Origin of the sequence: Halobellus litoreus (assembly GCF_024464595.1) — an archaeon.
Taxonomy (GTDB): Archaea; Halobacteriota; Halobacteria; order Halobacteriales; family Haloferacaceae; genus Haloquadratum; species Haloquadratum litoreum.
This window is the reverse complement of record NZ_JANHAW010000001.1, coordinates 891591-946516: the sequence shown is the minus strand read 5'-3', so window position 1 is coordinate 946516 and position 54926 is coordinate 891591. Positions and strand designations below refer to the sequence as shown.

54 protein-coding genes and 2 tRNA genes (2 of these 56 cut by a window edge) are annotated in these 54926 nt (G+C 67.5%); 21 read left to right on the top strand and 35 right to left on the bottom strand.

Going from position 1 to position 54926, the window contains the following annotated elements:
• The 7 genes in view from NO360_RS04850 to cbiT are tightly spaced (at most 31 nt apart) and all read right to left on the bottom strand, a layout consistent with a single transcriptional unit that may run on beyond the window.
• Positions 1-91: the 5' end (the start) of a ferredoxin gene (locus tag NO360_RS04850; protein ID WP_256306387.1), read on the bottom strand. 203 nt of this gene lie to the left of the window's left edge; the window shows 91 of its 294 coding nt (coding positions 1-91); its start codon is at positions 89-91; the stop codon falls past the left edge of the window.
• Positions 81-1145 (bottom strand): precorrin-3B C(17)-methyltransferase, encoded by a 1065-nt coding sequence (gene cobJ, locus NO360_RS04845; protein WP_256306386.1) that lies wholly within the window; start codon positions 1143-1145, stop codon positions 81-83. Before cobJ ends, NO360_RS04850 begins: the two co-directional genes overlap by 11 nt.
• A 31-nt stretch (positions 1146-1176) precedes the next feature.
• Positions 1177-2142, bottom strand: coding sequence for a precorrin-3B C(17)-methyltransferase (locus NO360_RS04840; protein WP_256306385.1), 966 nt, complete (start codon positions 2140-2142; stop codon positions 1177-1179).
• A gap of 1 nt (position 2143) precedes the next feature.
• The gene (gene cbiG / locus NO360_RS04835; RefSeq protein ID WP_256306384.1) at positions 2144-3130 is read right to left on the bottom strand and encodes a cobalt-precorrin 5A hydrolase; all 987 of its coding nucleotides are present in this window, start codon (positions 3128-3130) and stop codon (positions 2144-2146) included.
• Positions 3131-3143: 13 nt separating this feature from the next.
• Positions 3144-4010, bottom strand: coding sequence for a cobalt-precorrin-4/precorrin-4 C(11)-methyltransferase (locus NO360_RS04830; RefSeq protein WP_256306383.1), 867 nt, complete (start codon positions 4008-4010; stop codon positions 3144-3146).
• On the bottom strand, positions 4007-4870 hold the full coding sequence (locus tag NO360_RS04825; protein ID WP_256306382.1) for a cobalt-factor II C(20)-methyltransferase: 864 nt from the start codon (positions 4868-4870) through the stop codon (positions 4007-4009). Before NO360_RS04825 ends, NO360_RS04830 begins: the two co-directional genes overlap by 4 nt.
• Positions 4867-5550: a precorrin-6Y C5,15-methyltransferase (decarboxylating) subunit CbiT gene (gene cbiT / locus NO360_RS04820; RefSeq protein WP_256306381.1), complete on the bottom strand. Its 684-nt coding sequence runs from the start codon at positions 5548-5550 to the stop codon at positions 4867-4869. The genes NO360_RS04825 and cbiT overlap by 4 nt, the downstream gene beginning before the upstream one ends.
• A 148-nt stretch (positions 5551-5698) precedes the next feature.
• On the opposite strand from cbiT, the gene NO360_RS04815 reads away from it, so the two are divergent.
• The 5 genes from NO360_RS04815 (at position 5699) to ltaE (ending at position 9650) form a co-directional block, all read left to right on the top strand.
• Positions 5699-6514 (top strand): DUF7839 domain-containing protein, encoded by an 816-nt coding sequence (locus NO360_RS04815; protein ID WP_256306380.1) that lies wholly within the window; start codon positions 5699-5701, stop codon positions 6512-6514.
• Between the two features lie 60 nt (positions 6515-6574).
• Positions 6575-7213 carry a hypothetical protein gene (locus NO360_RS04810; protein ID WP_256306379.1) on the top strand — a complete coding sequence of 213 codons (639 nt, stop codon included), beginning with the start codon at positions 6575-6577 and terminating at the stop codon, positions 7211-7213.
• Between the two features lie 20 nt (positions 7214-7233).
• Complete coding sequence (locus tag NO360_RS04805) at positions 7234-7842, top strand: DUF2238 domain-containing protein (protein WP_345780184.1); 609 nt, start codon at positions 7234-7236, stop codon at positions 7840-7842.
• A gap of 106 nt (positions 7843-7948) precedes the next feature.
• A complete protein-coding gene (locus tag NO360_RS04800) occupies positions 7949-8494 on the top strand; it encodes a DoxX family protein (protein ID WP_256306376.1) in 546 nt (181 codons plus the stop codon).
• A 127-nt stretch (positions 8495-8621) separates the two neighbouring features.
• Positions 8622-9650, top strand: coding sequence for a low-specificity L-threonine aldolase (gene ltaE / locus NO360_RS04795; protein WP_256306375.1), 1029 nt, complete (start codon positions 8622-8624; stop codon positions 9648-9650).
• A 42-nt stretch (positions 9651-9692) separates the two neighbouring features.
• Here the strand turns inward: ltaE and NO360_RS04790 are convergent, their stop codons facing one another.
• On the bottom strand, positions 9693-10634 hold the full coding sequence (locus tag NO360_RS04790; protein ID WP_256306374.1) for a cation diffusion facilitator family transporter: 942 nt from the start codon (positions 10632-10634) through the stop codon (positions 9693-9695).
• Between the two features lie 174 nt (positions 10635-10808).
• Between NO360_RS04790 and NO360_RS04785 the strand changes: the two genes are divergently transcribed.
• Positions 10809-11342 (top strand): metallophosphoesterase, encoded by a 534-nt coding sequence (locus tag NO360_RS04785; protein ID WP_256306373.1) that lies wholly within the window; start codon positions 10809-10811, stop codon positions 11340-11342.
• A 400-nt stretch (positions 11343-11742) separates the two neighbouring features.
• Here the strand turns inward: NO360_RS04785 and NO360_RS04780 are convergent, their stop codons facing one another.
• Positions 11743-12726, bottom strand: coding sequence for a helix-turn-helix domain-containing protein (locus tag NO360_RS04780; RefSeq protein ID WP_256306371.1), 984 nt, complete (start codon positions 12724-12726; stop codon positions 11743-11745).
• Positions 12727-12912: 186 nt separating this feature from the next.
• Between NO360_RS04780 and NO360_RS04775 the strand changes: the two genes are divergently transcribed.
• Both NO360_RS04775 and NO360_RS04770 read left to right on the top strand, forming a co-directional pair.
• Positions 12913-13134 (top strand): DUF7859 family protein, encoded by a 222-nt coding sequence (locus NO360_RS04775; RefSeq protein WP_256307141.1) that lies wholly within the window; start codon positions 12913-12915, stop codon positions 13132-13134.
• Between the two features lie 5 nt (positions 13135-13139).
• A complete protein-coding gene (locus NO360_RS04770) occupies positions 13140-14336 on the top strand; it encodes an inorganic phosphate transporter (protein WP_256306369.1) in 1197 nt (398 codons plus the stop codon).
• A 42-nt stretch (positions 14337-14378) separates the two neighbouring features.
• On the opposite strand, the gene NO360_RS04765 is transcribed toward NO360_RS04770, so the two are convergent.
• Positions 14379-15881: a hemolysin family protein gene (locus NO360_RS04765; protein WP_256306368.1), complete on the bottom strand. Its 1503-nt coding sequence runs from the start codon at positions 15879-15881 to the stop codon at positions 14379-14381.
• Positions 15882-16099: 218 nt separating this feature from the next.
• On the opposite strand from NO360_RS04765, the gene NO360_RS04760 reads away from it, so the two are divergent.
• The 3 genes from NO360_RS04760 to NO360_RS04750 all read left to right on the top strand — a co-directional run bounded on the left by NO360_RS04760 (position 16100) and on the right by NO360_RS04750 (position 17699).
• Positions 16100-16363, top strand: coding sequence for a glutathione S-transferase N-terminal domain-containing protein (locus tag NO360_RS04760; protein ID WP_256306367.1), 264 nt, complete (start codon positions 16100-16102; stop codon positions 16361-16363).
• Positions 16364-16876: a redoxin domain-containing protein gene (locus NO360_RS04755; RefSeq protein ID WP_256306366.1), complete on the top strand. Its 513-nt coding sequence runs from the start codon at positions 16364-16366 to the stop codon at positions 16874-16876.
• A gap of 169 nt (positions 16877-17045) precedes the next feature.
• On the top strand, positions 17046-17699 hold the full coding sequence (locus NO360_RS04750) for an L-threonylcarbamoyladenylate synthase (protein ID WP_256306365.1): 654 nt from the start codon (positions 17046-17048) through the stop codon (positions 17697-17699).
• 112 nt (positions 17700-17811) lie between these two features.
• On the opposite strand, the gene NO360_RS04745 is transcribed toward NO360_RS04750, so the two are convergent.
• Together NO360_RS04745 and NO360_RS04740 are read right to left on the bottom strand one after the other, a co-directional pair.
• Positions 17812-18525, bottom strand: coding sequence for a CRISPR-associated protein Cas4 (locus tag NO360_RS04745; protein ID WP_256307099.1), 714 nt, complete (start codon positions 18523-18525; stop codon positions 17812-17814).
• Between the two features lie 156 nt (positions 18526-18681).
• Positions 18682-19170, bottom strand: a complete 489-nt coding sequence (locus NO360_RS04740) for an FKBP-type peptidyl-prolyl cis-trans isomerase (protein ID WP_256306364.1) — start codon at positions 19168-19170, stop codon at positions 18682-18684.
• 74 nt (positions 19171-19244) lie between these two features.
• On the opposite strand from NO360_RS04740, the gene NO360_RS04735 reads away from it, so the two are divergent.
• From NO360_RS04735 to NO360_RS04725, 3 genes are all read left to right on the top strand, one after another.
• Entirely contained in the window at positions 19245-19649 is a 405-nt protein-coding gene (locus tag NO360_RS04735) for a DoxX family protein (protein ID WP_256306363.1), read from the top strand.
• A gap of 21 nt (positions 19650-19670) precedes the next feature.
• On the top strand, positions 19671-22136 hold the full coding sequence (locus NO360_RS04730) for a hypothetical protein (RefSeq protein WP_345780183.1): 2466 nt from the start codon (positions 19671-19673) through the stop codon (positions 22134-22136).
• An 80-nt stretch (positions 22137-22216) separates the two neighbouring features.
• Positions 22217-23428: an MFS transporter gene (locus tag NO360_RS04725; RefSeq protein ID WP_256306359.1), complete on the top strand. Its 1212-nt coding sequence runs from the start codon at positions 22217-22219 to the stop codon at positions 23426-23428.
• Between the two features lie 87 nt (positions 23429-23515).
• Here the strand turns inward: NO360_RS04725 and NO360_RS04720 are convergent, their stop codons facing one another.
• On the bottom strand, positions 23516-24688 hold the full coding sequence (locus NO360_RS04720) for a sensor histidine kinase (RefSeq protein ID WP_256306358.1): 1173 nt from the start codon (positions 24686-24688) through the stop codon (positions 23516-23518).
• A gap of 499 nt (positions 24689-25187) precedes the next feature.
• Between NO360_RS04720 and NO360_RS04715 the strand changes: the two genes are divergently transcribed.
• A complete protein-coding gene (locus NO360_RS04715) occupies positions 25188-25988 on the top strand; it encodes a UbiA family prenyltransferase (protein ID WP_256306356.1) in 801 nt (266 codons plus the stop codon).
• Between the two features lie 92 nt (positions 25989-26080).
• Complete coding sequence (locus NO360_RS18935) at positions 26081-27736, top strand: histidine kinase N-terminal 7TM domain-containing protein (RefSeq protein WP_256306355.1); 1656 nt, start codon at positions 26081-26083, stop codon at positions 27734-27736.
• A gap of 149 nt (positions 27737-27885) precedes the next feature.
• Here NO360_RS18935 and NO360_RS04705 read toward each other — a convergent pair.
• The 10 genes from NO360_RS04705 to NO360_RS04660 form a co-directional block, all read right to left on the bottom strand.
• Positions 27886-27958, bottom strand: a tRNA-Pro gene (locus NO360_RS04705).
• 157 nt (positions 27959-28115) lie between these two features.
• Positions 28116-29177: a phosphotransferase family protein gene (locus tag NO360_RS04700; RefSeq protein ID WP_256306354.1), complete on the bottom strand. Its 1062-nt coding sequence runs from the start codon at positions 29175-29177 to the stop codon at positions 28116-28118.
• Positions 29177-29887, bottom strand: coding sequence for an HAD family hydrolase (locus tag NO360_RS04695; protein WP_256306353.1), 711 nt, complete (start codon positions 29885-29887; stop codon positions 29177-29179). Before NO360_RS04695 ends, NO360_RS04700 begins: the two co-directional genes overlap by 1 nt.
• Before the next feature lie 190 nt (positions 29888-30077).
• Positions 30078-30150, bottom strand: a tRNA-Pro gene (locus NO360_RS04690).
• A 107-nt stretch (positions 30151-30257) separates the two neighbouring features.
• Positions 30258-30557 carry a DUF8036 family membrane protein gene (locus NO360_RS04685; RefSeq protein WP_390282011.1) on the bottom strand — a complete coding sequence of 100 codons (300 nt, stop codon included), beginning with the start codon at positions 30555-30557 and terminating at the stop codon, positions 30258-30260.
• A gap of 30 nt (positions 30558-30587) precedes the next feature.
• Positions 30588-30902 (bottom strand): ArsR/SmtB family transcription factor, encoded by a 315-nt coding sequence (locus NO360_RS04680; RefSeq protein ID WP_256306351.1) that lies wholly within the window; start codon positions 30900-30902, stop codon positions 30588-30590.
• A 61-nt stretch (positions 30903-30963) separates the two neighbouring features.
• Complete coding sequence (locus NO360_RS04675; protein ID WP_256306350.1) at positions 30964-32448, bottom strand: molybdopterin-dependent oxidoreductase; 1485 nt, start codon at positions 32446-32448, stop codon at positions 30964-30966.
• Positions 32435-32788, bottom strand: coding sequence for a hypothetical protein (locus NO360_RS04670; protein WP_256306349.1), 354 nt, complete (start codon positions 32786-32788; stop codon positions 32435-32437). Before NO360_RS04670 ends, NO360_RS04675 begins: the two co-directional genes overlap by 14 nt.
• Positions 32789-32945: 157 nt before the next feature.
• On the bottom strand, positions 32946-34796 hold the full coding sequence (locus NO360_RS04665; RefSeq protein ID WP_256306348.1) for an SLC13 family permease: 1851 nt from the start codon (positions 34794-34796) through the stop codon (positions 32946-32948).
• A 91-nt stretch (positions 34797-34887) separates the two neighbouring features.
• Complete coding sequence (locus NO360_RS04660; RefSeq protein ID WP_256306347.1) at positions 34888-35655, bottom strand: DUF1405 domain-containing protein; 768 nt, start codon at positions 35653-35655, stop codon at positions 34888-34890.
• Positions 35656-35852: 197 nt separating this feature from the next.
• Between NO360_RS04660 and pdxS the strand changes: the two genes are divergently transcribed.
• Positions 35853-36761, top strand: coding sequence for a pyridoxal 5'-phosphate synthase lyase subunit PdxS (gene pdxS, locus NO360_RS04655; RefSeq protein ID WP_256306346.1), 909 nt, complete (start codon positions 35853-35855; stop codon positions 36759-36761).
• Positions 36762-36851: 90 nt separating this feature from the next.
• Here pdxS and NO360_RS04650 read toward each other — a convergent pair whose 3' ends face one another.
• A complete protein-coding gene (locus tag NO360_RS04650; RefSeq protein ID WP_256306344.1) occupies positions 36852-37727 on the bottom strand; it encodes a homoserine kinase in 876 nt (291 codons plus the stop codon).
• A gap of 140 nt (positions 37728-37867) precedes the next feature.
• On the opposite strand from NO360_RS04650, the gene NO360_RS04645 reads away from it, so the two are divergent.
• Positions 37868-39268 (top strand): NAD(P)/FAD-dependent oxidoreductase, encoded by a 1401-nt coding sequence (locus tag NO360_RS04645; RefSeq protein WP_256306342.1) that lies wholly within the window; start codon positions 37868-37870, stop codon positions 39266-39268.
• A 62-nt stretch (positions 39269-39330) separates the two neighbouring features.
• Here NO360_RS04645 and NO360_RS04640 read toward each other — a convergent pair whose 3' ends face one another.
• The 11 genes from NO360_RS04640 to NO360_RS04590 form a co-directional block, all read right to left on the bottom strand.
• Positions 39331-39942: a DUF6149 family protein gene (locus NO360_RS04640; RefSeq protein ID WP_256306340.1), complete on the bottom strand. Its 612-nt coding sequence runs from the start codon at positions 39940-39942 to the stop codon at positions 39331-39333.
• 390 nt (positions 39943-40332) lie between these two features.
• The gene (gene carB, locus NO360_RS04635; RefSeq protein WP_256306339.1) at positions 40333-43578 is read right to left on the bottom strand and encodes a carbamoyl-phosphate synthase large subunit; all 3246 of its coding nucleotides are present in this window, start codon (positions 43576-43578) and stop codon (positions 40333-40335) included.
• A gap of 93 nt (positions 43579-43671) precedes the next feature.
• Entirely contained in the window at positions 43672-43896 is a 225-nt protein-coding gene (locus NO360_RS04630) for a helix-turn-helix domain-containing protein (protein WP_256306338.1), read from the bottom strand.
• Positions 43897-44014: 118 nt separating this feature from the next.
• On the bottom strand, positions 44015-44548 hold the full coding sequence (locus tag NO360_RS04625) for a DUF5815 family protein (RefSeq protein WP_256306337.1): 534 nt from the start codon (positions 44546-44548) through the stop codon (positions 44015-44017).
• A 113-nt stretch (positions 44549-44661) separates the two neighbouring features.
• Positions 44662-44913: a DUF8006 family protein gene (locus NO360_RS04620; RefSeq protein ID WP_256306336.1), complete on the bottom strand. Its 252-nt coding sequence runs from the start codon at positions 44911-44913 to the stop codon at positions 44662-44664.
• Positions 44914-44994: 81 nt separating this feature from the next.
• Positions 44995-45240, bottom strand: coding sequence for a DUF7996 family protein (locus NO360_RS04615; protein WP_256306334.1), 246 nt, complete (start codon positions 45238-45240; stop codon positions 44995-44997).
• A gap of 149 nt (positions 45241-45389) precedes the next feature.
• Positions 45390-47345: a PAS domain S-box protein gene (locus NO360_RS04610; RefSeq protein ID WP_256306332.1), complete on the bottom strand. Its 1956-nt coding sequence runs from the start codon at positions 47343-47345 to the stop codon at positions 45390-45392.
• Positions 47346-47559: 214 nt separating this feature from the next.
• Entirely contained in the window at positions 47560-48408 is an 849-nt protein-coding gene (locus NO360_RS04605; protein WP_256306331.1) for a sugar phosphate isomerase/epimerase family protein, read from the bottom strand.
• A gap of 118 nt (positions 48409-48526) precedes the next feature.
• The gene (locus NO360_RS04600; protein ID WP_256306329.1) at positions 48527-49465 is read right to left on the bottom strand and encodes a UbiA family prenyltransferase; all 939 of its coding nucleotides are present in this window, start codon (positions 49463-49465) and stop codon (positions 48527-48529) included.
• Positions 49466-49472: 7 nt separating this feature from the next.
• Positions 49473-50300: a sugar phosphate isomerase/epimerase family protein gene (locus NO360_RS04595; RefSeq protein ID WP_256307095.1), complete on the bottom strand. Its 828-nt coding sequence runs from the start codon at positions 50298-50300 to the stop codon at positions 49473-49475.
• Positions 50301-50306: 6 nt separating this feature from the next.
• Positions 50307-51107 (bottom strand): TatD family hydrolase, encoded by an 801-nt coding sequence (locus NO360_RS04590; RefSeq protein ID WP_345780176.1) that lies wholly within the window; start codon positions 51105-51107, stop codon positions 50307-50309.
• Between the two features lie 253 nt (positions 51108-51360).
• Here NO360_RS04590 and NO360_RS04585 point away from each other — a divergent pair, with 253 nt between their 5' ends.
• From NO360_RS04585 to NO360_RS04575, 3 genes are all read left to right on the top strand, one after another.
• Positions 51361-52569 carry an inositol-3-phosphate synthase gene (locus NO360_RS04585; protein WP_256306326.1) on the top strand — a complete coding sequence of 403 codons (1209 nt, stop codon included), beginning with the start codon at positions 51361-51363 and terminating at the stop codon, positions 52567-52569.
• Positions 52566-53975: an alkaline phosphatase family protein gene (locus NO360_RS04580; protein WP_256306324.1), complete on the top strand. Its 1410-nt coding sequence runs from the start codon at positions 52566-52568 to the stop codon at positions 53973-53975. The genes NO360_RS04585 and NO360_RS04580 overlap by 4 nt, the downstream gene beginning before the upstream one ends.
• Before the next feature lie 231 nt (positions 53976-54206).
• A protein-coding gene (locus NO360_RS04575; RefSeq protein WP_256306323.1) for a PAS domain S-box protein crosses the window boundary here: on the top strand, positions 54207-54926 show its 5' portion. The gene runs 3309 nt beyond the window's last position; 720 of the gene's 4029 nt are visible here — the first part of the coding sequence; the start codon lies at positions 54207-54209; its stop codon lies off the right edge, out of view.

The following is a 54926-nucleotide window of genomic DNA, read 5'->3' as shown; positions in this document are numbered from 1 at the left end:
CGGCCTCGACGAACCGATCGTCGCGGACGAGGCAGGCGAAGACGCCCTCGCAAGCGCCTCGGTCGAGGCGAACTCGGTACTCAGTAGTCATACTTGGACTCGTAGCCGCGGGGGGTCACCATCCGGTCGTCCCAGACGTACGTCTCCTCGTTGCCGACGAGGATGGTCGTCGTCATATCGACGAGGTCGGTCTCGCCGAGTTCTTCTAACTCCCCGAGTTCGACGATGTCGACTTCCTCGTCGTCGCGGCCCGCGCCGTGGACGATCCCGACGGGCGTGTCGGCCGCGCGGTGCTCCAAGAGGATCTCACAGCACTTCCGGAAGTTCTCCCGGCGCTTGCGGCTCCAGGGGTTGTAGATCGCGATGGTGAACCCCTCCTTCGCGGCGGCGTGGAGTCGGGACTCGATGGTCGGCATCGACGTCAGGTGGTCCGACAGCGAGATGCTGACGGTGTCGTTCACGAGCGGCGCGCCCAGCCGCGCCCCGCAGGACTGGGCGGCCGGAACGCCGGGGACGACCTCGAAGTCGACCATACTCGCGGTCGCGCCCTTCGATTCCAGAATCTCCAGCGCCAGGCCGGCCAGCGCGTAGACGTTCGGATCGCCGCTTCCGATGATCGCGACGTCGTTGCCCGCGAGCGCCCGGTCGATCGCCTCCTCCGTCCGGGAGACCTCGCCGCACATCGGGGTGTCGTACAGTTCTTCGGCTGACTCGGTGACCTCGTCGGGTAAGAGCTCGACGTACGTGGTGTAGCCGACGATGTGCTCGGCCTCCAAGAGCGCTCCCCGAGCCCGCTGGGTCATCCCTTCCGGCTGCCCGGGGCCCAGGCCGACAGCGACGAGGCGTCCGGGGTCGGCTTCGAAGTCGTCGACGGTGGACTCGACCTTCTCGTCGGTCTTCGCGTGCTTGGATCCGCCGCACTTCGAGTCGGACGGAGAGGTGGATCCGGACGTCAAGCCGGAACCGGAAGCCCCGCAGGCCGACTCGCTTCCGTCGACCGAGGTGGACGCCCCGCATTTCGATCCGGAGCCGGTCTCGGTCGCGGTGTCGGCCGCACTCGAATCGGTCGACGCGCCGCATTCGCTCTCGGCGTCCGTACTCGTCTCCGTGCCTGTACTCGTCTCGGTGGTGTCGTTCGTGCTCATTGTCAGATGTTGGTGGCGTCAGTGCTGGTTTTCAGAAGTCGTCGACGTCACGCCCGCCGCGCGGGGTGACGAGGTGCTTTCTGTACTCGTTCTCCCAGACCGCCGTCTCGTGATTGCCGATCAGGATCGAGGTCCCCATCCCGCCGACCTCGTCGTCGTGGTCGTTCGCCTCGCCGAGGGTGGTGATCGTGTGCGTCTCGTCGTCGAGGTTCCGACCCGCGTCGCCGCGGCCGGCGTCGTTGAAGATCCCCACCGGAACGTCGTCGGTGCGCTCCTCTCGCACCACGTCGATGGCGCGCTGGTAATCGCGCCAGCAGTTGTACAGCACGATCACGAACCCGCTGATCGCCGCGGCGCGGAGTTTCTCCTCGATCTCGTCCCAGCCGCGCCACTTGTCCGACAGCGAGACGGTGCAGAAGTCGTTCGACAGCGGCGCGCCGAGGTTCGCCGCGCCGCCGAGCGCCGCCGTCACGCCGGGGACCACCTCGATCGGGACGTCGTCGGCCCCCTCGGCCTCCGCCATCGTGAACAGCAGGTCGCTCTTGCCGTAGACGTTCGGATCGCCGCCGGAGACGTGGGCGACGTCCTCGCCGGCGCGGACGCGCTCGAACGCCTCGCGGGCCAGTTCGACCTGCCGCCCCATCGACGAGCGGACGAGCGTCTGGCGGGTCCCGCTCGGACGTTCGAGGACGGTCCCGGACTCGCTTCCAGCACTCGTTCCGCCGTCCGGAGCGGCATCGCCCGCCGCGGCCGCTTCCACCTCGGCGCTCTCCGGCGGGAGCGTCCCGTCACGTCGAAGGAACTCCTGATAGAGGTTCGAGGCGATCACGCAGTCGGCGGTCGCGACGACGTCTTTCGCCCGCTGGGTCATCGCGTGCGGCAGTCCGGGACCGATGCCGACGACGTACAGCGTTCCGGGCGAATCGCCGGTGGCGTCGGTGCCCGCGCCCGAATCCGACGCACCCGTGTCGGCGACGGCGTCGTCAGTTTCCGCCATCTTACCGCCCCACCGCCACGGTCACGGCGTCGTCGAACCGCTCTTTTTCCAGTACCAGGTCGTGCTCGCGACCGCCCGCGATGGCCGACGCCTCGGCGATGCCGGGCCAGCCGATGAGTTCCTTCGACCGCGACGGCGAAGGGCCTTCGAACGCTTCGAGGGTCTCTCTCTCGAAGAGGACGACGCCGGAGTCGATCTCCTGGGCGGCCTCGTAGAGGCCTTCTTCACCCTCTTTTCGGGTGCCGGTCGCGACGAAATCGACGTCGGAGAAGTCCAACCCCAGGTCGTCGAGGGCGGCCGCCCAGGCGTCGAGCACCTGCGACTTCTTCACCCCCGAGACCGTCCCGGTCCCGAGGACGACTCCCTCTTCGGCGTTCCGCTTGAGGACGGTGACGTCGTCGTCGACGAGGACCGCCCGGGGGCCGTCGAGGCGCGCGACGGGGCCGAGTTCGTCGTTCAGGACGGCGAGGTTCGTCGCGACCGTGGAGTCGCCGTTGACCACGTGCGCGTCCAGCGCCTTCGCCTTGCTCTCGACGCCCTGTTTGCCCGCGGCCTCGCTCGCGGTCGTCATCGCGGGCACCGCGCCCAACCGCGAGAGGTCGTCAGCCACCTGGTTCGCGCCGTGGTGCCCGCCCGTGATCGGGATGGCCCACGTGAGTTCCTCGTCGACGACGACGATGGCGGGGTCGTCCCACTTGTCGTCGAGCAGCGGCGCGGTCTTGCGCATCGCGATGCCGGAGGCCATCAGCCCGACGAAGCAGTCGTACTCGCCCCAGTGCTCCGCGAAGACGTCGCCGTGGTACTCGACGATGTCGACGCGTTCGTAGCCGTCGCCGATCCCCGCCGCGATCTCCTCGGCGGCGTCGAGTTTCCGCTCGAAGCTGATGATCGCGATCTCCTCGGCCACCTCCCCATCGGAGTCCGGCGTGGAACAGTGGCCGCTCGATTCGCCCGCGTCCGTGTCGGTGTCGTTCGTGTCCGTGCTCATAGTTCGGTCGTCGTCAGTCGTCGGCCTCGCTCGCGGTCTCGTCTCGATTCGCCCAGTCGCCGTACAGGTAGGAGCGCTCGTAGCCAGCCTTCCGCGCGGCGTCGCCGATGACGACCATCGCGGAGGCGCGGTAGCCCGCCACCGCCAGTCGCTCGCCGATCGTCCCGATCGTGCCCTCGATGACCTCCTCGTCCGGCCACGACGCGTGGTAGACGACGGCCACCGGCGTGTCGGGGTCGTGGCCGTCGTCGAGGAGCCGATCCATCGTCTCGTCGACCGCGTGGGTCCCGAGGTAGACGCAGGTCGTCACGTCGCCCATCCCGACGAACTCGCCGATGTGGTCGTCCTCGGGGTCGAGCGTCTTCCCCTGCGGACGCGTGAACGCGACGTGGTTCGCCACCCCGTTCAGGGTGAGTTGCGTTCGGAGCGTCGCGCTGGCCGCGAACGCGGAGGTCACGCCCGGAACGATGTACGTAGGAACGCCCTCGTGCTCCAGGGCGTCCATCTGCTCTACGGCCGCCCCGTAGACCGCGGGATCACCGCTGTGGAGGCGGACGACGTTCTGCCCCGACTCGTGGGCGTCCCGCATCAGCGGCACGAGTTCCTCTAAGTCCTTGCCGATGCTCGACACTTGCTCGGCGTCCGCGCAGTACTCCGTCAAGAGTTCGCTGTTGACCAGCGACCCGGCGTGAACCACGAGGTCCGAAGACTCGACGAGTTCCCTTCCGGTGACGGTGAGCAGCCCCGGGTCGCCCGGGCCCGCCCCGATGAAGGGAATTCCCTCCTGCACGTCACCGGCGGTCTTCGCCTCGATTCTGGGGTCGCGTTCGCTCGCTCGCGCGGTCGACTCCGCGTCGATGGCCTCCTGCGGGTCGGTCATCGCGACGGTCCCTCTCGAACCGTGTCGCCGCAGGCCTCGCCCTCCGCGCGCTCGACCGATGCGAGGTCGGTGGCGGCGAGCGACTCCGCGGCCGACCCCATTCCCCCGTCGGTCTCCGCCGTCGGCTCCACCCCTCCGTCGGTCTGCGCCGGGGGGCCGGGATCGGTCCCCGACTCCTCGCCGAACGCCGCGGTCGCCGGCCGCGGATCCAGCCCGCGCTTCTCCGCGTACGCGAGGGTGTAGTAGTCGCGGTCGGCCAGGGCTTCGGGGTCGTCGGTCACGACGGTCTCGCCCTGTTCCATATACAGTCTGCGGCCGTAGACGACGTCGTAACCGGCGTCGACGAGTCCCTCGTGGGTCGCGGGGACGTCGGTGACCTTGAACAGGACCATTCGGTCCGGACCGGTCGGGGCCGCCCCGCGGGCGGCCTCGTGCAGCGCGACGCTCGATCCCGAGGCGATCTCGACCCCGAGGGCGGTCGTGAAGGCGGTGACGGCGCTCACTCCCGGGACGACCTCGACGTCGACGTCCGGATGGAACGCCGCGAGCGTCCGCCGCAGGTGACCGAACGTCGAGTAGACGTTCGGATCGCCCAGCGTGACGAACGCCGCGGTGTCGTCGCGGGCGCGCGGTGCGATCTCCGCGGCGGCGGCCTTCCAGGCGCGTCGGAGTTCCTCCTCGTCGCGGGTCATCGGGAAGTCGACGTCGCCGATCCGCGCCTCGGGGACGTGCTCGGTCGCGACCGACCGAGAGAGGCGACCGGGCGAGTACACGACGTCCGCCGCTTCGAGAACGCGGCGGCCGCGCACGGTCACGAGGTCGGCCTCGCCGGGGCCGAGTCCGACGCCGTAGAGCGTCATCGGCGTCCGCCTCCCGTGGAGTCTCCCGGCGACCGCTCAGTGCCTCGCACGCGCTCGTCGCCGTCGGTCGACGTCTCCCCGCCGTCTGTCGCCGCCCCCCCGTCGTCCATCGCCGCCTTCCCACCGTCGGCCGCGACCTCCCCGGCCCCCCCGACCAGCATATACACCGGGTTCTGGGAGTCGAAACTCGTCGCGCCGGCGAGTTCGTAGCCGTGGCTCACCTGGAACTGGACTACCTCGTCTAAGAGGCCCCGTTCCCTGAACGCCGCCGTCGCCGCCCCGGCGACCTCCAGCCGCGAGACGTTCATCACCACGCGGTCGATCCGGTGCTCGACCGCGTGGTCGAGGACGGCCTCGTAGTTCCGGCTGCCGCCGAGGAACAGCGCGTCGGCGTCCGTCGGGAGCCCCTCCGGCGCTTCGGACTCTCGCAGTTCCACGCTTCCGCCCACCTCGTTGGCCGCGAGGTTCTTTCTGCTCGTTTCGACCCGTTCGGGCTTCCGTTCCAGTGCCGTGACTCGACCGGCGCGTCGGGCGGCCTCGACGGTGACCGCGCCGGTACACGAACCGACCTCCGCGAAGTGGTCGGTCGGTGTGAGATCGAGTTTACTGAGAAGGACGGCTCTCACTTCGGACTTCGTCGGCCCGGCCTTCGCGTCGTGTGGGAGCGAGACGTGCGCCATCGACGAATACAACCGTCGTAGGGCGTAAAACAATTTTGGTTGTATTAGAAAAATTCAGATTGCTCTCAATGGCGTAGAATCGCGCAGAAGCTCAATTTCGGGCGAACTAAGGCAAAATTACTTTGCCTCGGCGGTCGGAGATACGTCAATGGCGAGGAACGCGGACGATGCCGAGAAATTCGGCGTTCTCCAGAGCAAACGGAACGCGACCCGCTACCAGATTCTGGTACAGATCGCAGAGCGCCAGCCCGCGGTGAATCAACAGGAGATCGCCGACGCGATCGGTATCACCGCCCAGGCGGTCAGCGACTACCTCCAGGACCTCGTCGGACACGGGTACGTCAACAAGCACGGTCGCGGCCGCTACGAGGTGACGAAGGAGGGCGTCGACTGGCTGATCTCCCAGACCGACGAGCTCCGCGGGTTCGTCGAACACGTCTCCGAGGACGTCATCGGCCAGGTCGAGATCGAGACGGCCATCGCGACGACGGACATCCGGGAGGGCGAGACGGTCTCGCTGACGATGCGGGACGGGGTCCTCCGGGCGATGTCGGGCGACACCGGAAACGCAACCGCGGTTGCGGTGACGGACGCCGAGGCAGGAGCCGACGTCGGAATCACGAACTTCGAGGGCGTCGTCGACTACGAGCTGGGGACCGTGACGATCGTCTCGGTCCCACAGGTCCAAAACGGCGGCAGTTCGGCGGTGGATCCGGAGCGAGTCTCCGATCTCGCCGAGCAACACGACCTGATCGCCGTCGGGGGAGTCGAAGCCATCGTCGCGGCCGACACGGCGAATCTCGAACCGGACATCCGGTTCGGCAGCAGCGCCGGCGTTCAAGAGGCGGCCACGAAGGGACTCGACATCCTCCTCTTGACCTCGACCGACCTGCTCTCGGCGCACACCGACAAGCTCCGGGAACAGAACCTGAGCTACGAGGTCGTCGACGCGGCCGACTCGTAAGCCGGTCGGCCTCGTGAGCGCCGCTGGGCTTATGTCGCGAGAGCGTCTCGGATCCGAGCGATGAACGACGGCGTCAGAGAGCCGGACGGCTCCAGACTCACGGACTTCGAAGACGCCCTGGAGCGCCTGTTCCGCGACGGCCGCGCGAACGCCGTCCTGTCGTGGTTCCTGGTCGGCGTGCTCGCGTCGGTGTTCGTCGAGAGCGCCCTCGACGTCGACTACGGCTGGATCCTGTTCGTCGGCGTCGTCGGGTTCGTCGTGCTGCTCCCGCCGGTCGCCCACCGCGAGTGGCGCGTGATGCTCCCCTGGGAGTTACTCGTCGTCGCCCTGTTTCCGATCCTCGTCCGCGGTCTCGTCGGCGGGACGGTCGGGACCTTCGCCACCTATCTCTCGCTGGCGGGGCTCGCGCTGCTCGTCATCGTCGAACTCCACACCTTCACGGCGCTGCGGGTCACTCACTGGTTCGCCGTGGGACTGGTCGTTCTGACGACGCTGGCCGCCGCAGCCGCCTGGACCGTCTTCCGGTGGAACGCCGACCGGTTCCTCGGGACCGCCTTTCTCGTCGACAACGAGACGCTGATGATCGAGTGGCTGTACGTCACGCTCGCCGGTCTCGCCGCGGGCGTGCTGTTCGACGGCTACTTCAGGCGACGTGATCGCCTCCTCTGGCGGCTCCTCCGCCGGGTGGTGCGACGATGACGCTCCTGCCCCGACCGTCGCTGCGGAATCAGCGCCGTATCACCCGGGGAATGCAGGCCGTGCTGCTCGTGCTCGTCGGCTACGGCTTCTTCGCCGGCAACCCGAAGGCGGTCTCGAACGGCGGGATCGCCCTGCTGATCACCTTCGTCCCGGCCGTGCTCCGGCGGAACTACGACTTCCCGCTGGACCCGTGGCTCGCCCTCTGGATCACGACCGCGGTGTTCCTGCACACGCTCGGATCCGCCGGACTCTACAGTCAGATCGGTTGGTGGGACCATCTCACGCACGCGACCTCGGCCTCGCTCGTCGCGGCCGCCGGCTACACCGTCGCTCGGGCGATCGACCTCCACCACGAGGAGATCCACATCCCGCGACGGTTCTTCTTCGTCTATATCTTCGTGATCGTGCTCTCGTTCGGCGTCATCTGGGAGCTGTTCGAGTTCGGTCTCGACATCGCCGCCGACACGACGGGGCTCACGATGCCGCTGGCCCAACACGGTCTCGACGACACCGTCCGCGACGCGATGTTCAACTCCCTGGGCGCGCTCCTCGTCGCCGTCTTCGGCCAGGTACACCTCACCGGCGTCGCCGAATCTCTCCGGAAGCGACTCCTCACAGCGGAGTCGTGAGCGATGACGCCTTTGCGAATCGTTCTCTCGATTTCTGAAAAACCGAGAACCATATTCCAGTTATAACCCCCGTGCGTTCAACTGTTCATCTGTAAGGTGAACGATTATGTCCACGACCCCAACAACACAGACCTCCGCTGAAACGACGTTCGGAAACCTCCTCGACTTCGACCTGCAGGGCACCCTCGCCGGCTACTGGATCGTCGCGCTGCGGATCATCACCGGTTACTGGTTCCTGCACGCCGGCTTCACGAAATTCGCCTTCGTCTCCGGCGAACCGTTCGACGCCAGCGGCTACCTCCTCAACGCCTCGGGCAGCCCGATCGCCGGGCTGTTCGCGTGGGTCGGGAGCACGCCGTGGATGCTCGAGTTCACGAACTTCATGATCCCGATGGGCGAGTTCCTGATCGGCCTGGGCCTCGTCGTCGGCGCGCTCGTCAGACTGGCCTCGTTCTTCGGGGTCACCCTGATGACGTTCTTCTACCTGGGGAACGCCGACTGGGCGCACGGCCTGGTCAACGGTGACCTGATGGGCCTGATGCTCTTCGTCACCGTGGCGACGCTCGGCGCGGGCCGGATCCTCGGCCTCGACGCGATCCTCGAAAAGACCGAGCTCGGGAAAACGCGTATCGCGAAGTTCCTGCTCGGGTAGTTTCGGACCCCCTCTCGCTCTCTTCCGTCTCTCGCTCTCTTCCGTCTCTCTCCTTTTCTGGTGGGTTTAATTGGACGACGACCCCACGGATCCGCGGATACTTTGCTCCCGGCGTCGAGGATCGGATATGGCAATCGACCTTCGATCCGACACGGTGACGCGCCCCTCGGCGGCGATGCGGGAGGCCGCCGCGGGCGCGGACGTCGGCGACGACGTCTACGGCGAGGACCCGACGGTGAACGAACTGGAGGCCGCCGCGGCCGACCGCGTCGGAACCGAGGACGCCCTCTACGTGCCGACGGGGACGATGGGAAATCAGATCGCGGCGCGCGTCCACGCCGATCGGGGCGAGGAGGTCATCCTCGACCGCGAGTCGCACATCTACTGCTGGGAACTCGGCGGACTCGCACAGCTCTCGGGACTGCAGCCACGTCCGGTCGACGCCGAGCGCGCGGTGCCGACGCCCGAACAGATCGAATCCGCGTACGTCGAAACGAGCCTGCACCGCGCCGGCACGGGGTTGCTCGCGCTCGAAAACACGCACAACGGCCGCGGCGGCGTCGCGGTCCCGCCGGAATCGGTCTCGGCGGCCGCCGAGGCGGCCCGCGACCGCGACGTCTCAGTCCACCTCGACGGCGCCCGCCTGTTCAACGCCTGCGTCGCGCTCGACGTCGACCCCGAACGGATGGTCCGCGACGTCGACTCGGTCCTGTTCTGCCTCTCGAAAGGCCTCGGCGCGCCCGTCGGCTCGATTCTCGCCGGGGACGCGGCGTTCGTCGAGAACGCGCGTCGCGTCCGCAAACTGTACGGCGGCGGAATGCGCCAGGCCGGGGTGATCGCCGCGCCTGGCGTCCTGGCCCTGGAGAACGTCGACCGGCTCGAAACGGATCACGAGAACGCCGCCGTCCTCGCGCGCGGGCTCGACGACATCGACGGCCTCCGCGCCGCCGACCCGGACACGAACATCGTGCAGGTGTTCACCGACGACCTCGCCGACGCCGAGACGTTCGTCGAGGCCTGCGAGGAGCGCGGCGTCCTCGGCGGCGCGCACGGGCCGTTCCTCACGCGCTTCTGTACGCACCTCGACGTGACCCGCGCGGACGTCGAAGCGGCCGTCGACCGCGTCGCGGACGTCGCTGCCGACCTCCGCGAGTGAGTGCGGCTCCCGGTCGAATCGACCGATCGAGTGCGATCCGGCTCACACCTCCGGCTCGATGTAGACGTGTTGCACGCGATCGTCGGCCGCCAGCAGGCGGTCCTCGATGCCGGAGATGACCTCGTCGATTTCGCCCGCTTCTGTTTCCGGATCGAAACTCACGTCCATCGTGACGAGGATGGTCTGCGGACCGACGTAGACGGTCCGGAACGTGTCGAGGTGGACGACGCCCGGGCTCTCGATGACGACGTCCCGGAGGTCGGCCTCGGCGTCCGCCGGGAGGCTCTCGCCGAGGATCAGTCGCTTGTTCTCCCACGCCAACGCGAGCGCGAACCCCATCAGCAGGAGCCCGATGAGCAGGGCCGAAACGGCGTCGTACACCTCGTTGCCGGTGGCCTTCGAGAGCAGGATCCCGACGAGCGCCAGGGCCGCGCCGACCAGCGCGATGGTGTCTTCGGTGAACGCCGTCAGCGTCGTCACGTCGCTCATCTTGTCGAACGCCTCGCGGATCCCGCTCCAGCCGTAGTGGTCGATCTGCCGCTGCATCTCCGCGTTCGCCTTCGCTAAGGCGTAGGTCTCGAAGCCGATGGCACCGAGCAGCACGACGACGTTCACGTACCACGAGGGGAACGTCGCCCCGGCGAGCGTGAGCGTCCCGGCCGCGCCGTGCCCGCCGTGGACGATGGCGTTGTACCCGTGTTTGGCCGACTCCCAGCCCGCGATCCCGAACAGGAGCACGGCGACGAGAAACGAGTAGAAGAACTGCGCCTTCCCGTAGCCGAACGGGTGCTCCCGGCTCGATTCCTTCTCGCTGAATCGAATTCCGACGAGGAGAAACACCTGGTTGCCGGTGTCCGATATCGAGTGATACGTCTCCGACAGCATCGAGGGGCTCCCGGTCAGGAGGAACCCGCCGAACTTCAGAATCGCGATGGCCCCGTTCGCGAACAGTGCCGCGAGGACGACGCCTTTGCTTCCGGCCATACCCACACCTCCGCCGACGGGGATAAAGTGGTTTGGACGGCGGGACAGCCGTGATCCGTTCACCGCGGCAGGGTCGGCGGTTCGGTTATCGCGAGAGAGTCGCCGTCCGCGTGCGACGAGAGGATCGGCGGCCAGTCGGACCGTTCTTGGGGTCGGCCGTCGTAGACCGGGTCGATGCTCACGGTCGTCTCCGACACCCACAGTACCGACTCGCACCGCCTCACGGGGCGGACGCTGCAGGCCGTCCGCGACGCCGACGTGGTCGCGCACACGGGGGATTTTATGCGAGAGTCCGTCCTCGACGACTTCGAGCGCGAGGCGACCCGCCTCCTCGGCGTCACCGGCAACAACGACGACGCGGGGATCCGATCACGCCTCCCGGAGGCTCGGAACTTCACGTTCGGCGGCCTCACGTTCGCGATGACGCACCGCCGCCCGGGCGGACCGACGGCGCTCCCGCTCTTCGGCCGTCAGCGCGGTGCCGACGTCGTCCTCTTCGGCCACAGCCACCGGCCGACGTACGAGGCGACCGACGACGTCGTCCTCCTCAATCCCGGCAGCCACGCGCAACCGCGAGGGAATCGGGCCGCACACGCCGAACTCGAAGCGCGGACGGCGGGCGGCGTCGAGGGTCGACTCGTCACCGTCGACGGCGACGTCTTCGAGTCGTTCACGATCGCTCCCCGGGGCAGTTCGACGGACCGGTGACGCCGCTGGCGACCGGCACGACACAGAAAGAAGGAAGTGGAGTTCGGGCCGCCGCCGCCCGCGTTCGGCCTGGCGGGCGGACGGGCGGTGCCGAACGGCCGTCGACTGCCGGCGGATCGGTCTCGGGGGCAGGGGGAGACGACGACCGTCGATCGTCGGATGGGCCGTTCGGAGGCCGCGCACCCGGGCGGGCGTCGGTGGGGTGTTCACGTGGGGTGGGTGGGGAGACGAATCCCGGGTGGAGGGCCGAAGCGGTGGCGGCGACCCTGCGGGTGTACCGTCGGTCCGGTGAATAAAATAGACGACGTAGACTCAAATCCGCGTTTCAGCGTCCGCTCGGTTCCCCGCGTCGCAGTCGGTGTCGGCCGTCTCCCCGTCCCCGACCGCCGAACGCGACCCGCTACTGTCGCCAGACGAGCGCGACGAACGACAGCGCGACGACGCCCCCGACGAAGAACAGCGCTCCGGGCGGGAGCGCCGCGACCGCGGCCGCCACCGCCTCCAGCGGGCCGTCGCCGCCACCGGCGGCCGCCTGCGTGGTCTCGATCACGGTCTCGGTGGCGTCCGTTGCGGTTCGCGTCGCTTCCGCGACAGTCTCCGTCGGCGTCGACGGCGCGTCCGTCGGCGCCGGGGGCTGTTCCGGAACCGGCGTATCGGCCGCCGGGGCGGGCGTCGCAGTCGATTCGGCCGTCTGCGTCGCGGTCGGCTCGGCCGTCGGCGTCTCTGTCGCCTCCGCGATCTGGATCCCGCCGCCGTCACCGGACGTCTCCGTCGCTGCCGCCGTCTCCGTCACCGTCTCGGGTTCCGGTGCCTCCGTCGCGGTTCCGACCGGCGTCCCCGTTTCGGTCGCGCCGGTGAGATTCGCCCCGCCGTCCCCGCCCGCTGCACCGCCCGAGGCGCTCCCGCCGTCGCCCCCGGAGCCGAGCGAGACCACCGAGGCACTGCCGGCCCTGGCGAGTCGATCGACGACGACGCTGCCGAGCGCGACGACGCCGAGTCCGCCGAGCAACTGCGTCAGCGCCGACTGGAGCCCGGTGGTGTCGTCCTCGTTGCCGGCGACGACCACGAGGGCGCGGTCCGAGGGCGCGTACACCGTCATCTCGCGTCCCTTCTCGGAGTAGGCCGTTCCCGCCGATTCGATGAGTCCCGCGGTTTCGAGCCGGTCGAGGTGGTACTGGGCGTTCTGGATCGACGTGTCGACGCGCTCGGCGACCTCCGAGGGCGTTCCCGGTTCGTCGTGCAGTTCCGCGAGGAGTTCCCGGGCGGTCGTCGAGGAGATCGCCGCCAGGAGGTCGTCGACCTCCTCGCTGTCGAGGCCGACGACGCGCGGTTCCTTGTCCTCGTCGTCGGGGAGGTCTGGCCGGGAGGGAAGGATGTCGGCCATCTTTCGGGGACGTTTCGCCGCGTGTGTGATGAGTCTTGCTTTCGTGCGTCGAGCGGGGGCCGGCCCGGTCCGCCGGGATCCGGAACCGACTCCGGCCCTCGGGACCGCGGCCTCCGCTTTGTCGCGTCGGTCGCAACGTGCGCCGACGGCGAAACGCATTTACTGACGCCGAGGAAAGGCCCGCCTATGCTTGCCCGTCAGCCGGGAGTTGTCGGCCGATCTCCAGCCCTGCGCCCGGACGGCGACCCCGGGCAGGTCGACGTGGTCGTCGACTTCGCGGCGTCCAACCCCGCGTTGATCGTGCTTCTCGTGTTCCTCTTGGGCTTCGTCTTCTTCGCGTACCTCTTCGTCAGACGGACGCTGACAGGGCTCCGTGACGGGTTCGACGAAGGGTACCGGGGGAAGTAAGTCGGATGGTCGCGGCCGCCACGCTCGCCACGCTCCTCGTCGCCGCCCTCGCGAGCCTCTTTATGGCGTGGTCGATCGGTGCGGGCTCGTCGGGGTCGACTCCGTTCGCCCCGGCGGTGGGCGCGAACGCGATCTCGGTGATGCGCGCGGGGTTCGTCGTCGGCGTGCTGGGTCTCTCGGGGGCGATCCTCCAGGGCGCGAACGTGACGCAGGCCGTCGGAACGGAACTCGTCGTCGGCTCCGTCCTCACGGCCACCGCCTCGACGGTCGCGCTCATCGTCGCGGCGGCACTCGTCGCGATCGGCGTCTTCGCCGGCTACCCGATCGCGACGGCGTTCACGGTCACCGGCGCGGTCGTCGGCGTCGGTCTCGCCAACGGCGGCGGCCCGGCGATCGCGAAGTACCAGCAGATCGTCTCGCTGTGGGTGCTCACCCCGTTCGTCGGCGGCGGGATCGCCTACGCGACGGCGCGCTTCCTCCGCAACGAGTCCGTCCCCGAACGCGTTGCCGTGCCCGCCCTCGGCGGCGTCGTCGGCCTCCTCGTCGCGAACATCCGCTTCGCCGCGTTGGGTGGCGAATCGGGGCGGTCGCTCGCGGCGGTCGGCGCGGCCGCGACGCCCTCGCTCTCGCTCCCGGTCGCGGGCGTCGACGTCGGCGTCGCCGTCGTCTCCGCGCTGTTCGCCCTGGTCGCCGTCGCCGTCGTCCGCCGCGAGATCGTCGTCGATCCCGCCCGCGGGCAGCGCCGTTTCCTGCTCGTTCTGGGCGGTCTCGTCGCCTTCTCGGCCGGCGGCAGCCAGGTCGGCCTCGCGATCGGCCCGCTCGTCCCGCTCTTGGGCGAGGTGGCCGTCCCGCTCCCGACGCTGCTCGGCGGCGGCGGACTGGGCCTGCTCGTCGGCTCGTGGACGGGGGCGCCGCGGATGATCAAGGCCATCTCGCAGGACTACTCCTCGCTCGGCCCCCGGCGCTCCATCGCGGCGATGATCCCCGCTTTCGCCATCGCGCAGGTGGCGGTCGCGCTCGGGATTCCGGTCTCGTTCAACGAGATCATCGTCAGCGCGATCATCGGCAGCGGCTACGCCGCCGACGGTGCGGGCGTCAGCCGCGAGAAGATGCTCAAGACGGTGTTGGCCTGGGTCGGCTCGCTGGCCCTCGCCTTCGGCCTGGCGTACGGTGCGTTCAGCGCGCTCGATCTGGTTCTGTGAAGGCGAGGTGGGATGGGGCGGGCTCGCTCCCGCCCGCGACGCTCACTCTTGCGTCGGCGACTCCGACTCCTCCTCGTCGGCCGTCGGCTCCGCGTCCTCTCCCTCCGACTCCGACCCTTCGGGGATAGTGATTCGCGCCTTCATGATCCGGGTGTTGTCGACCTGCTCGATGCGGATGGTGATCCCGTCGAAGGTGATCTCCTCGCCCTCTTCGACGAGTCTGCCGGCGCGGTTGAAGATGAAGCCCGCGAGCGTCTCGAACTCCTCGCCCTCGGGGAGTTCGAGGCCGAGTTCCTCGTTGACCTCGTCGATGTTGACCTCGCCGCGGACGAGCGTCTCGCGGTCGTCGACGTATTCGAAGGACTCCTCCTCGTCGTCTTCGAGAATGTCGCCGACGATCTCCTCGACCATGTCTTCGAGTGTGACGAGCCCCTCCGTGGTCCCGAACTCGTCGATGACGATGACCATCCGCAGCCGGTTGTCCTGGATCTCGGTGAGGAGTTCGTCGACGTTCTTCGACTCGGGGACGTGCAGCGTCGGCTGGACGAGATCCGTCAGCGACGCGGTGCCGGAGCCGTAGTTCTTCTCGCGAACGAGGTCTCGAATGGTGACGATTCCGATGATGTTGTCGAGGTTGCCGTCGTAGACCGGGACGCGCTCGTGATCCGAGTGGACGCAGGTCTCGATGGCCTCGTCGATCGTCGAGTCCTTCGGAACGGCCGTCATATCGAGTCGCGGCGTCATCACCTCCTTGGCGATGGTCTGGTTGAAGCGGAAGATCCGGTCGAGCATCTCCCGCTCTTCCTCCTCGATGACGCCCTCGCGCTCGCCGGTCTGGATGAGGTCCTGGATCTCGTCGCGGGTGATGTAGGAGGTCTCGATCGCCGAGCGCCCCCCGGTCACCTTGTTGATGACGCGGGTGAGGTAGTCGAAGACGACGACGAGCGGGAGCAGCGCGTACTCGGAGTACTTCAGCGGCCGGGAGATGCGGAGCGCCCACGATTCGGTGTTCTCGACGGCGTAGGACTTCGGCGCGCTCTCGCCGAACAGGAGCACCAGAGTCGTGATTCCGAACGTCGACGCCAGCACCGCCGTCCCCGGGTCGAAGTAGATGCTCACGATCGCGGTCGCGATCGAGGACATCGCGATGTTGACGATGTTGTTCCCGACGAGGATCGTGATCAGGAGCCGGTGAGGGTTCGATTTGAGATCGCTGACGACCTCTGCATTGGGCACGTTGTCCTCGACGAGCGAGTCGATGCGGTGCTTCGCCAGCGAGAACATCGCGATCTCCGAGGAGGAGAAGAACGCCGAGAACCCGATCAAGAGGAGTATCGCGACGGCTCCGGCGACGGTCACCGTGGTGTCGTTGATCGGAACCGCCTGGAGGATCGGAACCGAGTCGGCGAGGAGCGCCGCTGCGGACGACAGATCGACGCTGGCGGCTTCCGCTTGGACCTCGGTTCCCGCCTCGATCGCGGTCCGGTCGTCGATTCCGGTCGGACGTCGAGCTGCGAGAGACGCGAGTGGCGGAGACAAACCCATATAACTACGTCACCTTGTCTGGCCCCGGAATTAAGAGTTACCCTCGGCCGTCCGACTGTGACGCCGCGACAGCGTCGACCGACCGCCCGGACGGCGATCGGAACCGAAGTGCCGGTCTCCGGGTCGATCGCGCTGGCAGTCGGAACTGGGGGGCCGGCGATCGACGGTCGACAGCCGCCGGCCGACAGCCTTAGGGACGTTTCCGCCATACGCCGGGTATGAGCGACTCCGACCCACAGATCACGCTGTATCGGCTCCAGGCGTGTCCGTTCTGCGAGCGCGTCGTTCGCACGCTTCAGGACCTCGGTCTCTCGTACCGGTCGCGCTTCGTCGAACCGATGCACGCCGACCGCAACGTCGTCAAGCGCGTCTCGGGCAAGCGCAGCGTTCCCGCAATCGTCGACGAGCACACCGGGGTGACGATGTCCGAATCCGCGAACATCGTCGAGTATCTGACCAAGACCTACGGGGAGGGCGCGTAGATGGATCTCGATTTCGAGGTCGTCTCCCTGCCCGAGAGCGACCACCCGGAAGCGGGCGAGACCGCCCCGGACTTCACGCGCCCGCTGGTGAACGAGGAGTACTGGGAGGACGCGTCGCTGTCGTCGGTCGTCGCCGAGGGGCCGACGCTACTCGTCTTCCACCCGATGGACGGCGCGTTCCCGACGACGTACATCTGGAACGAGATCGACGAGCGGGGCTTCGTCGACGACGTTCGGGTGGTCGGCGTCTCGGTTTCCACGCCGTACGAGCACAAAGCCCTCCTCGACGACCGCGCCGCGGGAGTCCGCCTCTTCTCGGACCCCGCGGCGGACGTCGCTGCGGCCTACGGCGTCGAGAACGACCTGGACGGAATGGCCGGCGTGACCGAACACCGACCAGCCACCTTCCTCCTCGACGAGTCGCGAACGGTCCAGTACGCGTGGGTCGCACAAGAGTGGCCGGCGTTCCCCGACTACGACGCGGTCGAGGCCGCGATCGACGACCTCGACTGACTTCCCGACCGCCGTCCGCGGTTTCGGCTCGCCCCGGCGAGTGTGAGCGCGTCGGCTTCGCCGTTCATCCGTCGGCTCCGCCGTTAGCCCGTCGGCTCCGCCGTTCGCTCGTCTGCTCCGACGTGGGATCCGCCACGCTCTTTTCCTCCGAACGCCTCGATTCGAACAGATGACGGAGTTCGAGGAGACGCCCGAACCCGGACTTGAGGACGCCATAGACGCCGCCGTGGCCGCGATCGCAGACGGCGAGACCGTCGTCTACCCGACCGAGACGGTGTACGGTCTCGGGGCGGACGCGACCGACCCGACGGCCGTCGAGCGCGTCTTCGAGGTGAAGGGGCGCGATCGGTCGAAGCCCCTCTCGCTCGGCGTTCCGAGCGTCGACGCCGCGCTTCGGTACGCCCGGCCGAGCGACCGCGCGCTCCGGTTTATGCGCGCCTTCCTCCCCGGACCGGTCACTGTCGTCGTCGACGCCGACCCGTCGCTCCCCGAGGCCCTCACCGCCGGCCGCGACCGAGTCGGGATCCGCATCCCCGACCACGAGGTCGCGCTCGCCCTGTTCGAGCGCGTCGCGCCGACGCCCGTGACGGCGACGAGCGCGAACGTCAGCGGGTCGCCGAGCGTCACCGACGCCGCGACGCTGGACCCGGCGCTCCGCGACGCCGTCGCGGTGGTCGTCGACGCCGGACCGACGCCCGGCACCGAGAGCACGGTCGTCGACCCCGAGCGGAACGTCGTCCACCGACGCGGCGCGATGGCCGACGCCATCGTCGCGTGGCTGACCGAGGAGAGCGGCGCGGCACCGACCGTCGAGGACGGGTAGCGGGCGATTACCGGCCACGCGTCGAGTGTGCGACATCGGCGTCGTGCCGGGCCTGCGACATCGGCTCGTGGGGCGCGAGGGCTGGCCGCCCGTCCCGACGCGCGGCCGCTCTTCACCCGAGTCCGAGCAACGTCTTCAGCGACCGCGTCTTCGTCCCGCAGGTGGTTCGGTACTCGCAGGCGTCGCACTTCGATTCGTCGCGGATGCGACTCGGGACGCCGCGCATCGACCTGACCGTCCACAGCGTGCGTCGGTACGCGCTCTTGTTCCGCGTCGTCAGCCGGACGGTTCGAACCACGCCGTGCGCCGGGTACTCGACGAGCGCACGGGGAATCTCGCGCTCGCGCTCCCGGGCGAGGGCCTTCGCGACGGCGACGGCGCGAACCCGCTGCGGTTCCCAGACTCCCTGCGGCGGCGGATCGCCCGGTGAGACGATAGTCGGCGTCGGCGGCGCGGCGTCGTCGCGGCCGCCGGGTTCGTCCCTCTCGCTCGTTCCGCTCGTCCCGTCCGCCCGTCCGAGCACTTTGTGTGCGACGCCGTGGCAGTCGCGGCCGCGGAGGAACGCCTCCCGGACCGCCGGGGCCGCGAGTCGGTCGTAGTCGTCGCGCTCGGCGAGCGACGCGAGGTTCGACCGGTATCGATCCGGAGCGACGGCGATCGGCAGGCGACGGAGGGCCTCGTCCGTCGCGGTCCGGTGTCGTTCGTACCGGAACGCGAGGTCGCGGACGGCCCCGACCGAGGCCGGCGGTTCGTGGTCGTCGTCGCGCTCGGCGTAGTAGTACTGCCGCGGGCAGTACGCCGCGCGTGCGAGGTGAGAGATCGGGATCGTGTCGGTCGCCGCCGTGCTGTCGGCCGGGGACGCGTCGTCGCTGCGGGCGGGCCGGTCGGCTGGAGATTCCACGGGCGCTCTGGATCCCCTCTCCTATTTGAACGTTCGGCGGGTCGACCGGCGCGACCGGCAGACGGCCGTAGCCGTCGGGACTCAGTCGCTCCCGCTGGGCCGCCGGTCGACGACTTCGACGTCGAACACGAGCGTCTGCCCGGCGAGTTCGTGGTTGAAATCCACTTCGACGGTCTCCTCGCGAACGGCGACGACGTCGCCGTGGAGGCCGTTTTGGGCGTGCACGTGGAGGCCGACTTCAGGCGCTTCGCCGACCATCCCCTCGAACGTCTCCCGGTCGTACTCGCGGATCCGCTCGGAGCGGACCTCGCCGTACGCGGACTCCGGCGGCACAGTGACGGTGGCCGACTCGCCGACGGTCATCCCTCGCACCGCTTCGTCGAGGCCGTCGATCACGTCGCCGTCGCCGACCGTGAACGCGAGCGGGCCGTAGTCGTCGGCGTCGCGGTCCTGGGCCTCGTCGAGGCCGCGCTCGGCGGCGACGGCGTACTTCGAGGTCCCGAAGACGCTGCCGTCTTCGAACCGACCGACGTACTCGACGGCGACGCGGTCGCCCTCCTGGATGCTCATATCTCGCGTTGGGAGGGGAGCCGAAATAGGCTGTCGTCCGAACGCTTATTGAGCGCCCGCGAGTGAGCGTGTGTATGGCCGCCGACACCGACCACGACGACGCTGCCGAGGGACCCGGCACCTTCTCGCGACTCGGACGGGTGCTGTTCGGCCTCGGCCTCGCTCTCCAGGCCTCCGAGGACTTCCGCGACATAGACGACTCGATCGAGTACGCCGAGTCGGAGGGCGTTCCCGTTCCGGAACTCGCCGCGCCCTTCGCCTCCGGGATGATGTTCGTCGGGGGGCTCGGGGTCGCGCTCTGGCGCGCGCCCCGAATCGCGACCGGCGCGGTCGTCACGTTCCTGGCCGTCGTGACGCCGACGATGCACGACTTCTGGAACGCCGAAGAGGGCTCCGGCAGCGGCGACCGACTCGCGTTCTTCGGGAATCTGGCGATGTTCGGGGCCGCGCTCGTATTCCTGCGCGAGGCGTACCGGTAGCGTTCGTCGAGTACCATCGTGATCGACCCCGAAACGCGAACCCTGGACCGCCGGACGCTCCTCGCGACGCTCGCCAGCGCCGGTGCCGGCACGCTCGCGGGCTGTTCGTTCGGCCAGCGGGAGCCGGACGGGACGACCACCGAGACCGAACCGAGCCGCGCCGAGGAACTCGCCACGCGATTCGCCCCGACGCTGTACTTCGACGCCGCGGAGCCGTGGCTCCCCACCGACCCGCGCCCCTACGAGAGCGAACGCGACGGCGACACCGTCGTCGACGGCTTCGACGCCCTCGACGGCTACCACGCCCGCGACGCCGACTCCGAGGGGCCGCCGAACCCGACGGTGTTCTACAACGCCGTCGAGTACGACGACTCCCCGCTCGCGGTCGTCCAGTTCTGGCTGTACTCCGCGTTCGATCAGTTCACCACCAACTTTCACTGGCACGACTGGGAGGTGCTGCACGTCTTCGTCGACACCGAGACCGACCGGCCGCAGCTGTACGTCGCCAGTTCCCACTCCCGCCGCGTCCCGAACAACGAGTTCCTGGACCCGGACCCCGAGATGGTCCCGCGGATCCTCTCGGAACTCGGCTCGCACTCCAGCGCGCTCTCGGTCAACGACGAACCGGACCAGTTCCAGCGGCTCCCGGGTGCGGACCTCCTCGCCGACATCACCAACTCCGCCATCGAGAGCGTCGAGGCGCTCTCGGAGGTCCCGCTGGCCTACGGACTGCCCCGGGACGAGGGGGCGCGCCTCCCCTACGTCGTCCCCGAGTACGAGGGCGTGCCGGTCTACGAGCACGAGCGACTGCCGAACGTCGACCGGGAGTCGCTCGTCGACGAGGACCTGACGGTGCGGTCCGCCGAGTCGCTCTCGTCGCCGCCCGGGGACCTTCCGGATCGATCGACCGGAGTGGTGTTCCGCCACGAGGCCCGCGGGGACAGCGAGAGCGACGATCCGACCGCTGGCGACACGAGCGCCGAGAACGACGACCCGTCGTCCGGCGTCGCGACATCGGTCGACGGCGCGACCGAGCACGCGTACGAACTCGTTCCCGCGGCGGAACTCGAACACATCACGGCGTTCACCGGGCCGCAACTGAGCTTCGAGTTCGCCGTTCCGGAGGTCGGGGAAGACGCCATCGCGGGACACCTCACGACGACGGGCGAACCGTGGAACCAACCGCGGTACGAAAACCCCGCGGCCGACATCACCGACCCGAACCACCGGGCGTCGCTGGCCGAGCGCTACGACGCCATCGGCGACGCCGCCCCGATCAACACCGTCGTAGCCGCGGTGACGGAAGCGGTCGCGAGCGACGATGCCCCCGACGGCGAGGGGTTGACGACGCGGGAACCGACCGTCGAGGCCGTCGCGTTGCTGGAGAGCGACCCGGCCGCCGTTCCCACGTTCGGCGGCGTCGCGGCGGTCCACGACGTCGCCGCGGGCGACCACCGGCTCACGGTCAACGCCGCCGGACGAGCCCCCTACAGCGAGCGGCTGTCCGTCGGCGGCGAGGGGAACGACGCCTCGACGGCGACTGCGACGACAGCGACCGAGACGGGGGCAGCCGCGACCGAGACAGCGACTGACGCCGCGACAGCCTCTGGGGCGAGCGATCCGGAGTCCGCGACGGCCACCGCCGAATCCGCGACGGTCGACACCGAGTCCGGGGGTGCCGATACCGAGTCGGTCACGGCCGCTGAGGACGCCGACTCCGGCGCGGACGCAGACCCCGGCTCGGACACCGACTCGGCCCGGGCCGCACAGCGCGTGACCGCAGCCGGTACCGGCGGAGAGATTCCGCTCGTCGCCCGCGAGAACGCCCGGAAGCTGGAGGTCGACGCCGACGGGACCGAGGCGGAACTCACGAGTCTCGCGGTCGAGGACGACTTCGCCGGTCGGCTGTACGAGTCGTCGCTGGACGGCTCCGACGCGGTGTACGTCCACCGCGGTGGCGCGTACACGACCGAGGTCCGAGACGCCGACGGTGCGGTCGGCGCGTTCCGGGTGAACCCGGACCCCGGGACCGACGGCGGGGACGACGACGCTCCCGAGACGCCCGCGCCGATCCGGATCGACAGCCCCGAGACCGGAAAGGCGTCGCTCGCGTCGTTCCTCGCGTCGATCGCCGGCGAGACGAGCGCGGAGCTGGCGGCGCTGCTCGATGCGGCTGATGCGGGCGGATCGACCGGCGGGAGGGGCGAAGACGCTCTCGCCGGGCGTGAGAACGCCCTTCGGGGGCTGGTACGCGCGCTGGACGCGATCGTCACCGCGGCGGAGCGTGCGGCCGAGAACGCCCGTGCCGGTGAGCGAGCGAACGCGGACCAGCAGCTCGCGGCCGTCGCGACCGGGCTCGAACGGGTCGTCGAACTGGTCACCCAGGCGGCGGCGGACCTGCCCGATCCGCTCGAACGGGCCGTCCAAACGCGCGTCGAGGAAGCGACCCGACGGGCCGAACAGGCGCGAAACGCCGAGAAGCTCTGAGCGGGGCCGGAATCGGTCCCGGCGCGCGGATATAAACAGTTATTGTCGAACTGGGAGTGCATCCGACACTGAGTTCTCGAATGGGAGTCGCCCACGCAATCCAACGGGAAGCGACGGAACTGTGGGCCGAGGGGAAGGGACCGCTCCTCGTCGCCATCGCGGGCGGGTGGGGCGTCCTGCTCGGGACCCGGATGGTGTACCCGGTCCTGCTGCCCTACCTCCGGTCGTCGTTCGACCTCTCGCTCACCGTCGGCGGCCTGCTGGTGACGGTGCTCTGGCTGGGATCGGCGCTCGGACAACTCCCCGGCGGCATCCTCGCCGACCGCTACAGCGAGCGCGCCGTGATGGTCGCGGGCGCGCTCGTCGTCGCCGTCGCCCTCGTCTTCGTCGTCACGGCGTCGACGCCGCTCGTCCTGTTCGCCGCCACTGGCCTCGTCGGCCTCGGCCAGTCGCTGTACCCGATCGCGCGGATCACGATCCTCTCGAAGATCTACCCCGACCGCATCGGCAGCGCCCTCGGCGTGACGATGGCGACGGGCGACCTCGGGCAGACCGTCTTTCCGCCGATCGGCGGCGCGATCGCCGCGGCCGTCGCGTGGCAACTCGGCCTCGGATTCATCGCCCCGCTCCTCGTCGTCGTCGCGGTCGTCCTCTGGGTGACGCTTCCCGTCCAACCCTCGACCGGGAGTCCGGTCGACTCCCTGTCCGCGGAGAGTGCCTCGTCCGTCATCGGGAAGCTCCGCCGATCGAACCTCGTCTTCGTCGCGTTCATCCTCTTTCTCTACATCCTGATCTGGCAGTCGTTCACCGGCCTCTATCCGACGTACCTCGTCGAACGGAAGGGGCTGTCCTCCTCGCTCGCCGGCATCCTGTTCAGCGTCTTCTTCGCTTTCGGCGTGCTCGTCAAGCCGCTGGCCGGTGCCGCCTACGACCGGATCGGGCTGCGCCGGGCCCTGGCCGTGGTGCTCGTCGGTCCCGTCGTCGGCCTCACACTCCTCCCGTTCGTCGACGGCTTCTGGCCGCTCGTGGGGGTGACTGCGCTGGTGAGTACGATGCTCGGGTCGGGGACGATCACGCAGTCGTTCTTCTCGGACGCGATCCCCGACGAGGTACAGGGCACCGGACTCGGGGTCGTTCGGACGACGACGGCGACGCTCGGCGCACTGGGACCGGTCGTCTTCGGGGCGCTCGCCGACCGCGGCTACTTCGACGAGGGATACGTGTTGCTGGCGGCGGTGCTCGTCGTCGTGATCATCCTCACGCTTCGGCTTCCCGAACGTTCGAGAGCGTGACTGACTACGAGCCTCGCCGAGCCGTTCGCCGTCACTCACAGAACCGGCAGCGCGCGATCGGGTCCGCCGCCCGCCGCAACGAATCCGTCAGACCTCGCCAACTCGGTCCAGGCCGGTCATCTCGAACCGCGCACCGCCGTCGGTGCCGTCGGTCACGGCTACGTCCCAGCCGTGCGCGTCCGTCACCTGCTTGACGATCGAGAGCCCGAATCCGGTTCCGTCCTCCTCGGTCGAGTACCCGTCCTCGAACACCTCCGTTCGGTCGGGCTCCGGAATTCCGGGCCCGTCGTCTTCGACGTAGATGCCCGTCCCGCCTCGCAGCGTGCCGACCCGAACGGTCACGTCGTCCCCGCCGTGCTCGGTGGCGTTCCGGAACAGGTTCTCGAACAGCTGTTGCAGTCGGTTCCGGTCGCCTCGGATCTCCAGGTCGGTCTCCACGTCGAGCGTCGCGTCTGCGGCGGTCACGTAGGACCAGCACTCGGTGACCAGCGCCGACAGTTCGACCGACTCCGTCTCCGCGATGGTGTCGCCCTCGCGAGCGAGCGTCAGGAGGTCGTCGATCAACGTGTCCATCCGATCGAGCGCGTCCCGACACCGATCGAAGTGCTCCGGATCGCCCGTCTCCGCCGCCAGGTCGAGATACCCCTGGACGACGCCGAGCGGGTTCCGGAGGTCGTGCGACACCACGCTGGCGAACTTCTCGAGCTGATCGCGCTGCTCTTCGATTCGCTCGGTCGCCTGCTGTTGGAACAGCTCGTAGCTCACCCACTCGGCCATCAGTTCGACGAACGTCTCTTCGCCCTCGGTGAACGCCCGCGAGCGCGGCTCCGAATCGGCGAAACAGAACGTGCCGTACACCTCCCCGTCGACGACGACTTTCGTCCCGATGTAGGATTCGAGACCGAACTCCTCGTACGCCGCGTCTCGCTCCCAGCCTTCGAGTTCGGCGTGCTGCACCGTCAGCGCGTTCTCCCGCTTGACGGCCTTCCGGCAATACGCCCTGGATAACGGGCACGTCTGACCCGCCTGCAATTTCTCGTGCTCGCCGCTGGCTTCGATGATCTCCTGTGTGCCGTCGGCGATGTTGGTTAGAAACCCGGCCTCGACGCCCAGAAACGTCCGTCCGAGCGTCAGCAGTTCGACGAGTTTCTCCTCGAAGCCTCGCCCGTGGTCCGCGGTGATGCGGTACATCCGACGGAGCGCTTCTCCCTCAGACAGGGCTCTCCCACCGGCCGATCGATTTTCGTCTGAGAGAGACATTTATGTCGCAGTCGAAGGGCAGTCGTTTAGGCTTTTTGACCGGAAATCAGATCTAAGATTTTCCCGATTGGTCGGGGATCGACGGGAGTGACCGCTCCCGGCGACACAGCCGCACGCCGTTCGCACGCTATGCGGTGCTCGCTGCGTGGTCTGACAGACGTGGAGCCGTCGAGGACTCGCTTCGCTCGTGACCGCGACTCCGATGGGCGAATCGCCGGGAATGCCCACACGACACAGAGACTCCGTTCACCCATCTGAAAACAGATATTTTCAGTTGAAATTTATTATCAGGTAGAGTTATGTCACACGTGGGGTCCGAGGAACCGCCGCGTGCGTTCTCTCGGATCGCCACCTCGAAGTTATGTCAAGTGAAACGTCAGAATCACCGATTAATTCCGGTGGGACCTCCCCCGGAATTCGGCGCGACTTCCGGTTGTACAGTGGCATATGGCAACGAATAAAACAGATAACCGTCTTCACACAGCTCGACATCGTCGGGATGGGTGTCGCTGGCACGCTCATCACGATGGTGATCCTTTCGCTTTCGCCAACCCTGGCGCCGGTCGTCGTCGGGCTGGTCGCCTACAGCGTCTACGTCGGCGATAGAATCAGCGATACGAAATACGAACCGGATGCGACATCCGCTCGAAGTGCCTTCATCGGTCGGCACAGGCGTCTACTTTCGATAACGTCTGCAGCAGCGTACGGGCTCGCGGTCGCGATCTCGACGCTCAACGGTCCGCTCGCCCTCGCGATCACCTTGATACCCGGCGCGACCTGGGTGGTGTACGCGGTCGAGCTGCCCGAAAGCTCGCGTGCACCGATCAAACGCCTGAAGACGGTCTTCGTCCTCAATTCCACTCTCGTGGCGCTGGCGTGGGCGACGGCAATGGTCCTGTTGCCGATCGTGTTCGCCGGAGCCACCGTCACCCCCGTCGCCTTGGTCCTCGCTGTCTACTTCTTCTTCGATATCTTCGTCAATACGGAGATTCCGAACGTCCGCGACGTCGACGACGATGCCCGCAACGACGTCGCGACGTTCCCGACAGTCGTCGGCGTCCGACGGACGCGGCACCTGTTGTACGTGATCAATATCCTCTCGGTACTCGTCGTCGTCGGGGCGTTCGTCGGCGGCTACTTGCCCGCGCTCGTCGCTGTGGTCCTCCTGGCCGGACGAGCGCTCGCAGTCCTCCTGAATAGTCGCGTCGGGCGCAGCGACGACTACCGCCGACTGGAGTTCCTCGGCGAAATGAACCACGTTTTCGTCGCCGGCGGATTACTCCTTGCCGTGTTCCTCTAGACGCCTGCGAAATATTTTTTCGGGAGCCACTACCGAACAATTATACCTCAACTGACAGAAGTTTCGTATACGTAGAGGGAAATTGAGAGCGTGTGCCGGATTCACTCCCACTCCTCCTCTCGCTACTCATATCCGTCGTCCTTGGCTCCGCCTCGGCAATCCTGGCGTGGAGAGAGGGGTCGAAGCCGGGAGCGAGAGCCCTCGTCCTCTTGTTGAGTGGGCAGGTCGGCTGGTCGATTTCGCTCATCTTTCGACTCCAGGCGTCTTCGATCGAGGCGAAGCTACTCTGGATGCACGTTATGTGGATCGGCGTCGTGGCAGTCCCGCTCGGATGGATTCTCTTCGCGCTGGCGTACACCGGGCGCGACCGGTTTTTGAACCCACGATACGTGGCGGCTCTCGCTGCCGTTCCGGTCGTGACAGTAATCATCGTCGCACTCGGACCGCGTCAGGAACTGCTGCAAATCGGTATCGCCGGTTCCACTGACGCCGGCATCATTCAAAACGAAAACGGCGGTGTCTGGTTCTGGATCGTCGCGATCTATACGTATCTGCTGGGTGCGGCCGGAGGCGTCCTGTTGCTTGATCTGGTCTTGAGCCGGATGTTTACGTTTCGGAAACAGGCCTACGCTCTCATCGGCGCGCTCGTCGTCCCCTGGGTCACAAATCTGGGCTACCTCACGAACACCCTCAATACACCCATCGATCCGACGCCGATCGCATTCTCGCTTTCCGGGGTCATTTACCTATTTTCGATCCGACATTTTGAGCTGTTGCGGACGAATCCGGCACCGAACAACAGGGCCCGAGAGCTGGTGTTCGACGGCGTTCAGGAGGGGGTGATCGTGCTCGACATCAGTGATAACATCATCGACATCAACGAACCGGCGCTGGAGATACTCCAGGTGACGAGAGCGGAACTGCTCGGCTCGTCCGCACCGGAGGTGATCCCCGACTACGAGGCATTCCCGGCGTCCGGTTCGCTCGATGACTTCCTCACGATCGAGACCCCCTCCGGGAACCGTGACTTCGAGATCGAGGTCACCGAGATCACCTCCGAGCGAGGGAAGGCGATCGGGTATGTGGTGGCGTTCCAGGACGTCACCGAGTTCCTGCGACAGGAGCAGCGCCTCGAGGTTCTCAACCGCGTCCTCCGTCACAACATCAAAACGGAAACGAACCTGATACTCGGATACGCCGACGGGCTGTCCGACGAGGACGCCAGGCGCATGAAGCAGAGCGCGCTGCGGATCGATGAACTGGGACAGAAAGGACGCGAGGCGATCCGGCTCTTCAGCCGCGCCCGCGAACAGTCCGATTTCAAGTCGGTGCACGCGATAGTCGAAGAGTGCGTCACCGAAGCCAGATCGCGGTTCCCGCACGCGACAGTCGAATACCAGCGCGCCGATCGAGACGCGACGGTCAATAGTCTCCTCGATGCGGTGCTCCTGAACGCGATCGAAAACGCCGCCGAGCACAACGACGGTGACGACCCCCGTATCGAAATCACCGCCAGCGTCACGGACGATCTCATCACGGTCGAAATCCGGGACAACGGGCCGGGAATCTCCGACTACGAACTGTCCGTGATCTCGGAAGGGGCCGAATCCTCACTCAAGCACGGGAGCGGAATCGGGCTCTGGATAATCAAGTGGGGCGCGGACCTCCTCGGGGGAAGGGTCCAGTTCAGCGGGACGGATCCGACTGGTACCGTGGTTGAGATCACAGTCCCGACGGGCGAATCGTAACTCCGCTCGTCCTCGTGTTCCCACGTCGACTTCGTCGAAGATGGGACCGCCCGGATTCGAACCACGGTCGTTCCGCTCCGCTTCACTCCCTGATCCGAATCCGGACGGTTCCCACTCTCGGCTCGTCACTCCGTTCCTCGCACAAAGAGTGGGACCGCCCGGATTCGAACCGGGGTCACGGGCACCCAAGGCCCGAAGTATACCAGGCTAACCCACGGTCCCGTAGGTATACGTATCCGGATGCACCGCTAAAGCGTTTCGTTCGACGCGTCGCCAGCCGTCTCGGCATCGGCCGCGAGTCGCTCTGCCGTCTCCTCGGAGCCGAGCCCTGTCGTCACCCGTTGTCGACGCTGTCTCGACGGCGTCTCCGGTGGGCTCCTCACTCCATTCGCGCCGCGTCGTCGAGGTGACGCCGATGAAACGCCACGGCGTCGCTACGGCCCACCGGCGGGTACCGCGGATTCGTCACGCGTCCGTGCGAATCCACGGCGGCCTCCGCGACGGCGACGATCCGATGGGCGGCTCCGACGGTCGGGACCGGACGGACTTCGCTGTATCCCGTCCGGAACGCTCGCCGCAACGCCCCAGCCTCGGCTGGCACGTACCAGTCGGCGAGGAGGTACTCTGCTTTCGCCACCGACAGCGCCGCGCCGGCGGCCAGTGGCGCTTCCCAGTCGACGATAGCGGTGATTTCTCCGTCGCCGACGAGCGTGTTCCCCGGGCGGAGATCCCAGGGGAAGAGCCGCGGTACCGGCGGTCTCTCCACGGTCCAGGCGTCGAGCCGCTTTCGGCCCGCGTCGGCGACGTCGTCGAACGACCCCGGTAGTCGATCGAGGCTCTGACGCCCCCGGCTGCGGAGCCAGTCGCGCCACGCAGCCGCGCGATCTCTCTCTCGCGTCGGCCTCGCAGCCTGCAACTCGTCGCCGCGGGCGACGATCGGACCGTATCCGCCGAAGCGAAACCCCGCGTGTAGCTCCGCGAGGAAGCGGCCGAAGTCGCCGGCGATCCTTCGCCTACCTCTCGGATCGAGATCGACGAATCGCCCGTGGAGGTCCTCACCCGCCACGAACTGCGTCGCGAGCCAACTGCCCGCCTGGTCGCCCTCCGCACCGCTTCCGCAGTCGACCGGCGGGTCCGGGTCGCCCACCGTTCCGTGACCGAGCGGTTCGGCGACCGGGACCGCGGTCTCCGCGTCCACGGCGGACAGCAACGCGGCCTCCGTCGCGGCCGCGGTCGCGTCGGCCGTCCGATGGACCACGATCGGGGTTGCGTCCGCGAAGCGGATCGCCATCGTCGTCCGCCTCCCGCCTGCCCCGATCGGTTCGACGGCGGTGACCGACCGGTCCGGTCGTACCGCCGCGAGGGCCGCCCGCAACCAGGGAGCAGTTGCCGTCGAGGACACCGCCGTCTCGGCGACCCCCTCTCTCCGATCCCCGTACATCACGTCTCCTCCAGCAGCCCCGCAAGGTCACCGATTCCATCGAGGACGTGGTCCGGACGGTAGTCTCCGGATCCCCCATCGGGTCCCCCGTCGTCCTCTTCGGTACCTCCCGCTGCGCCCCCGCGGATCCAGGCTACCCGGATCCCGGCGTTGTGTGCCCCCGCGACGTCGTACGCGAGCGAGTCGCCGACGTACAGAGCCCGCTCCGCCGACACGCCGAGCGCCCGTAACCCCTCGCGAAACGGACCGACGTGGGGTTTTCGTCGCGGGAGGTCACCGGCGTAGACGACGGCGTCGACGCGGTCGTCCAGACCGAGCGCCCGCACCTTCCGCTCCTGCCGGTCTCGCGGCCCGTTGGTGACGACCCCGGTCGGACCCCTCGCGGTGGCCGCGTCGAGTGCGGCCGACGCGCCCGGCAGTAACTCCACCTCGATCTCGTCGAGTTGCTCGACGAGCGCCTCGGCCAGTTCGACCGGGTCGACGTCACCGCGGCCGCGCTGTGCGGCGACCCGCGCGAGCCCCGCACCGAGGTAGCCGACGCGGTCGTCGGGGTCCGGCGGTCCGTCGAGCGCCGCCCACAGATCCGCCGGCTCGCCGAACAGCTCGGCGTCGATTCGCTCGAAGGCCGCTCGATACGCCGCGTCCGCGTCGCCCGTGTGCCGACAGAGCGTCCCGTCGAGGTCGAAGAGCACGGCATCGATGTCGTTCATACCATCTCTTGGTCGGCTGCGAGAATAAGCGGACTGGAGCAATGATCGACGAACGAACTCGGGGCTCTCGCCGTCCCCCACAGGAGACTCGCCCGGATTCGAACCACGGTCGTTCCGCTTCGCTCCACTCCCTGATTCGAATCCGGACGGTTGCCACTCTCGGCTCGTCACGTCGTTCCTCGCACGAGAGTGGGACCGCCCGGATTCGAACCGGGGTCACGGGCACCCAAGGCCCGAAGTATACCAGGCTAACCCACGGTCCCGGACTTCCACGTCGGACTGTCGTCGAGTAAAGGATTTCGTTCGGTTCCCCCGACGGTTGTGATCCGCAGACGAAATCGCCCGTCACCGACGCGACGGACCCGCGTTCTCAACGCAACGAGACGACGGTCAGGAAACTGATCGCGAGCAGCTGCAATCCGCGCATCGCCAGCACCGCCTGCTGGGCGGCCTGGGAGCCGGTATAGAGCATTCCCATACTGAAGAAAAACGAGAGCGCCACCAGATTCTCGATCAGTAGCACCACCGCGAACCCCAGCAGTCCCAACGTCAACGGTGTCTTGAACGCCTGGTAGTTTCGCACCCAGACGACACTGAGTACCAGGAGCAGCAGGATGTTCAGGACGGACAGGGCGCTCGCCGCCGTCAGAAGCGGGGTCATCTCAGCCATCGTTCCTCCGTGGTCGGTGATTGTGAACTCTCATTCGGTGGTGTGGTCGTCGCCGTCGTCTCCGGCGGGGATGTCCGCTTGCGCGATGATCCGCTGGAACGCATCGCGGTGCCGTTCGAATCGGTCGGTGAGGAAGTACATCTCCCCGTACTCCTCGCCGCCCGATTCGACGACGTCGTGATCGATTAGCATCTCCAAGTGGTGGCGCACAGTGTTGTAATCGACGTCAAGTTCGCGGGCGAGTTGATTGGCGTTGTGGGGATGGGTATCCAACAGGCGGATGATGTGGGCGCGGTTCGTTCCGCCTCGCGTCCCCGCCAGCAGATACCACAGTGCCTTCTCCATCGAAGCGTGGCCGAGTATTCAGTCGATTGTGGTAAAGTACTCCCGGTGCTCGACCCGCGCATCACGGCGTGATCTCCCTCGAAACCCAGCCCGTTGCTCCGCTGGGGAACGCCTCCGAGCGATCACGGGGTTGGACAGTCCCGTCGCCGTCGATCGCCCGAACGACGACCTCGTGTGCGCCGTCGGGCCGATAGACGTGTCGCCACTGCCGCCACACGTCGTCCCCGGGAAGCCGCTCGGACACGGTGGCTGTCTCCCAACTCGCGCCGCCGTCGGTGGAGACCTCGACCCGTTCGATCCCCCGCGTTCCGGCGTAGGCGTGGCCCCCGACCTCCACTCGACCGTCCTCCAGATGCGTCACGTCCCAGAGCTTCGCCACGGTGTTGACGGGACCGGTGCCGTGCCATCCCCGCTTCTCCCAGTACCCGTCCGCCGGCTCCCGGAGCAATTCGATCTCCGAGAGCCATTTGACGTTGGTCTCGCCCCAGTGACCCGGGACGAGCACCCGCACGGGGTGACCGTGGGCGTCCGGGAGCGGTCTCCCGTTCATCCCCCACGCCAGGAAGCCGTCTTCGAGCGCGTCCACCGGGAACTGGACGAAGTAGTCGTCTTCGGCCCGAAGCATCGCACACCCACAGGCACCGTCGGGATCGACCTCGTCGAGCAGGGGTTTGAGCGGCGTCCCCGTCCAGATCGCCGTGTCGAGCTTCTCCCCGTTCAGCGACTCCCCGACGCAGCGAAGCGTGACGAACCGGTGTTCGGTCGGCCGTTCCTGTATCTCCTCGAAGGAGACTGTCAGTTCGCGATCGACCTCGCCGGAGAACGAGAGCGTCCAGTCCGCGGGCGGGAGGTCGGGATCGAACTCCGCGATGTCGACGTTGTAGAACTCTCCGATCGGACTGACGAGACCGGGGAGGTCCTCGCTCGTGAAGTCCAGCTCGCGTGATTCGGCCTGCGAACGCAGCGCTGACACGTCGAAAGACTGTGCTTCTTCGTCCGGTCCGTCCGCCGATCGCTCCGAGTCCCTCAACGATGCCCAGCCGAGGCCGCCCGCGACACCGACGAACAGCAGCGTTCCGATACTGGACAGCGCTGCCCGTCGTTCGGAGTCGGTGCCGTCCGATTCGGGAGCGGGTGCCACGACAGCTTCGAGCGCGGTCACGAGTCCGACGGGGACCGCGCTCCCGAGCGCCAGCAGCGGGGCGGCGGTGAGTGCCGTCGTGAGCCCCCACACGAGCGCTCCGGCGAGGACGCCGCCTGCGAACTGACGCCGTCCCGTCAGACGCCGTGAGACCAGATATCCTCCGACTCCGACGCCGCCGAGCGTTCCGATAGCGATGGCGGTCGCGAGGGCGACGTGCAGGAGATGCGCCTCCGTCCCGACGTTCGTGATCGCCCAGGCGACGACGGGTCCGGGCGTCGCCCGGACGACCGCGGCGTCGATCGGCGCGACGACGAACTGGCGGGTGTAGCCGGCGACCGCGTAGGATCCGGCCACGCCGCTGGCTCCTGCCAGTCCGGCGAGCCGGAGTTTACGATCCACCATCGGTCATCGTTTCGTTGCTCGTCGTGCTCTCGTTCATCGTTTCGGTGCCCATAGAGTCGTCATCCATCGTTTCGGTGCCCATAGAGTTGTCATCCATCGTTTCGGTGCCCATAGAGTCGTCATCCATCGTTTCGGTGCCCATCGAGCCCTCGTCCATTGTCTCCGTGTCCATCGATTCCCCGTCTGACGAGCTCTCGTCCATCGAATCGTCGTCCATCGAGTCGGTACCGGAACCGCTACCCCCAGAACCGGGAATGCTCGAACACCCGGAGAGGGAGACAGCTACCGCGGCACCGATCCCGCCGACGATCCGTCGCCGTGTCGCCTCGTGATTAGCCATACACGTGATTCCAGACACCGGTGACGAAAGTACGTTTTTCAAAGTTGACACAAACTCTCTGCGGCTACCGACAACTTCTCTCTCACATCTCTCCAAAGTCTATGCAAACTTCGTTCCGCGAGGACGACCGCCCCGGGCCTCGGTCCGTCCCCGTCGATCAGATTCCCCAGATGGCGGCGATCCCGACGGTCGTCACTCCGGCGAACACGAGCTGAAGTGGGCCGCCCACGCGGATGTAGTCGCTGAAGCGGTAGCCGCCCGGCCCGTAGACGAACAGGTTCGTCTGGTAGCCGACGGGCGTCATAAACGCCGTCGACGCCGCGAAGGTCACCGCCAGGACGAACGAGAAGGCGTTCGCGCCGAGCGCCTGTGCGGCCTCGACTGCGACGGGGATCATCAGCACGACGCTGGCGTTGTTCGAGATCACGTTCGTCAGGAGCGCGGTGAGGAGGTAGAAGGTCGCCAGCACGCCAACGAGCGGCAGGACCTCACCGGTCGCGACGACGAACCCCGCCAGCAGCGCGGCCCCGCCGGTGCTCTCCAGGGCGATCCCGAGCGGGATGACGCCCGCGAGGAGGAAGACCACGTCCCACTGGACCGACTCGTAGAGCTCTCCGGGCCGGAGACAGCGCGTCGCGACCATCGCGAGCGCGCCGGCGAGCGCGGAGACGACGATCGGCAGGATGTCGAGGGCTGCGAGGCCGACGACGGCAATCACGATGCCGACGGCGATCGGCGTCTTCGACTCGCGGTAGTCGTGCCGCTCGATCTCTTGGGCGACGATGAAGTCGCGGTTGGCGTCGAGGCGTTCGATGCTGTCGGCGGTCGCCTGCACCAGCAGCGTGTCGCCGACGCGGAGTTCGACGTTGTCCATCCGCCGGCGGAAGAGCTCTCTCCCGCGGCGCAACGCCAGTACGGTCGCGTTGTACCGCTGGCGGAAGCTCGCGGAGGCGAGCGACTCGCCGACGAGCGACGACCCCGGCGCGACGACGATTTCGACGAGGTTCTGTCGGGACTCGCCGGCCTCCAGTTCCGCCTCGTCGACCGCCGTCGGGACGGGATCCAGCCCCTCGACGTCGAGCAGTTCGACCAGGGTGTCGCGGTCGGTCCGCAGCGCGAACACGTCGCCGGCGTGGATCTCCTTCGGCCCGAGCGGTTCGAGGAACACCTCGCCGCCGCGGATCAGTTGGATCAGATCGACGTCGAAGTCGGTCTCGACGAGCGCCCGTCGGACCTGCTGGCCGACCAGCGGGGAGTCCTCGCGGACGACGACCTCCGTCAGGTAGTCGGCCATCTCGAACTCTTCGGTGAGATCCTGTCGGGGCTTGATCCGCTCCGGCGTCAGCCACCGACCGACCGTCAGCAGATAGGCCGTCCCGACGACGCTCACGACGATGCCGAGTTGCGTGAACTCGAACATCGTGAAAGTCCGGCCGATGAGCCGCCCCGACAGCTCGGAGGCGAGGATGTTCGTCGACGTTCCGATGAGCGTGAGCATCCCGCCGAACATCGACGCGTACGAGAGCGCGAGCAGGAGCTTCGAGGGGGACGTTCCGCCGCGCTCGGCGAGGTCCGTCACCATCGGGAGGAGGATCGCGACCGCCGCGGTGTTGTTGATGAAGCCCGAGATCGGCGCGACGACCCCGATCGTCGCACTCAACTGCCGGTTCTGACTCTCGCCGGTGAACGAGGCGATCCACGCGCCGAGCCGCTGGACCACGCCCGTCCGCTGGACGCCGTCGCTGAGGATGAACATCGCTAGGACCGTCAGCGTCGCCCCGCTCGAGAACCCCGAGAGGGCGTCGCCGGGGTAGTCCGCGAAGACGACGATCGGTTCGGCGAGGAGCCCGGCCGCGGCGAGCATCGACGACGCCGGTTGGATCAACATCAGCGCCACCATCACGCCGATCGCGGTGACATCGACGGGCACCGGCTCGGTCACGAAGAGCACGAGCGCGCAGAGGACGACGAGGAAGACGACCGCCACTCCCGGCGATATCGGTGTCACACGCGCTCGGTCGGGACGGCGACGCAAAATACTGTGGGGTTCCCTCCCGCGGTGCCGCTTCGGAGCGCCGCAGTCGTCGGCAGCGGCCGAGTTACTCGCCAGCTTCGAGACGCAGTTCCAGTTTCTTCACCCGCGTCGCGAGCGCGAAGAACGTCGCGGCGAATGTGAGGAGAACCGCCCCGACGGCGGCGATCTGCAGAACCGTCGTCCCGCCGATCACGACGCCGTCGGCCAGCGGTAGCGACGTGTGGTGGGGGTCGCCGACGATCGGCACGAAGTAGTCGACGATGTCGTTGAGGCCGTACCACGCGAGCGCGACGGCGACGGCGCGGACCGGGAAGTCCGAGATCCGGTGAAGGACGAACGCTTGGACGACCATCGCGAGGTGACTCACGAACAGGAAGACGTAGAGCGGCAGCCACGTCGTCTGCAGGAAGGCGTCCGCGAACACCGTGAGCACGTACGGTGTCCAGAGTCCGAGCTTCCAGCAGCCGAAAAAGGCCAGCGAGACGAGGTACTCGTTCGTCCGACCGAGCTTCCAACTCGCGAAGGCCAGCGCGATGAAGAGCGTCGCCATCGGGCTGTCGGGGACGAACGGCCACATCACGACCGGCTCGGCCGCGAACTGCCAGGTGACGAGCGGGTCCGACAGCGGCAGGGGATGAAACCCGTAGTACCAGAAGCCGAACGCGGTCCCGAGGAGGTTGATCGCGACGACGACCCAGGCGAACCGGAGCCCGACGTTTTCGAGCCACGTCGGCAGCGGCGCGAGCCACCGCGGGAGGCCGTCGGGGGCCGGGAGTCCGTCTCCGGAGACGAGGTCGTAGAGCGCCGAAGCGGGCGCGCGGGACGAGGCCATACCCGACGCTCGAATCCAGGCGAAAAAGTGGTGCCGGTTCCGGTAGCGGCGGGGAGCTTTCGGGCGGAGCCAACGCCCGTCGACCGTCGGTATCCGGGACTAATTTTAGATGAATCTATCGGCCGCTCACGATCGCCGAACGCCCCGTCGACGCCGTGACTAAACGGTTTAAGTGCGTTCGACCGCAACCCCATAGTATGTCCGAGGAGACTGATCTGTCCGAACTCCGCCGCGGGACCGACCTCGTCAAGCGCGGGTTCGCACAGATGCAGAAGGGCGGCGTCATCATGGACGTCGTCGACGCCGAACAGGCGAAGATCGCCGAAGAAGCCGGCGCGGTCGCGGTGATGGCGCTCGAAGCCGTCCCCGCAGACATCCGAAAGCGCGGCGGCGTCGCGCGGATGGCCGACCCCGCGGACGTCAAAGAGATCGTCGACTCCGTCTCGATCCCGGTGATGGGGAAGTCCCGAATCGGCCACACGAAAGAGGCCGAAATCCTCCAGTCGGTCGGCGTCGATATGATCGACGAGAGCGAGGTGCTCACGCCCGCCGACGAGCGGTACCACATCGACAAGCGCGACTTCACCGCGCCGTTCGTCTGCGGCGCGCGCAACCTCGGCGAGGCGCTCCGCCGGATCGACGAGGGCGCGGCGATGATCCGCACGAAGGGCGAGGCGGGCACCGGCGACGTGAATCAGGCCGTCCACCACCAGCGGAACATCAAGGGCGCGATCCGCGAACTCGAGGGGAAGACCCACGAGGAGCGCGAGAAGTGGGCTCGCGAGCACGAGGCCCCCGCGGACCTCGTCCACGAGACCGCCGAGATGGGTCGGCTGCCGGTCGTGAACTTCGCCGCCGGCGGGATCGCGACGCCCGCCGACGCGGCGCTGATGATGCACCACGAGTGCGACGGCATCTTCGTCGGCTCGGGCATCTTCGGCGCGGAGAACCCGCCGGTGATGGGCGAAGCCATCGTGGAAGCCGTCAACAACTGGGACGACCCCGACGAACTCGCCGCGATCGCCTCGAACCTCGGAGCGGGGATGAAAGGCGAGTCCAACACGGACCTCCCCGAAGAGGAGAAACTGCAGGGCCGCGGCGTCTGAACGGCCGAATCGCCGACGGAACGCTCTTTTCCTTCACGCGCCTTCGAGCGCGTTTCCTACGGTACGCGCTCACCGAGCGCACGGCGAGAATCAGTACAACGTCGCGCCCTGACTCACCCGCGTCTGGTACGCGCGGGACTCGACGCCGGCCTCGGCGAAGGCGTCGACCATCGCCGCGGCGACGTGGCGACGGTTCGACTCCCGACACGGCGCGATGACGGCTGGACCCGCACCGGAGACGGTGACGCCCGCTGCGCCCGCGTCGAGAGCGGCCTCGCGGACGGCGTCGTACCCCGTGATGAGTTCGGCGCGGGCCGGCGTGACGACGCGCTCGTCCATCCCGCACCCGACGAGTTCGGGGTCGTCACGGCACATCCCCACCGCGAGTGTCGCCGCCGACCCGACGGTGTGAACGACGTCCTCCATCGACGCCGACGCGGGCACGACGCTCCGGGCGTCACGGGTCGAGACGGCGATTTCCGGGAGACAGGCCACGAGCGGGATCGACGCGTCGACGGCGGTGACCGCGTCGCCGCGGGCGACCGTGAAGCCACCCAGAAGCGCCGGCGCGACGTTGTCGGCGTGGGCCTCGCCGGAAACGACCGCCTCGCCCTCGGCGGCGATGGGGACGAGTTCCTCGCGGGAGAGTCCCCGATCGTAGAGGGCATTCAACGCGACGGCCGCCCCGGCGGAGCTGGCGGCCGAGGAACCGAGTCCGGAGGAGGGCCGAACGCCCTTGTCGATCTTGATGTGCGCCGGCGCGTCGAGTTCCGCTGCGACCGCACCGACGACGTTCTTCTCGGGGTCTTCGGGGATGTACTGGCTCCCGACGCCGGTCATCTCGATGGTCGTCCGATCGGCCTTCTCGACGCGAACGACGTCGGTGGGGCGGTCGAGGGCGACGCCGAAGACGTCGAATCCGCTGCCGAGATTCGCGCTCGTCGCCGGGGCCCTGACCGTCTGCATACGCGTCAGGTTGCCCAACGAGGGTAAAAAGGTAGCGAACGAGGGAACGACCGGACCGACCGACGGCGCGGCCGGGCGGTGCGGACCGCTCCGGAGGATCGGAACGGAACACACTTTCGGGCCAGTCGAGTACGGGACGTATGATCGGCGTCGTCGGCGGCGGGATCGCGGGACTCGCGACCGCCTATCGGTTGCAGCAGCACGGGCACGACGTGCAGGTGTTCGAGGCCGCAGCGCAACTCGGCGGGCTCGCGGCCACCTACGAGACGCGCGGCGACGACATCGAGCAGTTCTATCACCACCTCTCGAAGTCCGAGGAGACGATCGTCGAACTCGCCGACGAGCTGGGGCTCGGCGATCGGATCGAGTGGCGCGTCGGCACCAACGGCTACTACGTCGACGGCGTCGTCCACCCGCTCGACACGCCGTGGGAGATCCTCGCGTACCCGCATATGAGCCTCTACGACAAGTTCCGGCTCGGGATGCTCACCCAGGGAATCGACGTCCGCGAGCTCGTCCCCGACTTCGACGCCTACGACGACCTCTCGGAGTACGAGCACGTCACGGTCCGGGAGTTCGTCGAGGAACACACGACGAAGAGCGTGTACGAGAACTTCGTCGATCCGCTCCTCGACGGCAAGTACGGGGACAGAAAGGACGACATCTCGGCGGCCTGGTTCCTCGGCCGGGTCCGGTTCCGCGGGGAGCGGGACCTGCTCCGCGGCGAGATCCTCGGCTACTTCGACGGCGGGTTCGGCGTCCTGCTCGACGCCCTCGTCGACGCCGTCGGTCGGGAGAACATCACGACCGACGCGCCCGTAACGGACCTCACGGTCGCGGACGGACGCGTGCAGTCGCTCACGGTCGAATCGGGCGACTCGGACGACGCGGAGGCCCACCAGAGCGGCGGCGGGACCGTGCACGACGTCGACGCCGCCGTCGTCGCGACGATGCCGAACGTCCTGGAGTCGCTGACCGGCTTCCACTGCGACATCGACTTCCAGGGGGCGGTCTGCGGCCTCGTCACGATGGAGGAGTCGCTGCTCGACACCTACTGGCTGAACGTGGCGCACGACGCGCCCTTCGGCGCGCTCATCGAACATACGAACTTCGTCGAGCGGGAACGCTACGGCGGCGATCACCTCCTCTACGTCGCTGCGTACGTCCAGGACAGCGAAGAGGAACTGTGGCGGATGGGCGACGACGAGGTCCGGGAGACGTGGCTCGAAGAGATCGAGTCGATGTTCCCCGCGTTCGATCGATCCGCGGTCTCGGCGTTCCGGATCGCGCGCAACCCGCGCGCCGCGCCGATCTACGAGCGCGGCTACCTCGACCTCGTGGTTCCGTACCACCTCGACGAGGCCGTCGGCGCGGGCGTCTACTACGCCGGAATGGCCTCGGAAGCGCAGTACCCGGAGCGATCGCTCAACGGCGGCGTCGTCGCGGGCTACGAGGTGGCCGACCGGATCGACGCGTCACTGACGGCGGATACCGGCGGAGAAACGGCTGAGAGTGACTTCGACTTCGGTTCCGACGAGTGAGGCGGGAGACGCGGCGGTAGGAAGTGGCGATCGCGACGCTCCGCGGGCGACGGCCGCGACGCTCAGGCCTCGGTCTCGTCCGCGTCGCCCTCGGCGTCGACGTCCTGGAGGCCCGGCGCGATCTCGACGTCGACGTCGTCGGGCTCCTCGCGGCCGCCGACGCGGACCTCGCCGTCCTCGCTCTCGACGTAGACGTCGTCCGCGAAGCCGCCCGCGGCGTGGGGGTGCTCCGGGTCTTCGAGTCGTTCCGGCGTCGACGGGGCGTCCGGAACCTCCTTCGTGCGGAAGTCGCCGAGCGGATTCGCGATGTCGATGTCGTAGCGCTCGAAGAACTCCTCGTAGCGCTCGTAGTGCGCTTCGAGTTCCTCGACCGGGAACTCCATCATCTCCGTCCAGCCGTGGTTGTAGAAGTCGAAGTTCGCCTGGATGTGCGTGATCTCGCGGGCCTCCGCCTCGGTGAACCCCTCTTCGAGCGCGCGGACGTACGTGTCGAACGTCAGCTCGAAGAACACCGCCATATGGGGTTCGCGCTCCTCGCGGTGCTCTGGGTCGGCCTTTTCGCCGAACACGCGGACGTGGAGGTCGACGAGTTTGTCCGTCGCGATGTCGCCGACGACCGGCATCGTCAGCGCTTTCTTCGCCGCGAAGTGGCGGAGGTTCTGGCGGAGTTTCATCGGATCGGCGTTAGGACCGGGCGAACTTGAATGACACGCGTTCACTACTGATGCTGATCGGCGAAGTCCGTCACGACTGGGAACACTTCGGAAGCCCCCGCGCTTCCATTCCCGCCCGGCAGTTCTCCGGGGCCATCGCCTGCCGAAGGCGTGCTGCATCGTAACGCCGACGCTGTCTCGTGGGCGAACAGTCGGCACACCGCCCGCGACGACGTCCTCGCAGCGCCGTCATCCTCGTCCCGCGTCGACGTGCCGAGCAACCGCGACCCGACGCAGGGTCGTCGTCAGATCACGGGGGTACTGGCCGCGGGTTCGTATATAAATTCACGTCCGGTAGCGAAAACGGCGAGACGTCGAAAACCGCGTTATTTAGGGTCCACTGCTACCGCCTCAGTCGTCCGAGGGCGCGCCCCACCGCTCGGCGCGGCGCGGGCGGTCGGAGACGGCCTCGACGTCGATCGGATCGTCCTTCGAGTCCAGGGCCTCCAGCGCCGCGAACGCGGACGCGGTCGTCGAGAAGTAGGTGATCTCCTCTTCGACGCAGACTTCGAGGGCGTCGCGGTCGCGGGAGACGACGAGATCGATCTCGCCGGCGCGGATCGCCGAGACGAGGGCCTCCTCGTCGTCGAACGTCGCGAGGTCGAAGTGCGCGTCGTAGCCGGCTTCGAGCGCCGTCCCGTCCTCGCTTTCGGGGTCGGGGAACTCGTCGGCGGAGAGGTCGACCCACGCGGTCCCCGACTCGGGGATGGGCTTGCCCGTCGCGTCCTGGGCTTTGTCGTAAGCCTTCCCGAAGGTCGAGGCGGTGCCCATCACCTCGCCCGTCGATTTCATCTCCGGGCCGAGGCGCGGGTCCGACCCCGGCAGGCGGTCGAACGGCAGGACGACCTCCTTGACGCTGACGTCGCCGGGGATCTTCTCGTCGACGTCCAGATCGTCGAGCGTCTCGCCCGCCATCACCTTCGCAGCGAGCTTCGCGATCGGGACGTCCGTCGCCTTCGAGACGAACGGGACCGTCCGCGAGGAGCGCGGGTTGGCTTCGAGGACGTAGACCTCGCCGTCCTTGACGGCCAACTGGACGTTCAGCAGGCCGACCGTGTCCAGCGCGGTCGCGATGTCCTCGGTGACCTCGCGGACGCGTTCGAGCGTGTCGGCGTCGAGCGAACGCGGCGGGATCATACACGCGGAGTCGCCGGAGTGGACGCCCGCGCTCTCGACGTGTTCCATCACGCCGCCGATGATGGCGCGCTCGCCGTCGGAGACGGCGTCGACGTCCAGTTCGATGGCGTCGGCGAGGAACTGATCGATGAGGATCGGCTTGTCGGGGGAGACGCGGACGGCCTCCTCGATGTACTCCTTCAGTTCCGCGTCCGAGTAGACGACCTGCATCGCGCGGCCGCCCAGGACGTACGACGGGCGGACGAGCACGGGGTACCCGATGTCGTTCGCGAGGTCGAGCGCCTCCCGCTCGCTGGTCGCGGACCCGCCCTCGGGTTGGAGGATACCGAGGTCGTCCATCAGGCGGTTGAAGCGGTCGCGGTCCTCCGCGAGGTCCATCGCGTCGACGCTCGTGCCGAGGATCTCGCAGTCGAGGCCGCGACGATCGATCTCGGACTTCAGCGGGTGGCCGATGTTGACCGAGGTCTGGCCGCCGAACTGGACCATCACGCCGTCGGCGTCTGCGGCCTCGACGACGTCTGCGACCTCTTCTGCGGTGATTGGCTCGAAGAACAGGCCGTCGGAGGTGTCGTAGTCGGTCGAGACCGTCTCGGGGTTGTTGTTCACGACGTGGGCGTCGATGCCCATCTCCCGGAGCGCCTGCACGGCGTGGACCGAGCAGTAGTCGAACTCGACGCCCTGGCCGATGCGGATCGGGCCGCCGCCGACGACGACGACGCTCTCGACGTCGCGGTCGACGCGGAGTTCGCCCGCGGCGGCGTCGCCCTCGTAGGGGCCCGTGTAGAACTCGGGCTTGCGCGAGGAGTAATAATAGGGCGTCTGGGCGGCGAACTCGCCGGCGCAGGTGTCGACCTGCTTGTACGTGCGCCCGGGGACGTCGGTCTCGACCTCGCTGACGGTCGATCCCGTCGAGGCCGCGATCTCGGCGTTCGTGACGCCGGCGGTCGCGGCGGTCGTGAAGTCGCCCTCCTGGGCGGCGTCCATCGCCTCCGAGACGCGCTGGTAGCGTTCGAGGTACCACTCCTTGATGCCGGTCAGTTCCTGGACGTCCTCGACGGAGTAGCCGCGGTCGAACGCCTCGAAGATGGCGTACGTTCTGTCAGGTGTTGGCCGTTCGAGCAGTTCCGTTTCGAGCACCTCGTCGGAGACCGCTTCGACGTCGGTCGCGGGCTCGTACTCCGTCGAGCGGATCGCCTTCAGCATCGACTCCTCGAACGTCCGGCCGATGGCCATCGCTTCTCCCGTGGACTTCATCGCCGTCGAGAGCGTGAAGTCGACGTCGTCGAACTTGTCCTTGGGCCACCGCGGGATCTTCGTGACGACGTAGTCGATCGCGGGCTCGAACGCCGCGGTCGTCTCGCCGGTGATCTCGTTCTCGATCTCGTGGAGGCGCTTGCCGAGTGCGACCTTCGCGGTCACGCGGGCGATCGGGTAGCCGGTCGCCTTCGAGGCGAGCGCCGAGGAGCGGGAGACGCGCGGATTCACCTCGACCACGCGGTACTCGCCGCCGGGCGTGCCGTCGTCGTGCCAGGCGAACTGGATGTTACAGCCGCCCTGGATGCCGAGTTCCCGGATCACTTCGAGCGCGGCGTCGCGCATCTCTTGGTGGCCCTCGTCGGGAATGACCTGCGAGGGCGTGACCACGATGGACTCGCCCGTGTGGATGCCCATCGGGTCGATGTTCTCCATGTTGCAGATGATGATACAGGAGTCGTCGGCGTCGCGCATCACCTCGTACTCGAGTTCGACCCACCCCGAGATAGACTCGGTGATGAGCACCTCGCTGTTCCGCGAGAGGCGGAGGCCCTTGCGGACCCGCTCGTACAGTTCCTCGAATTCGTGGACGACGCCCGACCCCGATCCGCCGAGGGTGTAGGTCGTCCGCGCGATCACGGGGAGGCCGCCGACCGCCTCGACGGCGTCGTCGACGCGGTCGCGGAGGTCGTCTTCGGTCAGGCTCTGGACCTCCTCGTCGTCGTCGAGCACGATGGTCGTCGATTCGGGGACGGGTTGGCCGATGTTCTCCATCCGCTGGCGGAAGAGGTCGCGGTCCTCCGTGGCGTAGATGGTGTCCAGCGGCGTGCCCATAATGTCGACGTCGAACTCCTCGAGGATGCCCTGCTCTGCGAGTTCGGCCGTGACGTTCAGTCCCGTCTGGCCGCCCAGGCCGGCGATGACGCCGTCGGGCTTCTCCTCGCGGATGATCTCCGAGATAGCTTCGGGCGTGATGGGCTCGATGTACACCCGGTCGGCCATCTCCGGATCCGTCATGATCGTCGCCGGGTTCGAGTTGACGAGGACGACTCGCGCCCCCTCCTCTTGGAGCGCTCGGCAGGCCTGCGCGCCGGAGTAGTCGAACTCGGCCGCCTGTCCGATCTGAATGGGTCCGCTGCCGATGAGCAGTATCGTCCGGTCTTCGGACGCTGCCGCACCGTCTATCGAGGTGTCCTCGTCAGTCATCACTCTGGAGAAGTCCGCACATCGTAATAAGCCCGGCGAATTACTACGAGATACGAAACCCGGTTTCGAAATTCGTAACGCTCTCCGGCCGTCTCACTCGACGAGTCGGTACCGGTAGGGACTCCCCGCAACGACGGCAACGGGGCCGTCGCGCTCTTCGATCCGTCCCAGGACGGTCGCGACTCGATACGGCGTCTCGAAGGCGTCGACGTTACGCTCCTGGAGACGATCCAGTATCTCGCGTGCGGTGAGTGGTTCTTCGGCGTCCTCGAGGACTTCGAGGAGTTGTTCGAACCCGGGTGGCCGGGTCGCGTTCATACGCGGACAGACGGTCCGACGACGTTTAGATCTCAGTGCGACAGTCGTCGGACGATCGGATGACGGACGGGGATTACCCGGTCAGGGTGTCGTGAGAACCGCCGCGGTCCCGCCCCGCTCACGCGTAGACGTCGTCTTCGGAGAGGTCGCGCTCCGCCCGGTATTCGGCGACGAACTCGCTCACGTCGAAATCGAGCATCTGGCGTTCGAACTCGGAGACGGCGGCGTCGTCCTCGGCGTGGCTGACGGCGTGTTCCATCAGTTCGACCACGAGTTCGACGACGATCTCGTGCAGCCGTCGGGAGTCGAAGTCGGTCACCCAGAGGATCCCGGCGCCGACGTCGCCGTCGTCGCTCACGTCCGCCGACACGACCCGCTGGGGGAACTCTTCGAGGACGATTCCCATCAGGTGCGCCGTGCCGAACTCCGGCATCTCCTCGCTCGTCGTCTCGACGGCCTCGCGGAGCACGGAGACGAGAAACTCGGGAACGAACCGCTCGGGGGGATGAACGTCCATCACAACCGCGTGGGAGTCGCCGCAGGAGCACTCGAACTCTCGCATCCCCAAATCCAGCGTACGGACGGACCTGGTCTCGCCGCACGGCAACTCGAGCGTCTCGCCGCCGTCGCCCGGGACCTGCGGTTGTGCCATAGAATCAGTTGTCCGTGACGGGGGTTAAACGTCGCGCTCTGGGGTCGGCGAAACGTCGCTATCGCGGATCGTCTGAACGGCGCAATCAGCTGTCAAGACGTCGCGCTCCCGCCTCACTTGCTCGCGGTCGCGTACAGCAGCGGCCCGACGACGAGGAGGGCCAGGCCGAGAAAGAGGTAGTGAATCGGCACGAGCGACTGCGGCGTCAACGCGAAGATCAGCCCGAACGCCATCGTGTTGAGCGCCAGTATCTTCTGCGACTTCAGGGGGAGCACGCCCACTGTCGCTACCACGAAGACGAGCAGGAGCGCCTGCCCCACGTTGTAGTTGAGCAGGAAACTGTCGACGAGCTGTAGGGGGAGCATCCTTGTCCGGAGTTTCGGCGCGAATCGAGTATTAAAGTTCCGTTCTTCCCGAGAGACACCGATTCTCGGACCCGGGGGCGATCAGTTCGGACCGGAGATGTCCATCGGGCGGATCCACCCGTACCAGATCGCGAAGATCATCCCCCCGTAGCCGAACATAAACACGAGCGCGCCGACGTCGTTGTACCCGAGTTCTCCGAGTAACCGGCGCACGATTCCCGATCCCGCGACACCGACCAGGAGGATCGCGGCCAACAGGAGGTTGTCGCGGGTCAACGCGAACAGGCGCTCGTCTCCGTCGTGCTCGCTTCGGGTGTCGTCGCTCATCGGTGAACCGTTGCGGCCGCAGCAACCTCATCTTGTCGGGTCGTCGGCAGCGGTGACGCCCGGCAACGGCGTCCGACCGCATCGAACGAAGCGCCAGCGAACCGGCGAAGCGCCAGACCGTCTCAGAAGAAGAGAAGCGTCGGACCGTCTCAGAAGAAGAGAAGCGTCGGACCGCGTTCCGCGTCCGCGACGGCGTCGTCCGGCCCGAGGGCCGGGAGCCGGACCGTCGCCGTCGTGCCGCCGTTCCCGTCGGGCCCGTCCGCGTCGATCTGAAACGAGCCGCCGTACCTGGTGACGATCCAGTTGACGAGCCACAGCCCCAACCCGGAGCCGTGTTCGAGCGGCGTCTCCCGCCCCGTCGACACGACGTCGGCTTCCATCTCCGTGATCCCCGGTCCGTCGTCGGCGACGACGACTTCGATCAGCTCACCGTCGTCGACGACCGAGATCCGCACTCGCGGCTCCGCCGTCGGATTGTGCTTGATCGCGTTCTCGACGAGCTCCGAGAGCCCCTCTCGGAGTTCCCTTCCCGCACAGATCGCCCGCTCGGTTCGAACGTCAACGTCGATGGACACGTTCGGGACGGTTTCGCGGTGGGCCTCGACAACCTCGGCCGTCAGTTCACGCGGGTCGAGCCGTCGAGGCTCGCGGTCCCTCCGGGCGTAGCGTTCCAGCCGCCGGGCGTGCTCGCTGAGTTCGACGAGCGCCGTGGAGATGCGCTCGATCCGTTCGCCGAGGGCGGCCACGTCGTCGGCGTCGCCGTCGCGGAGCAGGCGGCCGGTCCCCGAGAGCACGGTCATGTCGTTCCGCAGGTTGTGCCGAAGCACCCGGTTGAGCAGTCTGATCAGTTGCGCCGTCCGCTTGCGCTCGGTGACGTCGTTCTGAAACCCGAGGTAGTGCGTGAGCCTCCCGTCGTCGTCGAACACCGGGCTGAGCTGGACGCGGTTCCAGAACGGCGTCCCGTCGCGCCGGTAGTTGACGAGTTCGACCGACGCCGTCGTCTCGTCGCCGATCGCCTCGCGGAGGCTGGCGACAGCCTCGGGATCCGTCTGTTCGCCCTGGAGGAACCGGCAGTTGCGACCGAGCACCGCCGACGCCGCATAGCCCGTGAGGCGCTCGAACCCCTCGTTGATGTAGACCAACGGTTCGTCCGGCCGCTGCATATCCGCCAGCGAGATGCCAACGGCCGCCTCGTCGATCGCGCGCGTCTTCATTTCGAGTTCCCGCTGCCGCTCCTTCCGTGCGGTGACGTCGCGGCCGACGCCCTGGATGCCGTCGATCTCGCCGTCCGTCGTGGTCGGCGTCGCGTTGACCTCCAGGACCACGACCTCGCCGGAGCGGTCGAGGAAGTCGAGTTCGAGGCTCTCGACCGGTTCCCCGTCGACGACTCGTGAGTAGGCGGCGGCGGCCGTCTCGGCCGCGGCGTCGGTCATAAACTCCTGAAAGTACTCGCCGACGAGTTCTTCGGGGCGGTAGGAGAGCACCCGCTCGACCGCCGAGGAGACGTACGTGAAACGGGCGTCCGCGCCCACCCGAAACAGGATGTCGAAGCTGTTCTCCGCGATCCCCTGAAAGCGCTGCTTTTCGCGTTCGAGCCGCTCGTTCCGGTCGCGTAAGTCCTGCTGGTAGGCGCGCCGTTCGAGCGCGCTCCCGACGAGGTTCGCCAGCAGTTCCAAGAACAGTTCCTCGGCCTCGGAGAAGGGCTCCTCGCGCTGGTCGTAGTCGGCGAAACAGACCGTCCCGTACAGCTCGTCGTCGACGGTGACCTTCGCGCCGATGTACGCCCCGAGACCGAACGTGTCGACGGCGCGCTGGTGAATCTGCGAATCGCTCACGTCCTGCACCGCGAGCGGCGCGTCGATCTCGATCGTCCGACGGCAGTACGCATCGCGCAGCGGACACGACTCCCCGGGTTGAATCAGGTGGTGTCCGCCCGCGGCGTGGACGACCTCCTGCGTGCCGTCGTCGATCCGCGTGAAGAACCCGATCGGAATCTCCAGGTAGTCGGTCCCGACTTCCAGAGCCGCTTCGATCTTGTCCGCCGTCTCCCGAGAGGTGTCCGCGAACACCTCGTACAGCTGTTCTCGTGGGGACCGGACAGCCATACCGTAGTCTCCTGCCGCGCAGACTTAAGCAAACGGCTTGGACGTCGGACAACAGCAAACGGCTTGGACGTCGGAAAGCAGTCAGTCGCGTCGATCAGTGCTCGCTCCCAACGCAGCCGTCGAACGTCGGCCGCGTTCGCGCAGTTCGAATCGCGGACGGAACCCCCAGCCCGATCGATACCTCTCGGTCTCGACCTCGTCGCCGTCGACCGTGTCAGCAGTACTGCGCCAGTTCCTCGTACGCGCGTTCGGCGGCCCGATCGGGCTCGTGCGAATACGTGTACAGCTCGAGGGTGACGAACCCCTCGTAGCCGACGTCGTCCAGCGCGTCGAAGACGGCTCGGAAGTCGAGGTCGCCCTCGCCGGGGACCCGGTGGTAGTGCTTGCCCCGGCGGCCGCCGACGATATCCTCTAAGTGCACGCCGGTGATGTGGCCCGCGCTCCGGTGGATGGTCTCCGCGAGGTCTTCCCCGTAGACGGCCGCGTGCCCGACGTCGAGGTTGATTCCCAGCGACTCTCGGCCGACGTCGTCTATCAGGGCCAGCGCCTCGTCGGTGCACTCGACGAGTAGTTCCGGTTCGAACTCGATGCCGACGTCGACGCCCCGGGGCTCCGCGTAGTCGAGGATCTCGCGGAGCGACGCGCGGAGGTACTCCCGGGCGCGTTCCGGCGGGTTGCCGGCGAGCGGTCGTCCGGTCGCGAGACAGACCGCGGGCGACCCCACGACCTCCGCGAGGTCGACGGCGCGCTTCGTGTACTCGACGCGCCACTCGCGGGCCGCCTCGTCGTCGGTGATGACGCTCGGTTCGAAGAACGCCGAGGGCGGCGCGTCGTCGTAGTAGCCCATCGCCGTGTTCGCGTTGACGTTCGACACCGACAGGCCGGTCTCCGCGAGGGCGTCGCACACCGCGCGTTCGTCGCCGTCGTCGAACGCCGGGAAGTAGGCGTGCGGGTCGTCGCCGAGGATCTCGACGCCGTCGTAGCCGTGGGCGTCGATGCGGCGGATCGCCTCCGGGAGCGCGTACTCGGTGTAGGCGTTCGTCGAGAAGGCTAACTCGACCATCACCCCACCCCTCCGAGCCCGTCGACGGGGCCAGCTGCCGCGGATACTCGTCTGTGCGTCGTTGAGTCGACTCCGGTTCGATGAATCACGTGTCTCAGGTACATCTGGTATCTCCTCGTTACGAGACGTCGAACAGTTGCGCCAGTCCGACCGCGGGGCCGAGGAACGCGACCGTGGCCAGCGTCCACCCGACGCCGGCGACGGCCGCGACGGCAGAATCGAGGACGACGAGCGCGAGTACGCACGTTCCGATGACGGGCCCGACCGTCCCCGGCGACGGGTCGCGGTAGGCCCGCGCCAGCGCTCGTCCCGTCACGGCGAGGAATCCGAGCGCGAGCGCGACGCCGACGCCCACGGCCAGTACGCTGGCAGTGGGGCCCACTGTCGCGAGGAGCGTCACCGCGACCGCCCCGGCGACGCCCGCGCCGCCGCCCGCGACGACCACTGACCGCCGGGTCGCGCCGGTCGCTTCGTCGGCGGCCACAAGCGTCACGCCCGCGACGTACGCGGCGACCGCGACCGGGACGGCGAGCGCCCACGGTGGGAGGGACGCCACCGGGACGTCGGTGGCCGTCGTCCCGAGCAGGACGTTCAGTCCGCGCGCCGCGCCCATCGCCAGAAAGCCCGCCGGTCCGCCCTTCAGCGCGCCGTCGTACCCGACGACCGCCGCCGCGACCGCGACCGCGCCGATTCCGGCGTCGGCCCCGGCGGTTGCGGCCGCGAGGAGCACCGCACAGAGCAGTAACACGCCCCCGAGAGCGCCGGCGGCCGAGCGAGGGACCCGGCCGGCGGGGATCGGCCGCTCCGGGCGTTCCTCGGCATCGACGGGCGCGTCGAAGAAATCGTTGAGCGCCGTCCCGGCGGCGTAGAGCAGTACCGACGCGGCGGCCACGCCGGCGACGGCCGGGAGCGCGACCGCGCCGCCCGCGGCGACGGCGAGCGCTGCCCCGGCGATCACGTCCGGCGGCGCGGTGAAGAGGTTGGGGACGCGAACCAACTCGGCGTACGCGGCCGTGGTACGTCGCACGCGGCCGGTCCCGCGTCGGGAGTACGTCATCGCGCGATCAGACCCACCCGTGCGCTTCGAGGTACTCGTACGCCTCGCGGGCCGTCTCCTCGGCGGTCTCCTGGTACGGGTACAACTCGACGGTGACGAACCCCTCGTAGCCCGTCTCCTCGACCGCCTCGAGAAATCCGTCGACGTCCATCGCGCCGTCGCCCAGCTGCGTGTGTTCGTGCGTGCGGTCGGCCGGGATGTCCTCCAGGTGGTAGTGCGGCGTGCGCTCCGCGAGCCGTCCGACGGCCTCGGCGGGATCCTCGCCGACGCAGAAGAGGTGTCCCGCGTCGAAGTTGCAGCCGACGGCACCGGAGTCGATCCGACCCTCGATGTCGAGGTACTGATCGGTCGTCTCGATCAGCAGATCCGGCTCGGGTTCGATCAGCACGTCGACGCCCAGCTCTTCTGCGGTCTGTGCGACCGATCGCATCCCCTCCGCGAACGTCTCCATCGCCCACTCCCGGGACTTGCCCGCCGGCACGGGACCGCCCGGCTGGATGGAGATCGAGTCGGCCCCGAACGCGTCGGCCAGGCGGAGCGACTCGCGGGTGTAGTCGATGCGCTGCTGGCGATACTGGGGATCGGTCTCGACGTAGGAGGGGTGCTGGAAATCCTCTGCTGTCACCATGAACGCGTTGCAGTTGCTGATCTCGAGGCCGGCGTCGTCGAGCGCGTTCTCGACCGCGGCGACGTCCTCCGCGTCGGTATCGGCCGGGTGAAGGTGCGACGCGCCGAACAGCAGTTCCACGCCCTCGTACCCGATGTCGCCCAGAATCTCGACGGTCTCTCCCGGGTCGTACGCCTGGAACGCGTTGGCTGAGAAGGCGAATCGCATAGGCATTCAGGGCTCGTAGTCGAAGTTGGGCGACTGGTCGAAGAACTCGTAGGGGTTCTCGAAGACGACCTTGCGGACCGCCTCGCGGTCCCAGCCACGATCGATCATCTTGTCTCGGGCCATCGGCACCGCCAGCGGGTTCGAGGGATCCCAGTCGGCCGCGCTGTTGAGGATCATCTTGTCGGTACCGTACTCCTCGAGTAAGTCGATGGCCGTCTCGTCCTCGATCTTGCCGGGGTAGAGGGTGAAGCCGACCCAGCAGTCGGTCTGTAGGCTGGTGTCGATGGTGTTCTCCGTGTTGTGATCGATGATGATCCGCTCCTCGGTGACGTCTTCCTCCTGGATCATCTCGACGAGCCGCTCGGTCCCCTCCGGCTTGTTCTCGTGGGGCGTGTGGACGATGACGGGAAGTTCGCGCTCCTCGGCCATCCGGAGCTGCTTGCGGAACGCGTACTCCTCGGCCTCGGTCCCCTGATCGAGGCCGATCTCGCCGACGCCGACCACGTTCTCGCGGTCGAGGAACTCGGGGATGCGCTCCATCACTTTCTCGGCCATCTCCGCGTAGTTCGCCTCCTTGGGTTCGAGTCCGATGGTGACGTAGTGGTCCATCCCGGCCGCGCGCTCGGCGCGCTCGGTCTCGAAGTCGGTGATGTGCTCGAAGTAGTCGAAGAACGAACCCGCGTGCCGTTTGTCGGTCCCGCTCCAGAACGCCGGCTCGATACAGCACTCGATTCCCGCGCGTCGGGCACGGCGGTAGTCTTCGCTCGACCGCGACACCATGTGCATATGCGGATCGATTATACGCATCGAATTACGTGTCAATCAGTTCGTACTTCGTTATGAGTCTCCTTCGATTGAGCTCGAAAAGGTAAACCGAAACGAGAAGGCCAGTAACGAACACTCCGGAGGGTTTGACTCCTTTGCACCCTGTCAGTTTCTCTGCCCCGCTCAGCCGCCGTATAACGATCGACCGTCCCGTTCAGCCGCCGTATAACTGCTGACTGTCCCGTTCAGACGTGGCATAACAATGTGGATAGTTCGACAAGAGACGCTCACGCTTATGACAAGCACAGGAGTCTGGTTGATCGGCGCGCGCGGGAACGTCGCGACCACGGCGATCGCGGGAGCGCGTGCACTGGCCCACGGCGAAACTGACACGACCGGTCTGGTGACGGCGCGGGAACCGTACTCGCGACTGGCACTCCCCGACGTCGGGGACCTCGTCTTCGGCGGCCACGACATCCGGGAGCGAAGCCTCCTGGAGACGGCGCGGGACCTCTCGTCGAACGGCGTCCCGAGTCCGGACACCGTCCAGGCGGTGGCCGAGGACCTCCGTCGCGTCGACCGGCGTATCGCGATGGGCGCCGCGATAAACTGCGGGGCCTCGGTCGACGACCTCGCCGATCGGGGGTCACTCGACGATCGGCTTCCCGTGAGCGAGGTCGTCGACCGCATCCGAGACGACTATCGGGCGTTTCGCAGGAATCACGACCTCGATCGCGTCGTGGTGGTGAACGTCGCCTCGACCGAACCGCCGTTGGACGATCCCGACCAGTACGACACGCGCGAGGCGTTCGAGCGCGCGGTGGCCAACGACGACCGCGACCTCCCCGCGAGCGCCCTCTACGCGTACGCCGCGCTCGTCGACGAACACCCGTACGTCAACTTCACGCCGAGCACCGGCTCGGCGCTCGGCGGCCTCCGGGAACTCGCCGAGGACCGGGACGTTCCGCACACGGGCCGGGACGCCAAGACGGGCGAGACGCTCGTCAAGTCGGCGCTCGCGCCGATGTTCGCCGGGCGGAACCTCCGCGTGCGGTCGTGGGAGGGCCACAACATCCTCGGCAACGACGACGGCCGGGTCCTCGAAGACGAGGCCAACAAGGCCGGCAAACTGGCGAGTAAGGGGGGTGTCCTCGACTCCATCCTGCCCGACCTCGAGCACAACCGGGTCCGCATCGACTACACGCCGTCGCTGGACGACTGGAAGACCGCCTGGGACTACGTCCACTTCGAGGGCTTCCTGAACACCGAGATGAAGCTGCAGTTCACGTGGGAGGGGTCGGACTCGGCGCTGGCCGCACCCCTCGTGCTCGATCTCGTGCGTCTGATCGCGCACGCCGACGAGCGCGGCGAGGGCGGTCTCCAGCGCCACCTCGCGTCGTTCTTCAAGGCTCCGCTCGGCGTCGACGAGCACGACCTCTCCCGGCAGTTCGCGCTTCTGGACGAGTACGTCGACCGCCACGCGAGGGAGGCGGCCGTCGAATGACCGCGACCGGGGAACCGACCGCGGCCGAGCGCGTCGTCGTCCTCGACGTCGTCGGCCTCCAGCGCGACCACCTCGGCGACGGCCGCGCGCCGAACCTGACCGAGTTGTTACCCGAGGCGACGACGGCCGACCTCCGGCCGCCGTTCCCCGCGGTCACGGTTCCGGCCCAGACCACGCTTGCGACCGGACGCTCGCCGACGGCCCACGGCGACGTGGCGAACGGCGAGTACGACCGCGACGCCGACGCGGTGGCCTTCTGGGAGCGCGACCGGGGCGACCGCACCCGCATCTGGGAGGCCGCCGCCGACGCCGGTCTCACCACCGGCGTGCTGTTCTTCCAGCACCTCGTCGGGACGAGCGCCGACGTCGCGGTGACGCCCTCGCCGATCGAAGACGAGGACAACAACCTCCTCGAGATGAACTGCTGGACCAATCCCGACGGCTTCTACGACGAACTGGAGGCCGAGCACGGTCACTTCCCACTGCATAACTACTGGGGGCCGGCGGCCGACGAGGGAAGCAGCGAGTGGATTCTAACCGCCGCCCGCGAGGCGATCGAACGGTACGACCCGGACCTGCTCTGGGTGTACGTCCCCCACCTCGACTACGACGCGCAGCGGCACGGCCCCGACGCGCCGGAGACCGACGCGGCGCTCGAAACAGTCGACGAACTACTCGGGTCGTTCCTGTCGTTCCTCCGCGGCGGCGAGCGCTGGGCCGAGACGGCCGTGAACGTCGTCAGCGAGTACGGCTTCCATCCGGTCGATACGCCCGTCGTCCCCAACCGCGCGCTCCGTGAGGCGGGGCTGCTCTCGGTGACCGACGACGGCAGCGGCGGCGAGGAGGTCGACCTCGCGCGCTCGTCGGCCTTCGCGATGGTCGACCACCAGATCGCCCACGTGTACGCCGATTCGGACGTGCTCGCCGACGTCCGCGAGACGGTCGAAGCGCTCGACGGCGTGGCCGAGGTGCTGGACGACCGCGGCAAGGCGGCCCGCGACGTCGATCACGCGAACGCGGGCGACCTCGTGCTGGTCGCCGAACCCGACGCCTGGTTCCAGTACTACTGGTGGGACGGCCACGACGCGGCCCCGTCGTACGCCACAGAGATGGACATCCACGCCAAACCCGGCTTCGACCCGTGCGAACTCTTCGTCGGCGACGCCGGACTGACCTCGCTCGACCCGACACGGATCGGGGGGTCTCACGGACGCGTGGACGAGGAGACGCTGGGAGTGTACGGACTCGGCGGCCCCGCCGCTCCGGATCGCCGGGTGATCGACGGCCCGGTCGACGCGCGGGCCGTGGCGCCGACGATCGCGGAACTGCTCGGCGTCGAGGAGCGACTCGATATGGACTTCGAGGCGGCTTCGCTGCTGTCCGGTGTGCGGTCTGCCTCCGACTGACGACGACCTCTCTCGTTGCGATCGAGTGGCTCTCGGAGTTTTGGCATCTCCGGCAGACGACGCCCGAGGAGCGCGTCCTCGAGGAGGAGGTGTGAGCACCGCAGACGGCTACTGAATCAGTAGCTATCGAAAAATATTACAATACTCCTATGACATATCAATCGGATATACTGAACCTCCGCTCCAGAGCGGAAAGCAAACCTGCTCTCCGCCCAGAACCCACAGTAATCTATGGATATTCAAAATCACGACACGGGGACGCTCGGCACCATCCTACAACAGCTTATGACAGCCGACCAGCCGGCAGAAGAAAAAATCGAGCGAGCACTCGACATAGGCTCGGCGTATCTAGATGTCGACACTGGTCTCGTCGTACGGACGTACGAAGAGGGAAACACGTGGGAGGCAATCGTTAGCACGGATAAAGACGACGGCCAGTTCTCCGAGGGGACGACACTCGATCTGTCGAACACGTACTGTCGCCGCGTCGTCAAAGACGGCTCGTCGTTGATGGTTCATAACGCGACTGAGCAAGGACTTGAGAATGATCCTGCGTATCAAACCCTCGATATCACCTCGTATTTCGGAACACCGTTGTACGAAGGCGATGAGATCTCTGGAAGCGTCTGTTTTGTTGGACAAGATGCCCGGGAGTCATTTGACCCCGAGGAAGCATTCTTCTTGGAACTTCTTGCCCGATTCATCGAAAACGAAATTGTCGAGTCGAAATATGAGGCGGACCTCAACGAATCTTCGGAGATAGTATCCGTGTTAACACGGGTGCTCAGACACAATATCCGCAACAAACTTTCCATCGTGAAAGGTTATTTGAACGCCCAACCTCAGCAATCCAGCCAGGGCCTGTCATCTGATGCAGCGATCGACGCTGTGGATGAGGTACTCAATCTCAGCGAAGAAGCACGGAAACTCGAACAGATTCTACAAGAATCA

What these genes read in the sequence shown, in the direction of transcription:
- cobJ (WP_256306386.1), bottom strand. Translation starts at nt 1,145, where the DNA reads ATGAGCACGAACGACACCACCGAGACGAGTACAGGCACGGAGACGAGT.
- NO360_RS04840 (WP_256306385.1), bottom strand. Translation starts at nt 2,142, where the DNA reads ATGGCGGAAACTGACGACGCCGTCGCCGACACGGGTGCGTCGGATTCG.
- cbiG (WP_256306384.1), bottom strand. Translation starts at nt 3,130, where the DNA reads ATGAGCACGGACACGAACGACACCGACACGGACGCGGGCGAATCGAGC.
- NO360_RS04830 (WP_256306383.1), bottom strand. Translation starts at nt 4,010, where the DNA reads ATGACCGACCCGCAGGAGGCCATCGACGCGGAGTCGACCGCGCGAGCG.
- NO360_RS04825 (WP_256306382.1), bottom strand. Translation starts at nt 4,870, where the DNA reads ATGACGCTCTACGGCGTCGGACTCGGCCCCGGCGAGGCCGACCTCGTG.
- cbiT (WP_256306381.1), bottom strand. Translation starts at nt 5,550, where the DNA reads ATGGCGCACGTCTCGCTCCCACACGACGCGAAGGCCGGGCCGACGAAG.
- NO360_RS04815 (WP_256306380.1), top strand. Translation starts at nt 5,699, where the DNA reads ATGGCGAGGAACGCGGACGATGCCGAGAAATTCGGCGTTCTCCAGAGC.
- NO360_RS04810 (WP_256306379.1), top strand. Translation starts at nt 6,575, where the DNA reads ATGAACGACGGCGTCAGAGAGCCGGACGGCTCCAGACTCACGGACTTC.
- NO360_RS04800 (WP_256306376.1), top strand. Translation starts at nt 7,949, where the DNA reads ATGTCCACGACCCCAACAACACAGACCTCCGCTGAAACGACGTTCGGA.
- ltaE (WP_256306375.1), top strand. Translation starts at nt 8,622, where the DNA reads ATGGCAATCGACCTTCGATCCGACACGGTGACGCGCCCCTCGGCGGCG.
- NO360_RS04790 (WP_256306374.1), bottom strand. Translation starts at nt 10,634, where the DNA reads ATGGCCGGAAGCAAAGGCGTCGTCCTCGCGGCACTGTTCGCGAACGGG.
- NO360_RS04785 (WP_256306373.1), top strand. Translation starts at nt 10,809, where the DNA reads ATGCTCACGGTCGTCTCCGACACCCACAGTACCGACTCGCACCGCCTC.
- NO360_RS04780 (WP_256306371.1), bottom strand. Translation starts at nt 12,726, where the DNA reads ATGGCCGACATCCTTCCCTCCCGGCCAGACCTCCCCGACGACGAGGAC.
- NO360_RS04775 (WP_256307141.1), top strand. Translation starts at nt 12,913, where the DNA reads ATGCTTGCCCGTCAGCCGGGAGTTGTCGGCCGATCTCCAGCCCTGCGC.
- NO360_RS04770 (WP_256306369.1), top strand. Translation starts at nt 13,140, where the DNA reads ATGGTCGCGGCCGCCACGCTCGCCACGCTCCTCGTCGCCGCCCTCGCG.
- NO360_RS04765 (WP_256306368.1), bottom strand. Translation starts at nt 15,881, where the DNA reads ATGGGTTTGTCTCCGCCACTCGCGTCTCTCGCAGCTCGACGTCCGACC.
- NO360_RS04760 (WP_256306367.1), top strand. Translation starts at nt 16,100, where the DNA reads ATGAGCGACTCCGACCCACAGATCACGCTGTATCGGCTCCAGGCGTGT.
- NO360_RS04755 (WP_256306366.1), top strand. Translation starts at nt 16,364, where the DNA reads ATGGATCTCGATTTCGAGGTCGTCTCCCTGCCCGAGAGCGACCACCCG.
- NO360_RS04750 (WP_256306365.1), top strand. Translation starts at nt 17,046, where the DNA reads ATGACGGAGTTCGAGGAGACGCCCGAACCCGGACTTGAGGACGCCATA.
- NO360_RS04740 (WP_256306364.1), bottom strand. Translation starts at nt 19,170, where the DNA reads ATGAGCATCCAGGAGGGCGACCGCGTCGCCGTCGAGTACGTCGGTCGG.
- NO360_RS04735 (WP_256306363.1), top strand. Translation starts at nt 19,245, where the DNA reads ATGGCCGCCGACACCGACCACGACGACGCTGCCGAGGGACCCGGCACC.
- NO360_RS04725 (WP_256306359.1), top strand. Translation starts at nt 22,217, where the DNA reads ATGGGAGTCGCCCACGCAATCCAACGGGAAGCGACGGAACTGTGGGCC.
- NO360_RS04720 (WP_256306358.1), bottom strand. Translation starts at nt 24,688, where the DNA reads ATGTCTCTCTCAGACGAAAATCGATCGGCCGGTGGGAGAGCCCTGTCT.
- NO360_RS04715 (WP_256306356.1), top strand. Translation starts at nt 25,188, where the DNA reads ATGGGTGTCGCTGGCACGCTCATCACGATGGTGATCCTTTCGCTTTCG.
- NO360_RS04700 (WP_256306354.1), bottom strand. Translation starts at nt 29,177, where the DNA reads ATGTACGGGGATCGGAGAGAGGGGGTCGCCGAGACGGCGGTGTCCTCG.
- NO360_RS04695 (WP_256306353.1), bottom strand. Translation starts at nt 29,887, where the DNA reads ATGAACGACATCGATGCCGTGCTCTTCGACCTCGACGGGACGCTCTGT.
- NO360_RS04685 (WP_390282011.1), bottom strand. Translation starts at nt 30,557, where the DNA reads ATGGCTGAGATGACCCCGCTTCTGACGGCGGCGAGCGCCCTGTCCGTC.
- NO360_RS04680 (WP_256306351.1), bottom strand. Translation starts at nt 30,902, where the DNA reads ATGGAGAAGGCACTGTGGTATCTGCTGGCGGGGACGCGAGGCGGAACG.
- NO360_RS04675 (WP_256306350.1), bottom strand. Translation starts at nt 32,448, where the DNA reads ATGGTGGATCGTAAACTCCGGCTCGCCGGACTGGCAGGAGCCAGCGGC.
- NO360_RS04670 (WP_256306349.1), bottom strand. Translation starts at nt 32,788, where the DNA reads ATGGCTAATCACGAGGCGACACGGCGACGGATCGTCGGCGGGATCGGT.
- NO360_RS04660 (WP_256306347.1), bottom strand. Translation starts at nt 35,655, where the DNA reads ATGGCCTCGTCCCGCGCGCCCGCTTCGGCGCTCTACGACCTCGTCTCC.
- pdxS (WP_256306346.1), top strand. Translation starts at nt 35,853, where the DNA reads ATGTCCGAGGAGACTGATCTGTCCGAACTCCGCCGCGGGACCGACCTC.
- NO360_RS04650 (WP_256306344.1), bottom strand. Translation starts at nt 37,727, where the DNA reads ATGCAGACGGTCAGGGCCCCGGCGACGAGCGCGAATCTCGGCAGCGGA.
- NO360_RS04645 (WP_256306342.1), top strand. Translation starts at nt 37,868, where the DNA reads ATGATCGGCGTCGTCGGCGGCGGGATCGCGGGACTCGCGACCGCCTAT.
- NO360_RS04640 (WP_256306340.1), bottom strand. Translation starts at nt 39,942, where the DNA reads ATGAAACTCCGCCAGAACCTCCGCCACTTCGCGGCGAAGAAAGCGCTG.
- carB (WP_256306339.1), bottom strand. Translation starts at nt 43,578, where the DNA reads ATGACTGACGAGGACACCTCGATAGACGGTGCGGCAGCGTCCGAAGAC.
- NO360_RS04630 (WP_256306338.1), bottom strand. Translation starts at nt 43,896, where the DNA reads ATGAACGCGACCCGGCCACCCGGGTTCGAACAACTCCTCGAAGTCCTC.
- NO360_RS04625 (WP_256306337.1), bottom strand. Translation starts at nt 44,548, where the DNA reads ATGGCACAACCGCAGGTCCCGGGCGACGGCGGCGAGACGCTCGAGTTG.
- NO360_RS04620 (WP_256306336.1), bottom strand. Translation starts at nt 44,913, where the DNA reads ATGCTCCCCCTACAGCTCGTCGACAGTTTCCTGCTCAACTACAACGTG.
- NO360_RS04615 (WP_256306334.1), bottom strand. Translation starts at nt 45,240, where the DNA reads ATGAGCGACGACACCCGAAGCGAGCACGACGGAGACGAGCGCCTGTTC.
- NO360_RS04610 (WP_256306332.1), bottom strand. Translation starts at nt 47,345, where the DNA reads ATGGCTGTCCGGTCCCCACGAGAACAGCTGTACGAGGTGTTCGCGGAC.
- NO360_RS04605 (WP_256306331.1), bottom strand. Translation starts at nt 48,408, where the DNA reads ATGGTCGAGTTAGCCTTCTCGACGAACGCCTACACCGAGTACGCGCTC.
- NO360_RS04600 (WP_256306329.1), bottom strand. Translation starts at nt 49,465, where the DNA reads ATGACGTACTCCCGACGCGGGACCGGCCGCGTGCGACGTACCACGGCC.
- NO360_RS04595 (WP_256307095.1), bottom strand. Translation starts at nt 50,300, where the DNA reads ATGCGATTCGCCTTCTCAGCCAACGCGTTCCAGGCGTACGACCCGGGA.
- NO360_RS04590 (WP_345780176.1), bottom strand. Translation starts at nt 51,107, where the DNA reads ATGCGTATAATCGATCCGCATATGCACATGGTGTCGCGGTCGAGCGAA.
- NO360_RS04585 (WP_256306326.1), top strand. Translation starts at nt 51,361, where the DNA reads ATGACAAGCACAGGAGTCTGGTTGATCGGCGCGCGCGGGAACGTCGCG.
- NO360_RS04580 (WP_256306324.1), top strand. Translation starts at nt 52,566, where the DNA reads ATGACCGCGACCGGGGAACCGACCGCGGCCGAGCGCGTCGTCGTCCTC.